This is a genomic window from Sphingomonas sp. 3P27F8 (genome assembly GCF_005502745.1).
Lineage (GTDB): Bacteria > Pseudomonadota > Alphaproteobacteria > Sphingomonadales > Sphingomonadaceae > Sphingomonas.
In genome coordinates this window covers 1-57,671 of record NZ_SCNL01000002.1, presented here as the reverse complement: position 1 = coordinate 57,671, position 57,671 = coordinate 1, and the positions used below count along the sequence as shown (strand labels likewise).

The window sequence follows — 57,671 nt, the reverse complement described above, 5'->3', positions numbered from 1 at the left end:
GTATGCGAGATGCCGAAGCCGGCATGGAAACCGAGGCTGACGAAATTGGCGGAAAAACGCGCTTCGGGCGCGGCGACGCGAAAATCCGCGACCAGCGCAAGGCCGAGCCCGGCGCCGACCGCTGCACCCTGGATCGCGGCCACGATCGGCTTGCGCGTGGTGAACAATCGTACCGCATTGCGATAAAGGATCGGGGTTTCCGCCTCTCCGCTTTCGGTGACCAGCGGCTTGTCGCCCGAGAGGTCAGCGCCGCCGCAGAACACGCGCCCGGCCGTCTTCAACACGATCACGCGGCACTGATCGTTGCGATCGAGCTCCTCGAACGTGTCAGCGAGTGCGCCGATCAACGCGGCATTGACGTGATTATGCGGCTCACGATCGATAGTCACGACGGCGACATGGCCGGTCAGCGAAATCTCGATATGCTCTTTCACGGTGATCCTTCCGCCTTGCCGAGGAGCGGCTTCATCGCCGCCATTCGGGGCGATTGGCAAGCCCTTTGCCAACCCCGGTTCGACGAGCCGCATGAAACCGTTTGGGAAATCGCGCGTTTCCCCTGTCCGGGGAGAAGTTCAGACTCTATCGTGCGCCCGGAAGCAAAAGGGGATCGTGCGTGGGGTTTGCGGTTGTTCGTCTGAGTTGTGTGACGACCGCATTGCTGGTTGCTACCTCGCCCCCGGCCAACGCTCAGGCGCAGTCTGCCAATCCTGCTGCGGGCAAGTCGCAAGACGATAAGCCAATCGTGCCTGATGCGGAGTTTGACAAGGCTCTGCCGCCGCTGTCGGCTGACATGAACGCGCCGCTCGAGCCGATGCCGGTGGCGGAACAGCCGGCATCCGCATCCGCGCCCATCGCCCCATCGGGCACTTTGCCCCCGCCCGCATCCGAAGATCGCCGACTCGAACAGCCGCTGCCGCCTATCGCCAATTTTCAGACCGTGCCGCTGGAATCGGCAGCCGACGTCAAGGAAAAACCGGCACCCGAAATACGCTATCAGCTTGTCGTACGCGGGCTTGATGCGATCGATCTGGACAGCGAGTTCAAGTCCTTTTCTTCGTTGAAGAACGGCGGCGGCAAGGCCGCCAATGCCACGCAGATCTCGGCGCGCGCGCACGAGGACGAGGCATTGGCAGTGCGGCTGATGAAATCGCGCGGATATTATGATGGCGTCGCCCATTCGGTAATCGAGCCGGTGCCGGGGCAGGCGGGCAATGTCAGAGCGATCATCAGCGCCTCGCCCGGCAGGCTTTATCATCTCGGCGCGATCAACGTCGTATCGCCCCCGACCGTGCCGGTCGGGCTGGTGCGCGCGCAATTGCCGCTTAAGACAGGCGATCCGATCGATGCGGCGCGGATCGAGGCGGCGGAGGCGAACGTCAGCCTTGTGCTGCCGCAGCGCGGCTATCCGTTCGCGAAGGTGGGGCAGCGCGATATCCTGCTCGACGATCAGACCCTGATCGGGGACTATACACTTCCAGTGGAAACCGGCGCGCGCAGCAGCTTCGGCAAGTTGCGCACCACCGGCGATCCGGTATTCGGATTAAAGCATCTGAATGTCTTTCCGCGCTTCAAGCAGGGGGATCTGTATGACGCGCGCAAAACGGACGATCTGCGCCAGGCGCTGGCAGCTACCGGCCTGTTCAATTCGATCTCGGTGGAACCAGTCGCGACGGGAGAGCCGGGGCCCGACGGAACTGAACTGGTCGATCTGCTCATCAACCAGAGCCAGGGGAAGACGCGCAGCATCGCCGCCACCGCCGGCTATGGCACGGGCGAGGGGATCAAGCTGGAGGGGACATGGACCAGCCGCAACCTTTTCCCCCCCGAAGGTGCGCTGATCCTTTCCGCGATCGCGGGCACGCAGCAGCAGGGCGCCTCCGCGACCCTGCGCCGCGCCAATGCCGGGCAGCGCGATCGCACGTTCTCGATCATCGCGAGCGGCCTTCGCCAGAATTACGATGCGTTCAATGCGATCACAGGCACGCTCGCGGTGCGCTGGAGCTACGATTCCACGCCGCTGTGGCAGAAGAAGCTGACCTATGCCTACGGCGCGGAACTGACCGGCACGAACGAGAGCGTCTATGACTTCGCGCGCGGCGATCGCGTGCGGCGTACCTACGGCATCGCGGCAGTGCCGCTTCAGGCCATGTGGGATACTTCGGACAACCTTCTCAATCCGACGCGCGGCTATCGCGTGAAGCTGAACCTCAGCCCGGAAACGTCGGTTCAGGGCTCGGTCGATCCTTATGTCCGCATGATGGTCGAGGGAACATTCTATTACCCGGTTCTGGACAGTCTGGTGATCGCGGGGCGGGCACGAGCGGGATCGATCGTAGGGACTTCGCGCGATGAGCTTGCGCCCTCGCGGCGTTATTATGGCGGTGGCGGCGGATCGGTACGTGGCTATGGCTACCAGCGGCTGGGGCCGTTCGATCCGCAGGGCAACCCGGTGGGTGGGCGAAGCATCAACGAATTCTCGCTGGAGGCGCGTTATCGCTTCGGCAATTTCGGGATCGTGCCGTTCATCGATGCCGGCAACGCCTATGAAAGCGTTTTGCCCAAGGCTAGCGACCTGCGCTTTGGTGCTGGCATCGGCGGCCGCTTCTACACCAATTTCGGCCCGATGCGGCTAGACCTCGCTACCCCGCTCAACCCGCGCAAGGGCGATGGCAATATCGCGCTCTATATCTCGATCGGGCAGGCTTTCTGATGGCGGAGGATGGCGTTCCCGCTCACGTCGCTCGACCACTGTGGCAGCGTATCATGAAGTGGCTCGGTATCGCGATCTGCGCACTGGCTCTGTTGCTGCTGGTGATTGTGGCGGGGATCAACACCGATCCGGGCCGCCGCCTCGTCGCCGATCAGCTCGGCGCCTATAAGACCGCCACAGGCCTCAATATCCGCGTCGGAAGGATCGATGGCTCACTTTACGGGCGAATGACGCTTTCCGATGTGCAGGTCAGCGATCCGAAGGGCGTTTTCCTGACCTCGCCGCGTATCGACGTCGACTGGCGACCGTTCGCGTTCATCGGGAATCATGTCGATGTGCGCAGCCTGGAAAGCGCGCTCGTCACCCTGAGGCGCAATCCGGCGTTCACGCCGCAGCCCAGCGACCCCAACGCGCCGTTCCTGCCGGATCTCGATATCGATATCGGCCGCTTGCGGGTCGATCGGTTCGTGATGGAGCCGCCCGTCGCGGGAGCGCGGCATATCGGGAGGATCATCGGTGCGGCGCACATCGCCGACCGGCGCGCGAAGCTCGATGTGGATGCGGTGGCATTGCGCGGGCCGGGGATCGGCGGCGGGGATACGCTGCGTCTGCGGCTTGATGCGGTGCCGGATGAGGACAAGCTCGATCTGAATGCGCGGCTGTTTGCGCCGGCGGGTGGCGTGGTCTCCTCACTCGCGGGGACGAAAACGCCGCTGATCGCGACCATCGGCGGCAAGGGCAGCTGGAAGGCGTGGTCGGGAAAGATGCTGGCGTCGCTCGGCGGCGGACAGTTGGCCGATCTGGGCATTACCGCTCACACCGGGCATATCGAGGTACGCGGCTATACGAAGCCCGGGCTTTACCTCGAGGGGCCGGTTGAACGGCTCACCGCCCCGCGGCTGGATGTCGCCATCGATACGACTCTCGCGCAGCGCAGGGCCGATACGCGGATCAAGCTGAAGTCCGACGCTCTGGTGGTGGATGCGGGCGGTATCGTCGATCTCGCCAACAGCCGGTTCGGCAATTTCGCCGTCGATGCCCAGTTGCTCACCCCCGGCGCGATCGCACCGAATGTGCGCGGCCGTGACGTGTTGGCGCGGCTGGTGCTCAATGGCCCGTTCGCGATGCCCGTGGTCGATTACAAGATCCGCGCGAGCGCGCTGGGCTTCGCCGACACCATTGTCGAAAATCTTTACGCCGAGGGCCAGGCGCGGGTGGATGCGCATCGCATCCTCGTGCCGGTGCATGCGCGCGCGCGCCGGATTGGCGGGCTCAACGCGGCGGTAGGCGGCCTTACCAATAACGTCCGGATCGATGGCGACGTGGCAATCACGATGCCGTCAGTGCTGTCAGACAATCTGCGCATCCGCTCCGACAATATCGACGCCACAGCAATCATTGCCGCCAACATCAAGACGGGGCGTTACACCGGCGCGCTCAAAGGGCGTATCAACAACTACCGCATCGAGAGCATCGGCATCGTCAACCTCACGACGGATGCAAGGCTGGTGCCGGCCGCGCGCGGCGGCTTCGGCATAAGCGGCAGGATCGTCGCGCAGACGCGCCAGATATTCAATTCCGGTGCGCGCACCTTCCTGGGCGGCAATGCGGTGATGCGTGCCGATGTCGGCTATGCGCCGGAAGGTCTGGTTACTTTCACCAACCTGCGGCTCAACGCTCCGCAATTCCGGGTGACGCACGGGGAAGGGCGATATGAGCTGAACAATGGCCGACTGGCGGTTTCGGCGGCTGCCTATTCTACGCAATATGGGCCGTTGTTCGCGCGGGTGAGTGGGAGCGCCACCGATCCAATAGTGTTGCTGCGCGCACCCCGGCCCGGCGTGGGCGTGGGGCTCGTCGATCTCAATGCGCGGATTGTAGGCCGGAACGGCGCCTATGCCGTGACGGCGCAGGGCGGAACGACTTATGGACCGTTCAACGCCGACGTCCTTGTCCATTCTGGCAAGCAACTGGCGATCGATATCCGCAAGGTGATCTTTGCCGGCGTCACCGTCGCCGGCCGCGTCGTGCAGACTGCGGCGGGGCCGTTCGCGGGGCAGCTTCAGTTCGCCGGCTCCGGCCTTTCCGGCAACGCGCGTCTTGGCGCTGAGGGGCAATACCAGCGCGCCGACGTCAACGCGCGTGCCGATAACGCCAAGATACCGGGGGCGGTGGATTTCACGATCGGCCGCGCCCTGGTTACGGCAAGCATCGTGCTGCGCGAAAAGCCGCAGGTGATTGCCGACGTGCAAGTCGCCGACATGCGCTATGGCCCAACCGTGATCGACACGGCGCGCGCAAAGGTGAACTACGCCAATGGCAGGGGCACCGCGCAGGCCGTGCTGGCCGGTTCGAACAGCGTTCCCTTCCGCTTGGCGGCCAACGCCAGGCTTGCGCCAGATGATTACCTCGTGGCGCTGACCGGGCAGGCAAACGGAGTGGGTTTCAAAACCGGCAGCCCGGCGCACATCATCGCAACGCATGGCACCTACACGCTCCAGCCGACTCTGCTCATATTCGACAAGGGCAGGGCGCGGATTGCTGGCAGTTATGGGCCAAAGCTGGTGGCGCAAGCGCGCCTCGAAAGTCTCGACCTGTCGATCCTCAACGCCTTCGTCCCCGACATCGGGCTGGGCGGGCAGGCGACGGGGAGCCTCGATTTTACGCAGGCCAGCGCGAGTGCGTTCCCGCAAGCCGACGCGCGGATGACGATCACCGGGTTCACTCGCTCCAGCCTGGCGTCTGTATCCACCCCGGTGGATGTAGAGTTTGCCGGGCGGCTCGTCAGCGATGGCGGCGAAGCGCGTGCGATCGTTAAACGCGGAGCGACCACTGTTGGCCGGATGGCTGCCACGCTGCGGCCGTTGCCTTCCGGAGACGGATCATGGATGACGCGGCTGCTCCAGGCCCCGCTTGGTGGCGGCATTCGCTACAATGGGCCGGCCGCGGTGTTGTTCAGCTTTGCAGGGCTGGCCAATCAACAGCTCTCCGGCCCGATCGCTGTCGCCGCCGATTTCGGTGGCCGGGTTACGGCGCCGCAACTTAACGGCATCGCGCGCGCGGACAACCTTACCTACGACAACGAAACCTACGGAACGCGGCTGTCGCAGATGCAGCTTCGCGCGCGTTTCACAGCCGACCGGCTGGAGATAGACTCGCTGCAGGCGCGTGCCGGAGACGGCACGGTGCAGGCGAAGGGCTTCGTTAGCCTGGCCGCCGAGCAAGGCTATCCAATGAATTTGACAGCGACGCTCAACAATGCGCGGCTCGCCAAATCCGATAGCCTGGGGGCGACCGCCAGCGGCACGCTGAATATATCGAACGGCGCCGGTGGCGGCCTCATCAAAGCCGATCTTACCATCCCCAATGCGCGCTATGAGATCATCCGCCAGGGCGCGGCGGAAGTGCCGGAGCTTAGCGGCGTACGCTGGAAGCGGGACATTCGCGTTGCGCGGGCGACCGACCGGCCGGCTGCCCCCTCCGTCGGCCTGTTCAAGCTAGATATGCGTATCCGGGCCGCCAACCAGTTGTTCGTTTCCGGCATGGGGCTGGAGAGCGAATGGCAGATGGATATGCGGGTGAGCGGCACATCGACCGCGCCGATCATTACCGGCGGGCTGGATCTCGTTCGCGGCACCTATTCGTTCGCAGGGACGCGCTTCGACGTGACGCGCGGTCGTATCCGCTTCCAAGGCGGTGCGTTGACAGACCCGGATATCGATATTCAGGCGAACACCACCAAAGACAGCACGACGTTTAATATCAACATCGCGGGCACCGGGCAGAAGCCGCAGATCACGTTTACCTCAACACCATCGCTGCCACAGGATGAGGTGCTGAGCCGATTACTGTTCGGCACCAACCCGGAGAACCTTTCCGCGACAGAGGCGATACAATTGGCGGCTGCGCTCAATTCATTGCGCGGATCGGGCGGCGGGCTTAATCCGCTTGGTAAGCTTCGCTCCGCGACCGGATTCGATCGCCTGCGCGTGCTGGGTGCCGATCAGGCGACCGGACGCGGCACGGCGCTTGCTGCGGGCAAATACATCACGCGTAACATTTATATCGAGATCGTCACCGATGCGCGCGGCTTCACCGCGACGCAGCTTACCGTCGCGCTCACCAAATCGCTGAGCGTCCTGACGCAGGCGGGTTCGTTCGGCGGCTCAAATGCGACCGTGCGTTACTCGCGGGATTACTGACACTGCTGTAAACATATCTTCCCCGCGAGCCGAAAATCGAATATCGGGTATCGTGAGAGAGGATAGTGCATGACCGAGCATGTCGATGTAATCGTTGTTGGTGCCGGCCTGTCCGGGATCGGCGCCGGTTATCATCTTCAGACGCGCAGTCCGAAGAGCAGTTACCTGATCCTTGAGGGGAGGGAGGCGATCGGCGGAACCTGGGATCTGTTCCGCTATCCCGGAATCCGTTCGGATTCTGATATGCACACGCTTGGCTACAACTTCCGGCCATGGACCCAGGCGAAGGCAATCGCGGACGGCCCTTCGATACGTGAGTATATTGCCGATACGGCACGGACCTACGGCATCGATCGGCATATCCGGTTCGGTCATCGCGTCATCAGCGCGGCGTGGTCCACGCCGGAGGCCTGCTGGACGGTGCAGTGCGAAACGGGGGCGGGCGAAGCGCGTCGGTTTACCTGCAACTTCCTGTATATGTGCTCGGGCTATTACAATTACGCCACCGGACACGCGCCCGATTTCCCGGGTTCCGATGATTTCCGCGGCCGGATCGTCCATCCGCAATTCTGGCCGGAAGACCTGGATTATGCGGGAAAGAAGGTCGTGGTGATCGGCAGCGGGGCGACCGCCGTCACCCTCGTGCCTGAAATGGCGCGAACCGCATCGCATGTCACCATGCTCCAGCGCTCGCCTACCTACGTCGTTTCACGTCCGGCGGAGGATCGTTTCGCGAACTTCCTGCGGCGCAAGCTGCCGGAAAAAGCCGCCTATGGTATCACGCGCTGGAAAAATGTGCTGTTGCAGATGTTCTTCTTCCGCATGACGCGCAAGCGCCCGGAAAAGGCGAAGGAGCGGCTGATCGCGATGGTGCGGGAGCAGCTCGGCCCTGACTATGACATCGCGACCCACTTCACGCCGCGCTATAATCCGTGGGACCAGCGGCTCTGCCTGGTTCCCGACGCGGATCTGTTCGATGCAATCAAGGCGGGCAGTGCCTCGGTCGAAACCGGAACGATAGATACCTTCACCGACGGTGGCATCCGCCTCAACAATGGCAAGACGATCGACGCCGACGTAATTGTCAGCGCGACGGGCTTGCAGATGCAATTACTGAGCGGGGTACCTTTCACCGTCGACGGAAAGCTTGTCGAGTTGTCCCGGACACTTAACTACAAAGGCATGATGTATTCCGATGTTCCGAACCTCGCTTCTTGTTTCGGCTATACCAACGCGTCCTGGACGCTGAAGGCGGACCTGACGTCGATGTACGTCTGTCGCTTGCTGGAGGCGATGCGCAGGCGAGGAATGCGGCAATGCACGCCGCGGATCGGGGCCGAAGTGATCGAGGAGGAGCCGTTCCTGAGCTTCACGTCCGGTTACGTGGAGCGCGCGTTGGAAAGCCTTCCAAAGCAAGGAAAGCGGAAACCCTGGAAATTGCACCAGAATTACGCGCTTGACGTCATGGCGCTACGGTTCGGTTCGTTGGATGACAGCATGGAGTTTTCCAATCCGGAGCATGTCCGCGCAAAGGTAGCCGCCTGACGAGCGGCTTTTGCGAGAAAAAATCGCGATCGGTAAATCCGCTGCGTCCCGAAACAGTGGGCGGCACACGCAACTCGGCATCGGGGGGGTAGCCCTCCCGTGGCAAGTTCGACTGGTCGAATGAAGAACGGCTCAGTCCGCGGCAGACCGCCCACCTTTCAAGCGCGTGGAAATCAGGCGCTGTAGGTCGATAAAGGCCGTAATCAAAAACGCCTTAACGCGTCGCAGACAACCATATCGAGGCGAAAACTACCGATCAGATCGCCTGGACAGGAGGTCGGTTTCGCAGATTTTCCGGCCCGAAATTCCGATAATCTGCGGAAAAACCAGCATATTATCAGAATGTTCGAGCCGGAATTACTGTTACCAGGGACGGATGTCCGTACCGTAGATAAGCGCAAGAATAAGAGCGAGCATGGCTTTCTCCCTTTATGGGCAACCCCAATGGGTTGCGAGTCACGCTTAACGAAATATCAACCAATCCGCAATGGGCTAAGCTCAGGCGCTCTGGGAGGTTCGTTGATTAATTATATCTTCAGCCATTCCGCATACCGCTGTTGATGATGGTACAGCACCGCTCAGAAATGCTTCCCCAGACGGCTCCGTCGACCGATGCCGAACCGGCGCCAGCCGTTCGGTCGTCGGCGAACGCGTGGCGGTTGGTTGTGCTCGCCGAAGTTGCCAATTTTGCATCGTTGCGCCGTTTGCTTGGCGCCGAACGCGCGGCGGCGCTGGTCGAGGTGACGGCGAAGCGGCTTGCGGCGGTCGTGTCGGATGGGACGGTGCGCGCAGTTGGGCGCGACCTGATTGAGATCGAGGCTGTCGCGGCGTCATGGGCAGAATATGAAGCGCTTCTCCCGCGGCTTCGGGCCGCCAGCGCGACTGGGATCGAAATGGGCGACCGGCGTTGTACGGTTACCCTGCGACTCGGCGGCGCCGCCATCAGGGAGGATGAACACGATTCCGTCACGCTGATCGAGCGCGCGGAAGCCGCTCTCGCGAACGCGCGCGGCAACGGTATTGATGGCAGCGTTCCAGAGCGGGGTGCGGTCGCCAGTGAACTCGCGACAGAATTGGAGCTGGCCATCGAGCGTGGCGAGCTGCTCATGCTCTATCAACCGAAATTCCATGTTCGGCGACAGAAAGTCACTTGTGCCGAGGCGCTAATTCGCTGGCGCCACCCGGAGCGCGGACTGATACCGCCGATCGAGTTCATTCCGGTTGCGGAAGAAGCGCATCTTATCGACAGACTGACGCTGTGGACGATCCGGCAGGTGATCGAAGACCAGCGGAAAATGCGCTCGCTCGGGCATGATCAGCGCCTTTTCGTCAATATTTCCGGGCAGTTGCTGGCCGATGCCGTTTTCGTCCGCGAGGCTTGCGCCCTTGTCGCCTCAAGCGGCGCGACATTGGGCTTTGAAGTTACCGAAACTTCAGTGATCCGGGATCCCGTCAGCGCGATCGCGAATCTGCAGGTGTTCGCAGATATCGGCATCACCATAGCAATCGACGATTACGGAGCGGGCCTGTCCAGTCTTGCTTATCTGAAGCAGCTTCCGGCCGTCGAACTGAAAATAGACAAGCTGTTCGTAACGCAATTGACCAGTTCGAACCGTGACCCGCTGATCGTGCGATCGACAATAGATCTCGCGCATGCCCTGGAGATGGAGGTGGTCGCGGAAGGCGTCGAGAGTCACGCCGCGCTGGCGCTGCTGACGGTGATGGGCTGCGATATGGTGCAGGGTTTTCTAATCAGCCGTCCGGTGTCCATCGACGCTCTGGTTGCCTTTCTCGATGACGAATCCTGGCATCAGGGTGGCCAGGAAAATCGCGGACCGTTCAATCGCCTGGCACCGACGTGGAAACGCGGCTGAAACGCCGGTTGCGCGCACTCCGTCTCATCCCGGCGTGCGGCATATTGCTGAGCACGCCGGTTGTAGCGGCGGGTCAGAGCGCTCAATTCGACACGATGATCGCGAGCGTGAAGGCGGCGATGATGGCGGATCCCGGTGAGGCGATCCGTCGCGGCAACAACGTGTTGCGCTTCGCGCAGGAGAAGCGCTCGGCAAACATGATCGCTACCGCGCAGTGGCTGCTCGGCGAGGCCTATCTTCGTATGAACGAGCCGCAAAAGGCTCTCACAATATTAAACGGTGCGCGGCGGACGCTGGCGGGCAGCGACAAAAACACCCATCTTCAGGCAGACATACTCCTGTCGCTAGGCGGCGCCAGGACCGCCACGGGAGAGGTGGCTGCGGCGTTAAGCAATTTGCACAGCGCCTATGTGATTTTTCATTCGCTAAGCGATGAAAGAAGCGAGGCTAAGGCGCTTATTTCTATCGCTCTTCTATATTATGGCGGCAACGATAATATTACCGCGCTACGCTATTTCGATCAAGCCAAAGACATCTATTCCAAGGATCCTAATTTCGCTCTCTCGATATATAACGGGAAAGGGAATGCCCTAAAAGAAATGGGGAGCTTTGCTGCGGCAGAGCAGCAATATGATCGGGCGCTCCAGCTCGCGCGCGGCATGTCGAGCGATCTCCTCGTGGCACAAGTGCTTAGCAATATCGCGCGCGTTCGGCTCAAGCAGAATGATTTGCCTCATGCCGATCGCGCCATTTCGGAAGGCCGGGCTCTCACCCGTCGCGACGGTGCGGCGCCATATCGTCCGCTGTTTCAGGTTCTTGCGGCCCAGTCGGCCTATCTTCATCATAGGCTGGATGACGCGCGAACCTTGATCGACGCCCGTTTCGACAATGTCGATCTGACAGCAACCGAGCTCAGCGATCGCGATGGCCACGACATCGCGTACCGGATTTACACTGCTCTTGGTGACGATCGCCTTGCGCTGGCGCACCTCGAGGCGTTGAAGCGGCTTGACGATCGAGCGACCGAACTGGCGCGCTCGAATAGCGCGGCATTGGCGGGCGCGCGGTTCGATTTCGCGAACCAGGAACTGCGGATCGCCACACTAAAGGCCAGCGACTTACAGAAAACGGTAGCGTTCGAGCGTGACAAGGCGCGCACGCAACGCTTTGTGTTTATCGGTGCGGGGTTGGTCACGGCGCTCGTAATTGCATTGTTGGCCTTCGGTGTCCTTACGCTCCGCCGCAGCCGTAACAGGCTGTCAGCCAGCAATACAGCGCTCGGCAAGGCGTTGGCCGCGAAGACGGAGTTCCTCGCTACCACAAGCCACGAAATCCGCACGCCGCTGAACGGCATTCTGGGCATGACGCAGGTCATGCTTGCCGACCAGCGGCTCGATACCGAGACGCGCGGGCGCCTTTCGGTGGTGCATGGCGCGGGCGTCAACATGCGCGCGCTGGTCGATGACATTCTTGACGTTGCCAAAATGGAAACGGGCAAGATGACTATAGAGGAAGCCGCTTTTGATCTGCGCCAGGTGGTTCGTGATGCCACCGGAATGTGGGCCGAGCAGGCGCGCGCCAAGAAGCTTTCGTTCGACGCCACGCTGGAAGACGGACCGGAATGGATCATCGGCGACAGCGCGAGGCTGAGGCAGATCGTTTTTAACCTGCTGTCGAACGCCGTAAAATTCACTCATACCGGCAGCATCGGCGTGACCACGGAAGTCGCGGGCGATCGTTGGCGGCTTTCCGTGGCAGATACCGGCATCGGTATTGCCCCGGCCAAGCATGAAGCCATCTTCGAGGCATTCCGCCAGGCTGATACGGGAACGACGCGACAATATGGCGGCACCGGTCTTGGGCTGGCGATCTGTCGCAACCTTGCGCGCGCGATGGGTGGAGACGTGTCGGTCCAAAGCGACCTGGATCAGGGCGCGACCTTCACCATCGATCTGCCGCTTCGGCGGGCGGAGGCGCCGGTCGCGTCGCATGAAGCCAAAGCCGATGGAATTCTGGTGGTAGATCGAAGCCCGATCACCCGCGCGATGTTCAAAACCCTGTTCGGGCCGCGTGCGGGTTCGGTTACATTTGCCGGATCGGTGGACGAAGCTGTCGGACTGATTGCTGATGGCGGCCCACGCACGATATTGATCGACGATGCGACGCTACGGCTCGCTGCCGACCCTTATTCCGCGCTCAAGATGATACGAGCGGCCGCGGCGGACGCCAGACTTGCGATCCTCGGTCCCGCCGCACTGGCCGGAGAAAGCGAAATGCTGGAACAGGCGGGGGTCGATCGCGTTATCCTGAAGCCGATTGCGAAAGATGCTTTGTTAACCGAACTATTCGACGAACCGAGCGCGCGCTCGCTTGTGTCGGCAGCGGCATAGCGCGATAAAGGTACGGAGATGAAACGACCGTCGCGCGATCTAGGCTCACGGCCATGAACGTATTGTTTATCGAAGACGACCGGATGAACCGGCGCGTGGTGAACGATATGCTTGAAGTGGCTGGCGCGTCGATGACCGGCGCCGAGAGCGCCGAAGAGGGGCTCGCGATCCTCGATCGAACCGATTTCGATATATTGCTGGTGGATCTGAGGATGCCGGGGATGGATGGCATCTCCGCAATCCGCGCAATCCGCGCGCGCACCGATGCCAAGGCGGGTGTGCCGGTGATCGTGGTTACTGCCGATACCGCGCCCGATCTGCGTGAACGCTGTCTCGCCGCAGGAGCGGATGACGTGATCTTCAAGCCGGTCGCAATGGATATTCTGTTCGAGGCGATGGGCCGCGTGCTCGCGGCAGGCGATGACGGGATGATCGCATAGCCTTTATCAGCGACGCGCCCGCCCGATCGTTTCGCAGCCTTTATTCCGGTGAGGAATTTTGCGTTATCCGATCGCCGCGCTTATTCTTGGCGGCGTCTCTTGCGAGAGAAACCGTCCGATGAAATTTGCAGCGCCTGTCACCTTGTCTCTACTGCTCACCGCCTGTTCCGGCGGCGCGGATCGCTCGGCGGCAACCGAGGCGACCAACCTGCAAGTTGTTTACAACGGTCCCGATATCGCCGCCGCCGTCGCGAAGCTGCCGGACGGTCAATTGCGCGGCGTGCTGTTCCGCGCGGTGCGCGACGCCGGGTTGCCGTGCCAGGATGTGACTCAAATCCAGCGCTTTCCTGACGAGCGCGGTGTCAAAAACTGGCGCGTTGAATGTGACGGCCGCAGCCAGCAGCTTGTCGAAATCAGGAAGGATGGCAATGCCAACGTGCTGTCCAGGCCGCAACGCTGACGCGCGCCTTGTCAGCATGATGCATCGCGGATAGATCGCGCCTTCGTCTGATACGCGGACGATCCCGCTGGCGTGCGACCCTGTATTGTTGACTTCTATTCCCGGCACCGCATGACCATGACCTCGACCGATACTCTTGCACCGCTGACCGGCACCGCATCCGCAACCGGCGGCGATGAACTGCGCGCGCTGATGCGGCTCGCCGGGCCATTGGTGGGCGCAAACCTGTTGCAGATGGCCGTCGCTGCCGTTGACGTGATCTTCGTGGCGCGATTGGGGACGGTGGAGCTTGCGGCGGCGACGCTCGGCGTCTTCCTGTTCAACGTGCTGATGTACGGAACGATTGGTCTGACGACCGCAGCGTCGCCCCTGATCGCGGCGGAACTTGGCCGACGCCAGCATGCGGTGCGCGAGGTGCGGCGCACTTTTCGCATGGCGTTGTGGGTCGGCATGGCGAGTGCGGTGGTGGTGGCGATCATCCTTGCGAACGGCGCGGCGCTATTGCGTCTTGCCGATCAGGATCCTGATGTGGCCCGGCGGTCCGGGCATTTCCTTGATATCATGCTGATCGGCATCTTCCCCGGCATCGCTTCGGCGGTGATGCGTGGCACCGCCGCAGCGCTCGGGCGGCCCGGCTGGGCGTTTGCAGTGACCGGTATGGGGTTGCTGCTCAGCATCGCCGCGAACTGGTGCCTGGTGTTTGGCAACCTCGGGTTTCCGCGTCTTGGGCTTGAGGGCTCGGCGCTTGCAAGCGTCATCAGCCTGACGGCGATGGCGATCGCCTATTGGCTAATCCTTCATTTCGATCGCCGTCTGCGCCGCTATCGACTGTTCGGACGCTGGTGGCGGACCGAGTGGTCGCGCTTCCGGGAGATCGTGAAGCTGGGCGCCCCCATCTCGCTCACGTGGATGGCGGAGGGCGCGCTGTTCGGTGGTGCGTCCTTGTTGATGGGCGTGCTTGGCGTGAGGGAAGTGGCGGCTCATGCCGTCGCCCTCAACATCGCCTCTATCACGTTTCAGGTGCCGCTTGGCGTGGCGCAGGCAGCGACCATTCGTGTCGGCATGGCCTATGGCGCACGTGATCCGGCGTGGATTGCGCGGGCGGGGAGGGTGGCGCTTGCCGTCGGCATCGCGTCGATGGTGGTGAGCGCGATCGCAATGTGGGCCGTGCCGCGTCTGCTCGTAAGCGGCTATCTCGACATCAATGACCCGGCGAACGCGATCGTGGTGCGGCTGGCGATCAGTTATCTGGCGGTGGCGGCGGTATTCCAGATAGTCGACGGGGCGCAGGTGGTGGCGGCAGCGATATTGCGCGGCCTGCAGGACACGCGCGTGCCGATGCTCGTGGCCTTGTTCGGATACTGGATCGTCGGCTTCGGTACTGCGATCGCGCTGGGGTTCCGAACGCCACTTGCCGGTGTCGGCATATGGATGGGGCTTGCTGCCGGATTGCTCGTCGTATCGATCCTGCTCCTGTGGCGCTGGAACGCACGCGAGCGGATCGGCCTGACCGGCTCCTGACGCGCGACCAAAAAATTCGGCCCCTCGCCATTGACGGTGCGCGGCGTCCCCCACATATGCCGGCTGCTGGCACTCGCATTCGCTGAGTGCCAAGAAATTGTCACATTGCCTTTAGAGAGGGTATAGCAATGAACTTTCGTCCGTTGCACGACCGTGTTCTCGTTCGCCGCGTTGAAGCGGAAGAGAAGACGGCCGGCGGGATCATCATTCCCGACACCGCCAAGGAAAAGCCGCAGGAAGGCGAAGTGGTCGCCGCCGGTGCGGGCGCCAAGGGCGAGGACGGCAAGGTTACGCCGCTCGACGTGAAGGCCGGCGATCGCATCCTGTTCGGAAAGTGGTCCGGCACCGAAGTCAAGGTGAACGGCGAAGACCTGCTCATCATGAAGGAAAGCGATATCCTCGGCATCGTCGAGGCCTGAGCTTTTCGGCCGTAATTTTCTCAACAATCGTCATTTGAAAGGGTAGCCACCATGGCAGCCAAGGACGTAAAATTCAGCCGCGACGCGCGTGAGCGCATCCTGCGCGGCGTGGACATTCTCGCCGATGCGGTGAAGGTCACGCTCGGGCCGAAGGGCCGCAACGTCGTGATCGACAAGTCGTTCGGCGCACCGCGCATCACCAAGGACGGCGTTTCCGTCGCCAAGGAAATCGAGCTTAAGGACAAGTTCGAGAATATGGGCGCGCAGATGGTCCGCGAGGTCGCCTCGAAGACCAACGACGTCGCCGGCGATGGCACCACCACCGCCACCGTACTGGCCCAGGCGATCGTTCGCGAGGGCATGAAGTCGGTCGCGGCCGGCATGAACCCGATGGACCTGAAGCGCGGCGTGGATCTCGCCGTCGGCAAGGTAGTCGAGGATATCAAGGCGCGCTCCAAGGCCGTTTCGGGCTCGAACGAGATCGCGCAGGTCGGCATCATCTCGGCTAACGGCGACAAGGAAGTGGGCCAGAAGATCGCCGAGGCGATGGAGAAGGTCGGCAAGGAAGGCGTCATCACGGTCGAAGAGGCCAAGGGTCTCGAATTCGAGCTGGACGTCGTCGAAGGTATGCAGTTCGACCGCGGCTATCTCTCGCCGTATTTCATCACGAATCCGGAAAAGATGTCGGTCGAACTCGCCGATCCTTACATCCTGATCCACGAGAAGAAGCTGTCGAACCTGCAGTCGATGCTTCCGGTGCTCGAGGCGGTCGTGCAGACGGGTCGCCCGCTGCTCATCATCGCCGAGGACATCGAGGGTGAGGCGCTCGCCACGCTGGTGGTCAACAAGCTGCGTGGCGGCCTGAAGGTGGCCGCCGTCAAGGCACCGGGCTTCGGCGATCGTCGCAAGGCGATGCTCGAGGATATCGCGATCCTCACCAAGGGCGAGGTCATCAGCGAGGATCTGGGCATCAAGCTCGAGACCGTCACGCTGGGCATGCTCGGCACCGCCAAGCGCGTGACGATCGACAAGGACAACACCACCATCGTCGATGGCGCCGGTGAAGAGTCCGCGATCAAGGGCCGCGTTGAGGCGATCCGCCAGCAGATCGACGTCACCACCAGCGACTATGATCGCGAGAAGCTCCAGGAGCGTCTGGCGAAGCTCGCTGGCGGCGTCGCCGTCATCAAGGTCGGCGGTGCGACCGAGGTTGAGGTCAAGGAGCGGAAGGATCGTGTCGACGACGCGCTTCACGCGACCCGCGCGGCGGTTGAAGAGGGCATCGTCCCGGGCGGCGGCACTGCGCTGCTGTACGCGACGAAGGCGCTCGACGGCCTGAAGGGCGAGAACGACGACCAGACCCGCGGCATCGATATCGTCCGCAAGTCGCTGACGTCGCTGGTTCGCCAGATCGCGGCCAACGCCGGCCAGGACGGCGCAGTCGTCTCGGGCAAGCTGCTCGATCAGTCGGACACGTCGTTCGGTTTCAACGCTGCAACCGACACCTATGAGAACCTGGTGCAGGCCGGCGTGATCGACCCGACCAAGGTGGTGCGTACCGCGCTGCAGAATGCGGCATCGGTTGCGGGCCTCCTCATCACCACCGAGGCGGCTGTTTCCGAATTGCCGGAAGACAAGCCCGCGATGCCGGCAATGCCGGGCGGCGGCATGGGCGGCATGGACTTCTGATTTTCAGCCGGGGCAGTGAATGCTGCCCCGGACGGAAAATCGGAACGGGCGGGCCGGGCGGCATAGCCGACCCGGTCTGGCCTGAGGCTGGCGGCCCTGCCGTCTCCAGTTCCGCATCAGGATTGGGCCGGGAGCTTGGCGTTCCCGGCCTTTTCTTTATCCGGCCACCCTCCTATCTGCCGCCGTCATGGCTGCCCCAATTCTCGCATACGAAGACCTTGGCCTTGTTCAGGGCGCCGGCTGGCTGTTTCGCCACCTCGATCTCTATATCCAGCCTCGCGACCGCCTTGCGCTGATCGGTCGCAATGGCGCGGGCAAGACCACGTTGCTGAAGCTGATCGCGGGGCGCATCGACGCGGATGAGGGCCGTCGCACGATTGTGCCCGGCACAAAGGCGATCTTGCTGGAACAGGAGCCTGATCTCACCGGCTTTGCGACGCTGGCGGATTATGTGCTGTCCGCCCCCGACGCCCCCGAGCATTACGAAGCGGAGGCGATCGCGGACCAGCTTGGCATCGACCTTACCCGTCAGTGCGGCACCGCCAGCGGCGGTGAGCGTCGTCGTGCCGCGATCGTCCGCGCGCTCGCACAGTCACCGGACGTGCTGCTGCTCGACGAGCCGACCAATCACCTCGATATCGCGGCGATCGAGTGGCTGGAGGATTGGCTCCAGCGTTTCAACGGCGCGTTCGTCGTCATCAGCCATGATCGCACGTTCCTGACGCGCCTGACGAAGCAGACGTTGTGGCTTGATCGCGGTACGCTGCGCCGCGCCGAAATTGGCTTCGGCGGGTTCGAGGCGTGGACCGATCAGGTCGCGGCGGAGGAGCAGCGCGCCGCCGAAAAGCTCGATGCCAAGCTGAAACTGGAGGAACACTGGCTCCAGCGCGGCGTCACCGGGCGCCGCCGCCGCAATCAGGGCCGCCTCACCAAGCTTAAGGATATGCGCGCCGAGCGTGCCGCTATGATGGGGACGCAGGGCACCGCAGCGCTCGCCATGGCCAATGATGACGCGCGATCGAAGGTGGTGATCGACGCGAAGCAGGTTTCCAAATCGTTCGGTGACCGCGCGATTATCCGAGACTTGACCTTCCGCGTCACGCGCGGCGACCGGATTGGCCTCGTCGGCCGCAACGGCGCGGGAAAATCTACCCTCCTCAAACTGCTTACCGGCGAGTTGGAGCCGGACAGCGGCAGCGTGAAGCTGGCCAAGACGCTGCAGGCGATCATCATCGATCAGCAGCGCAGCATGATGGCGCCGGAAAAGCGGGTGCGCGACGTGCTGGCAGACGGGGGGGACTGGATCGAGGTGCTGGGCGTGAAAAAGCACGTCCACGGCTACCTCAAGGAGTTCCTGTTCGATCCCTCGATCGCGGACGCTCGTATCGCGTCGCTCTCGGGCGGCGAGCGGTCGCGCGTCTTGCTGGCGCGGGAATTCGCACGGCCGTCAAACCTGCTGGTGCTCGACGAGCCCACCAACGATCTGGATCTCGAAACGCTCGATCTGCTTCAGGAAGTGATCGCGGACTATGATGGCACGGTGCTGATCGTCAGCCACGATCGCGACTTCCTGGATCGTACCGTGACCGTAACGCTTGGACTGGATGGCAGCGGCGCGGTGGATATCGTCGCCGGCGGATACGAGGATTGGGAGCGCCAGCGCAAACGTCGGCCAGAGACGAAAAAGCCTGCGCCCAAGGCCGATGTTGCGCCGCCACCGCCACGGCCGACGCGCGCCAAGCTCAGCTATAAGGATCAGCGCGATTTCGATCAGTTGCCCGCGCGGATCGATGCGCTCGATGCGCAGATCGCGCGCGACGAGGCCGCTATGGCGGACCCGGGGCTATATGCGCGCGATCCGGGCGGCTTCGATCGGCTGACCCGCGCGATCGCGGTCGCCCGCGAGGAAAAGGAAGCCGCCGAACTGCGCTGGCTCGAGCTGGCCGAACAGGTCGAAGCGCTGGGCTAGATCGCTTTACCGGCGCGACCCGCCAGATCAGTGACATATTGCCACGCCACCCGGCCAGACCGACTGCCACGCCGGGTGGCCCATTGTATCGCGTCGCTCGCGTCGAACGGAAGCCCGTAGCTTTCGGCGTAGCCGCGCACGATCGCCAGATAATGATCCTGATCCACGACGTGAAAGCCGATGCTCAGCCCGAAGCGATCCGCCAGCGCGAGATGGTCATCGACCGAATCGCGCGGATTGATCGCATTCTCCTGCTCGCGGATGTCGCGCGGCACGAGATGCCGGCGGTTCGAGGTGACGACCAGTCGCGCATTGGCTGGTCGCTCCTCCGCGCCACCCTGTAACAGCGAGCGCAGCGCGCGCGCATCGGCCGCGGCCTCGATTCCGAGATCGTCGAGGAACAGTACGAACGCGCGCGGCACATCCGCGATCGCGGCGAACAGCTCCGGCAAGGTCTCGAGGCGATCGGCCGCAACCTCCACCAGCGCGATTGCGCCGCCCTCGGCCTGAATCGCGGCCACGCTGGATTTGACCAACGCCGACTTGCCGGTGCCGCGCGCGCCCCACATCAGCACGTCCTGCGCGGCATGGCCCGCTGCAAGCCGCGCGAGATTGTCGTGCAGCATCTTCTTCTGCGCATCCACGCCCTGCAACAGTTCGATCGCGAGCGGCGCGAAGGTGCGGGTCGCGGTCAGCGTCCTTTCCCGCCAGACATAGGCAGGATGCGCGAGCGGGTCGGCCGACGTGGGCGGGGGCGGAGCCAGCCGCTCCAGCGCGGCGGCGATGCGGGCGAGCGTGTCTTCCATGACGAGCGGCTAGCGCAGCCGGACGTGCGGCGCAAAGGGTCAGTGCACTGACTGCACCGTTGCAAGATGGCCCTGTATATCGGCGCGTGCAGGCGCGAGCGTCACGGCCTTTCGCAACAGGATACGCGCTGTGGTCACATCGCCGTCCGCATAGGCCGCCCAGCCATAGGCGTCGACCGTCGTCGGGTTGGTCGGCGCGCGTTCATAGGCGCGGCGCCCGTAGCGCCGCGCGATCGCGCCATCGCCCGCGCCGGCATGGGCGTAGGCGAGTTGCGACAGAAGCAGCGTATCGCGCGGGCCTACCGTGCGGGCGAGCGTTTCGAGCGTGGCGATCGCCTCGTTCCATTGGCCCGCGCCAAGCTGGAGGTTTGCGAGGATGCGGCGCGCGGCGATGTCTTCGGGATTCTGGGCGCGATACAGCGCGACAGCGCGTGCGCCCTGCAGGGCGTTGCCGGATTGGGCCGCCGCCTCGGTCAGCCGCAGAAATCCGGGCTGGTCGAAGCGCAGGTCCGCCGCGCGCGCATAGGCCGCCAATGCCGGTGCATGACGACCGGCAATCGCCAGCGTGTCGCCAAGCAGCAACTGAGCGGCCGGCGCGCCTGGCGAGGCAGTTGCCAGCGCTTGCGCGCGGGAAAGGGCGCCGGTCCGGTCGCCTCCCTCAAGCATGGCTCGAACGAGCGGAACGATCGCGGTCGGATCACCCGGTGCGTCGGCAGCCTGGCCAGCGAGTACCTCGACGCTCGCGTCGCTGGCGAAAGGGGCGGGGGTGCCGAGGCTGGGGGTGGCGGCGCGATCCAGGAACCGGGCCGCCCAGTCGCGCTCGCCGCTCGCCTCGAACGCGCGGCCGACAAGCGCGAGCGTGTAGCTGTCCGCATCCTCGCGCAGCGCGGCGGGGCGAAGCACATCCAGCGCTCCGGGCAGGTCGCCCGACCGGATCAGCGCCGCGCCGAGCAGCCGTCGCGCGGCAAGGTTCATCGGCTGCCTTCCGATCAGCTCTCGCCATCGCGCGACGGCCTGTTCATAGTCGCCCGAGGCGTAAGCGATCGCGCCGCTCAGCAGCACCACGCCCGGCACGCCGTCGATCGCACCTTCCGTTTTTGCCAGCAACGCGCGCGCAAGCGCGATCCGACCCGCGCGCGCCGCCAATGCCGCCTGAAGATACAGCGCCTGTGGGCTTCCCGGCCGGGCGATCAGCGCACGGCGGGTGATGGCAAGCGTCTCGCGGTAACGGCCCAATTCACCCAGCGTCGCCGCATATTCGATCAGCGCCGGATGGTAATAAGCGTCACGCGCGAGCGCCGCCTCGAACCACGGCAGTGCAGCATTCAGGCCGTAACGGCTGCGCACGATCTCGCCGCGCAGGGTAAGCGCGATCGGGTCGGTCCGGGAAATTGAAAGCGCGCGTTGCGCGGCGATATCCGCATTTCCGATATCGCCGGCGTCCAGCCGGATACGTGCCAGCGTGATCCAGGCCGACGCATCATCGGGATGGGCGGCGAGCAACGCGGTAAGCGCGGCGGTCGCGCCGGTCACATCGCCGCTGGCGGCCAGCGCGCGGGCATGGATGCGGATCACGGCAGGACCGGCATCCTCGCCCGCGGTGGCGCGCAACGCGCGGTCTGTATCGCCCTGCCGCAGCCACGCCTCGGCGAGGAGCGGCCGGATGATTTCCTTCGCAACTCCAGCACGGTACGCACGGTTGAGCGCGCCCTCCGCCCGATCCGCGTCGCCTAGCGAGAGGTTTGCCCGGGCAAGCAGCATGAGCGCGTCCGGTCGTCGCGGCGAAACAGCAACGATCGCCTCCGCATGATGGCGCGCCGCGCTGTAATTGCCTGCCGCGAACGCGGCTCTGGCCGCCTTCGTTTCGGCGACCGGATCCGGCGCTGCGGCGTGCCGCGCGATCGCGATGATGCTGAGGACGATGACGACGCTGCCGGTGCAGATCGCCGCCAGCCGGATCCACAGTGCCCGCCGCCGTGCTCGCGGCGTCCGCCGTCGGCGTCGGCGCAACAACGGATAGGTCGCCGGCCCCTCAATCATGCAGATCGTAGCTCTTGAGCAGATCGTAAAGCGTCGGGCGGCTGATGCCGAGCAGGCGCGCGGTGCCCGAGATGTTGCCATCAGCGCGCGCCAGCGCACGACGGATCGCCATCCGGTCGGCTGTTTCGCGCGCGCTGCGCAGATTGATCGGGGCGTCATCCGGCCCGGCGAGATCGAGGTCGGCTGCGGTGACGAGCTTGCCATCGGCCATGATGACGGCGCGCTTCACGCGATTTTCCAGCTCGCGGACGTTGCCCGGCCAGCCCCAGCCGTCGATCGCGCCGCGCGCATCCGGGGCCAGCCCCGTCACTGCGGGGTTCATCGTCTTGGCATATTTGGTGACATAATGGCGAGCGAGCAGCGCGGCATCTCCAGGCCGTTCCGCCAAAGAGGGGATGCGGATCACGATTTCCGCCAACCGGTAATACAGGTCGTCCCGGAAGCTGGCGTCAGCCACCATCGCGTCGATGTCGCGATGGGTCGCGCAGACGATCCGCGTGTCGACCGCGATCGGGCGGCGGCCGCCGATCCGCTCGATCGTCCGCTCCTGAAGAAAGCGCAGCAGCTTCACCTGAAGCGGCAGCGGCACATCCCCGATTTCGTCGAGGAACAGCGTGCCGCCGTGCGCCTGCTCGATCTTGCCCTCGGTCGTCTTGACCGCGCCGGTGAACGCGCCTTTCTCGTGCCCGAACAGTTCGCTTTCGAGCAACGTTTCGGGGATCGCGGCGCAGTTGATCGCGACGAAGGCGCCTCCGCGACGCGGTGATGCGTCATGCAGCCCGCGGGCCAGCAACTCCTTCCCGGTGCCGCTTGCGCCAAGTAGCATCACCGAAACGTCGGCAGGGGCGACGCGCTCGATCGTGCGGATCACCTTGAGCATCTCTGGCGCGGCTGTGATCAGGCCGGCCATCGTCGCCCCGCGCGCGCTGGCCGCCAGCTGCCGGTTCTCGGCTTCCAGATCGTGAACGTGGAAAGCACGCGCGACGATCAGGCCCAATGTGTCGATGTCGATCGGCTTCTGGTAGAAATCCCACGCGCCATCGCCGATCGCGCGCAACGCGCTATCGCGCGCGCCGTGCCCGGAGGCGACGATCACCTTCGTGTCCGGTTTCAGCGCAAGTATGTCCGCCAGCGTTGCAAACCCCTCGCTCGTGCCGTCGGGATCGGGCGGCAGGCCCAGATCGAGCGTCACGACCGCCGGTTCGTGCAGGCGCAGCGCGTCGATCGCCTCGGCGCGATCGGTCGCAACGACTATCTCATATCCGTCATAGGCCCAGCGCAATTGTCGCTGGAGACCGATATCGTCCTCTATAATCAACAGTTTCGGACGATCGCTCATGCGGCCTGCTCCAATTCTCCCACCGCGCGCAACGTGACGCGGAAGCATGTGCCTTCACCGGGGCGGCTCTCCACCGAAACATTGCCGCCCATCGCCTCCGCAAGTTGCCGCGCTTCAAACGCGCCCAGCCCGAAGCCGCCTTCCTTGCTCGACACGAACGGCTTGAACAGGCGATCGCGAATGAACGCCGGCGACATGCCGCAGCCCCGATCGATCACCTCCACACTGACCCCGCTACCATCCGTGGCGGCCAGAATGTTGAGCGCCACCGGCGTGGTCGCGGCGCTCGCCTCGATCGCATTCTGGACGAGGTGACCCAGCAACGTTTCCAGCCCGGCCGGATCGGCGATCGCCGTCGCGCTGGCCAAGCCCGTCACCGCGATCGGGTGCTGGGCTCGGCGGGCGGCGGCGATCCGTTCCGCAAGTGCGCGAAGCGCGACCGGTCGCAGCGCTTCGCCGCGTCCGCCGTGATGTTGCGAAAGGCGGGCGAGCAACGTGTTCATCCGCTGTGACGAGTCGCGCAGCGTTTCCACCATGTCGGCGCGGAACGCGGGATTGTCCGCGTGGCGCTCCGCGTTGCGCGCCAGCAGCGTCAACTGGCTGACGAGATTTTTCAGATCGTGCATGATGAAGGCGAAGCGGCGATTGAATTCGTCGAAGCGCTGGGCGTCGGCCAAAGCGTCGTGCGCGCGATCCTCGGCGAGATAGCTCGCGACCTGTCGTCCGGCTACGCCGAGCAGATCGAAATCCTCCCAGTCCAGCGCGCGATCGAGCGGGGGACGCGCGAGCACCAGCGCGCCGGTCAAATGCTCGAAGTGAAGCAGCGGCACGATCGCCCATGCCTCAGGCCGCTCGATCAGCCACGTGGGGGTCGCCGCGCGGTCGCCTGCGATCGCGGTGTCACCGCGCACCGCGTCGAGCTCGATGATACGGCGTGTCTTGGCCAGATAGGCGTGCAGCGCCGCGTTGCTGTCGGTCGGATCATTGTCTTCGGCGGGCCAGTTCCAGTCTGCGCCGCGTTCAAGCGCCCCGTCACGAGCGACCAGCAGCAGTCCGCCCGGCGAATCGGTGACATCGGCCACCGCCTTCACGACGCGCACCGCCAGCGGCGCGGCGCTCTCGCCGGGAGTGCCAAGTGTATCGTTGAAGCGCAGCCACTCCGCGCGATAGTCGTAGCGATGCGAGAAGAGGTGCTTGGCGACCAGCACCTTGGCGGTCGCCCTTAACCAGGGCGTCGAAACGATCGTGAGCACGGCGGCCGCGGTGCCGAAGACGAAAACCGTCTGCACCATCCGCGCGCGGTCTCCACCCAATTCGGCGAGCAGGCCTGCGGTCAGCCCGGTGATTGCCAGATACGCGCCGAGCAGCAGCGCCGAGAGGGTCGCGAAAGCAAGTCTGCGGGAAACCTGCAGCGTCCATTCGCCGTCCCGATGGATCGCCATCCCGAAGAGCGGCGCAATCCCGACCAGACCAACCCCGCGAATCGCGCCGAGATCCCGCGCCCAGCCGGGATTCGTCATGCTGGTGATGTGGGTCAGCAGGTCGAGCGAGAACATGATCGCAAGCGCGAGTGCGACGATGCGCACGCCGCCCCGCGTGGCCGCGGCCTGGATGCGATAGACCAGCAGCAGCGTCGCCAGCGTGCCCAGCATGCGCATCGCCAGGCGGGTAGGGGCGATCACCGCTGCCGCCTGTGACAGTTCGCTCGCGGCCTCCGCCACCCCAAGCCCGGTCGCGAGCACCGTCAGCAGGGCGCATGCGACGTACAGGACAGCGCGCCAGCGTTGATTATCAGCCACGGTATGCCGCCGCGCGAGGATATACATGAAGGCGAGCCACGTCAGATTTCGCGCGCCATCCGCGATCCGCGTAGCCACGTCGCCAGATCCGATACCAGCCACCGAAAGCGCCCACAGCGCCGTTGCGCCCAGCGCCAGCACGAATGTCGCGCGCGGCAACGTGGCGCTGCCACGCCTGATTTGTGTCAGCGCGAGCGCGCCAAACAGCAGTGCCGCCAGCGCATGTGTCCAAAGCGTTACCGAAGGCGGCATGTCAGCGCGCGCCAGCGGGCCAGAGCACCACCCGCAATGTCTGCAGCAGGATCAACAGATCGAGGAAGGGCGAATAGTTCTTCGCGTAATAGAGGTCATATTCCAGCTTCTGGCGCGCATCGTCGACGGAGGCGCCATAAGGGTAGTTGATCTGTGCCCAGCCGGTGATCCCGGGTTTCACCATGTGGCGTTCGGCGTAATACGGCAGCTCGATTTCCAGATCGGCGACGAATTGGGGGCGTTCCGGGCGCGGGCCGACGAAACTCATCTCGCCTTTCAGCACGCTCCAGCATTGCGGCAATTCGTCGATCCGCACCTTGCGGATGATGCGACCGACGCGGGTGACGCGCGGATCGTGTTCCGCGGCCCATATCGCGGTGCCGGCGATTTCGGCGTCCTGCCGCATCGAGCGCAGCTTGGGGATGTAGAAGGGCTCGTTGTACAGCCCCACGCGTTGCTGGCGGTAGAAAGCCGGGCCCTTGCTCTCCAGCTTGATCGCCACCGCCGTGACGAGGATCAGCGGCAGCGCGAGCACGAGCAGGAGCAGGCTTGCAATGATATCGAATGCGCGCTTGAAGATTGTGGTCAGTATCAGGCCCGAGGAAAAGCCGTCGGAAAAGATCAGGGCGGACGGGTTCACGGTCTGCAGGTCGATCCGTCCGGTCTCGCGCTCGATGAACGCGGAGAAATCGTTGACCTGCACGCCGGTCGTCTTGATACGCAGCAGATCCTTGAGCGGCAGCGAATTTCGACGCTCCTCGATCGCGAGCACCACCTCGGCCGCCTTCAGCTTCACCACGTGATCGGCGAGGTTGTGGATCGCGGCGCGCGGGATCGCCTGCGGCACCAGCGTCTCCGGCTCTCCCATCGCGACATAGCCGACGATGACGAATGTCGATCCTGCCATTCTCTCAAGCCGCTCGAGGCGCGCCGCGCGCCCGCCCGATCCAAGCACGACGATACGGCGCTTGAACCGCTCGCTGCCCAGCGCCCCGCCGAACAACAGTCGCACGAGAACCAGACCAGGGGTCGCGAAGAGCATCGCGTAAAAAAGATTCGAGCGCCACAGGCTGACGGACGGCAGGGTGAAGAACAGGACCGACAGGAACAGGACGCCAAGCGACACCGCGACCATCAGCCGCATAGCCGCCTGCCGAATCGAAACAAGAACGTCGGATTGATAGGCGCCGACCGCCACCATCGCGATCATCAACGGCCCGGCAAAGCTTATCAACTGCGGCAGGCGGGGCCAGACCGGGCCGGTGTCGATGCCGATCTGCCACGCCCGCAGTTTCCAGCCGGATTCCGCGGCGGCCAGCAGCAGCAGAATGTCGAGCACCCCAAGCAGCAGCACCGCGTTCGGCACGTAATGCTTGAAAACCCTTATCATTCCGTCGCCATCCGATCGCGCGCGTGTAAGCTTCTCCGACACCTGATCGCAGGAAATGGCAAAGAAAGGCTGAAGGCAGCGAATAATCGCGGCGACGGATCGAACCATTGCCGTGCGCATTTGTCCTTGCGATGAAGAACCACAGACTTTGGAGTGCTGCATGACCCTTGCCTCGCCGATCGTTCCCGTCATCCTGTCCGGTGGATCGGGGACCCGGCTGTGGCCGATGTCGCGACCCGAAATGCCAAAGCAGATGCTCGCGCTGACCGCGGAGGAGACGATGCTTCAGCTCACCGTGTCGCGGATTCGGGCCGAGCGGTTCGCTGCGCCGGTCGTGGTGGCGAGCGCTGCCCATGCGGATCTGGTGGAAGCGCAGCTTGATGCCATGGGGCTGCCCGCCCAGGCGCTGATCCTGGAGCCCGCGGGACGCAATACCGCCCCCGCGATCGCGCTGGCGGCGCTGGCGGTGGAGGACAGGACGGCGCCGTTGCTCGTCATGCCGTCCGATCATGTCATCGCCGATGTGGCGGCATTCCACGAAGCGATCGCGCGCGCGATGCCGTTGGTGGATGAGGGGTGGCTGATAACGTTCGGCATCACGCCGGACGGGCCGGAAACCGGTTACGGCTATATCCAGGAGGGCGAGGCGATCGTGCCGGGTGTCCACCGGGTCGATCGCTTCGTTGAAAAGCCGCCGCTGGAAGCTGCGCAGAAGATGATCGCGAGCGGCGACCACGTATGGAACGGCGGCATCTTCCTGTTTCGCGCCGATGCCTATCTCGATGCGCTGGGCAATTTCGAGCCCGCGATGGTGGAAGCGACCACGCGCGCCATGGGCCTGGCGACGCGAGATGGCACGCGGATAACCCCGGACGCGGCGGCGTTTGCCAGCGCTCGCAGCCAATCGATCGATTATGCGGTGATGGAGCGTGCCGAGCGCGTTGCGGTGGTGCCCGTCGCGATGGGGTGGAGCGACGTGGGAAGCTGGGATGCGCTTCACGCGATCAGCGACCGGGATGGTGAGGGCAATGTCCTTAATGGCGAAGTGATCGCGCTCGATACGACGAACTGCCTGGTGCGCAGTGATCGCGCACGCGTCGCGATGGTCGGCGTGAGCGATCTCATCGTCGTGGCGAGCGGGGATGACATCCTCATTCTGCCGCGTGGCCGCGGGCAGGACGTCAAGCGGTTGCTGGAGGCGATGAAAGAGTGATCGCGTCGGGCCGGGCGGCCGCTGGTCATGTTCACGGGCTGTTCAATCCTTGCCGGCTATCCCGCTTGCCGAGATGAGGATCGGGACAGGTTCCATATTGCTGCTGCTCGTCGCCGGACCCGCGCTCGCGGGGCAGCCGGATCAGGGGCGCGAGGCGAGCGCGGCCTGGCAGGCGACGCGGCAGGGCAGGATTCTGCCGCTCAAGGAGATCGAGCGTCGCATCGTGCCGACGATGAAGGGGGCGCAATATATCGGCTTCGATCTCGAACTGCCGAGCGGCGTTTACACGCTGAAATTCCTGCGCGACGGCACCGTGATCTGGATCGATGTCGATGGCCGGACCGGGCAGGTGATCGGGCGTACCGGCCGCTGATTCAGCAAAGCGACAGGTGAATTCCCTCACGGCCGGTTCGGTGTTAACGCCATAGGCGTAACCCAGGGAGACAATATGCGCGTCCTGATCGTCGAAGACGAGCCGAACCTCGGCCAGCAACTCAAGAATACGCTGGAAGGCGCCGGCTATGCGATCGACCTCGCCACCGACGGGGAGGAGGGGCACTTCCTTGGCTCGACCGAAAATTATGACGCGATCGTTCTCGATCTCGGCCTGCCCGAGATCGACGGGCTGACCGTGCTCGATCGATGGCGCAAGGAGGGCAAGACGATGCCCGTGCTCGTGCTCACCGCGCGGGATAGCTGGTCGGACAAGGTCGCCGGGCTTGATGCGGGCGCCGATGATTATGTGGCCAAACCGTTCCAGACCGAGGAATTGATCGCGCGGCTCCGCGCGCTGATCCGCCGCGCCTCGGGCAATGCGTCGTCCGAGCTCACCGCCGGCGACGTCCGCCTCGACACCCGCTCCGGGAAGGTCACCCGCGCCGGCGAGCCGGTCAAGCTGACGGCGCAGGAATACAAGCTGTTGAGCTACCTGCTGCATCACAAGGGCAAGGTTGTCAGCCGCACCGAGCTGATCGAGCATATTTACGATCAGGATTTCGATCGCGATTCGAATACGATCGAGGTGTTCGTCACCCGCATCCGCAAGAAGCTCGGCCAAGATGTCATCACCACGATCCGTGGGCTGGGTTATAGTCTGGAAGAACCGGCGGCCTGACCGGCGCCGGCCGATGACCGGTCAGATGCCGGATTCCCTACGCCCGATTCGCAGTTCAGGATCGCTGACCCGGCGAATGATCCTGATCGCGGCGGCGTGGATATTGCTGCTGCTCGCCGGTGGCGGCTTTGCGCTCGATCGCGTGCTGGTGAACGCTGTCACGCGCAATTTCGACGATCAGCTCGAATATGTGCTGCAATCCTTGCTCGTTTCGGCCGAAATCGGGCCGGACGGCGAGGTGATGTTCAATCGCGAGCCGGCGGACCAGCGGTTTCTGGAGCCATATTCCGGCCTCTACTGGCAGGTTTCGGCGCGCGGGCGGGAGCCGTTTCCGTCGCGATCGCTGTGGGATCGTCAGCTTAGATATGGCGCGGATCACAACGATCGCAGCGTGCACACCTACGACAGTGCCCAGTTTCGCGATGAGAAGCTGCGCGTCGTCGAACGCGATGTCACGCTGCCGCGCTCGCCGGTACGCTGGCGCTTTCAGGTGGCGCAGAGTCGCGCGGGGCTGGACGCGCAGATCGATGTTCTGCGCCGCACGCTCGTGCGCAGCTTCCTGCTGCTCGGGCTGGGGCTGATCGTGCTGGCGGCGATACAGACCTTCTACGGGCTCCTTCCGTTGCGCAAATTGCGGCTGGAGATCGCGCGGATGCGCGGCGGCCGGATCAATCGCATTTCCGGCAAGCTGCCCGTGGAGATTGCGCCGCTGGTGCATGAACTCAACGCGCTCGTCGCGCATAACGAGGTGCAGGCGGAGGAGGCGCGGCGCCATGCCGGCAATCTTGCCCATGCGCTGAAAACGCCGCTCACCGTCATCATGAACGCGGCCACCGCCGATGCGGATGACCTTGCCGAAACCGTCGTGCGCGAGGCGCGGACGATGCGGCGCCAGGTCGACCATCATCTCGCGCGCGCGCGCGCTGTCGGCCGTCGCGGCTCGGCGCATAGTCGGGCGCAAGTCTGGCCGTCGATCGAATCCGTCGAGCGCGCGGTGCAGCGCCTTTATCCCCACGTCCGCATCGACATGGATGGCGACAAGACGCTCATTGCGCATATCGAGCGGCAGGATCTCGACGAAATCACGGGCAATCTGGTGGAGAATGCCGCAAAATACGGTGGCGGCAGCGTGTTCGTGACCGTCTCCGCGCAATCCGGGTTCGTCGAGATGATGGTCGAAGACGACGGTGCGGGCATTCCCGAGGAGGAGCGTATCCGCACCTTCGATCGCGGCGTGCGGCTGGACACGGGCAAGCCCGGCACCGGGCTGGGCCTCGCGATCGTCCGCGATGTCGTCGAGATATATGAAGGCACCGTCACGCTTGAAGAGAGCGAGGATCTCGGTGGTCTGCTCGTCCGTGTGCGCTTGCCGATGGCGCAGGGCGCGGGATAGCTATTAAGCTTTATGCCCGGCCGTTAAGTATTCGGTAGCCATCATCGGTTACCGATAAGCTTATGGGACGCGAGAGACTATCGGCCGCATTGAGCGCCGCCGTTCTATACTTCGTTCTGGCCAGCGGCACCGTTTGGCTATCCAGCGATCTTCACGAAGTTCCACCGATCTGGCCGGCCAACGCGGTCCTGCTCGCGATGCTGCTTCAGCCGAAACGCGTCGCGTGGAGCGACATGCTGCTCATTTCGGTTGTCGGCAATTTTCTGGCGAACCTTGTCGTGAGCGGCGCGCATGTCGTCCCGATCATCTGGGGCCTGATCGACGCGACCGAGGTAATGATCGCTGCCTATGCATTACGCCGGGCGATCGGGGCGGACGAGGTGCTGGGCGCTCCCGAGAACGTCGGTCGCTTTCTCCTCTGGGCCGGAATCATCGCGCCGATCGTCGGCGGGCTTGGCGGCGCGACGGTCACCTGGCTTTGGTACGATCGGGAATTCGTCTCGGCGTTTCGGCTGTCGTTCTTCAGCGATGCGCTGGGCATGCTCGTTTTCACGCCCTTCTTCACCTCGCTGTTGGGGGGCGAATATTGGCGCGCGCTTCGCAATCGCTCGAAGCGCGAATATTTCGAATGCATCGCGATCGTGCTGCTCGTGTCGGCAACGGCGGTGCTGGTGTTCATCGTCGCGCGCCGGCCGATAGCCTTCATCCTGTTCGCGCCGCTGATGCTCGCCGCCTTCCGGCTCGGGCGGCTCGGCACGCAGTTTGCCCTGCTGATCGTCGCGGTTGCCGGTTCGATCGGGGTTTATCGTCCGCAGACCACCTTCGCGATCTACGGCGAGCAGCCCGAATTGCGGCTGCATCTCGTGCAATTCTTCCTGGCCATGGTTCTGCTGACCTGCCTGCCGGTGGCGGCGAGCCTTTCGGCGCGAGCGCGCCTGTTGCGCCAATTGGCGGACAGCGAACGCAGGCTGCGCGCTCGCGAGGCCGATCTGATCCGGCTCGCCGGAACCGATCCGCTTACCGGCCTGATGCATCGCGGAGCGCTGAACGAGCGCATCGAGGCGGTGCATTACGAGGAGCGGATCGCCGTCGCCGTGCTGGATCTCGATCGCTTCAAGGATATCAACGACCGCTTCGGGCACGATGTGGGCGATCGCGCCCTGGTTCACTTTGCGCGCGTTATCGCGAACGGCGTTCGGCAGGGGGATGTCGTGGCGCGCATCGGTGGCGACGAGTTCATGATCTTCTTCCCCGCAACCGATCAGGGCATAGCTGCGTCGGTATGTGATCGGCTTGCGATGGTCCTGCGCGATCAGCCGTTGCCGATCGACAACGATGCATCGCTATTTCTCGCGATGAGCTGCGGCGTTGCCGAACGGCGCGATGATGAGACGGTGGAGGCGCTTATCAAACGGGCGGATCAGGCGCTCTATGCGGCGAAGGAAGCGGGCCGCTCGCGCGTGTTGCGCGCCGCCTGAACGCGGGTGCCGTCAGGCCGGCTCCAGCGCCTGCATCGCCTCCGCCGCGATCGCCAGCGAACGTTTGCGCGCATCGTGGTCGTAGATCATGCTGGTGAGCATCACCTCATTCACATCGGTGCGCCTGACGAATGCGTCTATCCCGCGCGCGACTTCATCGCGTGTGCCGATCGCGGTGCATTGCAGCACATGATCGAGAATCGCGGCATGTTGCGGCGGCAGGCTGCTGCGGTATCCGGCGACAGGCGGGGGCAATTGGCGCGGGTTGCCAGTGCGCAGCGCTACGAACGCCTGTTGCTGCGAACTGGCGAGAAATTCCGCTTCCTCATGGGTATCCGCGGCGAAAACGTTGAATCCTGCCATCGCATGCGGCTTGGCCAGCTGAGCGGAAGGCCTGAACTGGCTGCGATAGGCATCCAGCGCCTGATCGAGCGCATCCGGCGCGAAATGCGAGGCAAAGGCATAGGGCAAGCCGAGGATCGCGGCCAGCTGCGCGCCGAACAGGCTTGAGCCGAGAATCCACAGCTCCGGTTTAGCGCCCGCGCCGGGCGTCGCCGAGATGCCGGTGCGTCCGTCGTCGGCAAGATAGCTCTGCAATTCGACGACATCATTCGGGAAGGCGTTCGGATCGGTATCCAGCGTCCGCCGCAGCGCGCGCGCGACACGCTGGTCAGATCCCGGCGCCCGGCCGAGGCCCAGATCGATGCGGCCGGGAAACAGCGCGTCCAGCGTCCCGAATTGCTCCGCGATCTGCAGCGGCGCGTGATTGGGCAGCATGATGCCGCCTGCGCCGACGCGTATCGTCGATGTCGCCTGCGCGACATGCGCGATCACCACGGCGGTGGCGGCGGAGGCGATGCCGGCCATCCCGTGATGCTCGGCCACCCAGTAACGGTTGTAGCCATGGCGCTCGGCGTGGCGCGCGAGATCGGCGGCATTGGCAAGCGACTGGGCGACAGTGCCGCCCTGTACCACGGGAACGAGATCGAGCAGGGAATATCCAGTCATGCTGTCAGATGTGGCGTGATGGGTTGCGATCCGCAACCTCCCATGATGATCGCGCGCGGCGTTGTCCTTGCGATCTTACCGGCCTAAGGCCGCCGCGATGCCGCCCACGCTTGCTTCGATCCGAAACTGGATCTTCGATCTGGACAACACGCTCTATCCTGCGAGCGCCGATCTGTTCGCGCTGATCGACGTGAAGATGGCGGCCTATGTGTCCGATCTTCTCGGCGTCGATCTCCCCGAAGCGCGACGGATTCAGAAGGCTTATTTTCTCGGGCACGGCACCACGCTCGCTGGCCTGATGGCGGAGCATGAGATCGATCCTCACCATTATCTCGATTTCGTCCACGATATCGAGATGGACGTGCTGGAGAAGAATCTGCCGCTGGCGGCCGCGATCGCCAAGCTGCCGGGCCGCAAGATCGTGTTCACCAACGGCGACGGCCCCTATGCGCGGCGCGTCCTCGACCGGCTCGGGCTGGGCGCCTCCTTCGAGGCGGTGCACGATATCCACGCGATGGACCTGATGCCCAAGCCGGCGCCATCGGCCTATGCCGGGCTGTGCGCGGCGTTCGGGATAGACCCGCGCGAGTCGCTGTTCGTCGATGACATGGCGCGCAATCTGGCGCCGGCGAAGGCCATCGGCATGACGACCGTGTGGGTGGACAACGGCTCCGAGCAGGCGGCGGACAGCGACCGCAGCTTCATCGATCACGTCACCCACGATCTCACCCATTGGTTGCACGATATATTGGAGCGGGCATGAGCATTACCGAGCTTGAACAGACGATCGACGCCGCATGGGAAAATCGCGCGGAGATCGGCCTGGCCACCGTCGGCGAGGTGCGGGCAGCGGTCGATCGCGCGCTGGTGCTGCTTGATTCCGGTGCGGCGCGCGTCGCCGAGCCGGACGGCGAGGGAGGCTGGCGCGTCAACCAGTGGCTGAAGAAGGCGGTGCTGCTGTCGTTCCGGCTCAACGACAATGCGCTGATCGACAACGGGCCCGGGGCCGGCCACTGGTTTGACAAGGTGCCGTCGAAATTCTCCGGCTGGAGCGAAAGCGAGTTCCGCGAGGCCGGCTTCCGCGCCGTGCCCGGCAGCATCGTCCGGCGCGGCGCGTTCGTCGCCAGGGGCGCGATCCTGATGCCCAGCTTCGTCAACATCGGCGCGCATGTGGGCGAGGGGACGATGATCGATGCCTGGGCGACGGTCGGCAGCTGTGCGCAGATTGGCAGCAACGTCCATCTCTCCGGCGGCGCGGGCATCGGTGGTGTGCTCGAACCGCTGCAGGCGGACCCGGTCATCATCGGCGATGGCGCCTTCATCGGCGCGCGCGCCGAGGTGGCGGAAGGCGTGCGCGTGGGCGAGGGCGCGGTGCTCTCGATGGGCGTCTATCTCGGCGCCTCGACCAAGATCATCGATCGTGCCACCGGTGAGGTCTTCCGCGGGCACGTGCCGCCCTATTCGGTCGTGGTGCCAGGTTCGACCGGCGGCAACCTAGGCCTCTATTGTGCGGTTATCGTCAAGCGGGTCGATGCGCAGACGCGGTCCAAGACGAGCATCAACGAGCTTCTGCGCGATTGAAGAGCGGGGCGGGTGGTTGCGCGGATCGGCGCGCCGCCCCATTATAATCCCCGGAAAAGAATGGAGTAAGCACCGTGTACCACCGGATGAACAACGCCGACCGCTTCGTCTCATCCGCTTGCACGGTGCTTCATGACTTCGTTTCTGACGCTCGATTCAATTGCCGCCGCCACCCCTGATCGCCACCGGCTTTTCGACAATCTGACGCTTTCCCTCGGCGCCGAGCGCGTCGGGCTGGTAGGTCGCAACGGCGCGGGCAAGTCGACGTTGCTTGCGATCATCGCCGGCGCGACCGACCCCGCGGCCGGCACGATCGTGCGCGCGGGCACGATCGGCACGCTCGCGCAGGCATGTTCACCCGACGAAACCGTTGCAGATGCGCTGGGCGTCGCCGCGCCGCTTGCGCTGCTGGCGCGCGTACTGGCCGGTGAGGGGAGGGCGGACGATTTCGCGGCCGCCGACTGGGAACTTCACGCGCGTGTCGCGCAAGCCACTGCTGCGGTCGGGCTGCCGGATATCGCGCTCGATCGCCCGGTTGCGTCTCTGAGCGGCGGTGAGCGCGCCTGCGTCGGGATCGCGCGACTCAGGATTGCGGCCCCCGACGTTCTGCTGCTCGACGAGCCGACCAATAATATGGATATGGCGGGCCGCGCCGCGGTGAACGATCTTGTCACCGGCTGGCGCGGCGGGATGATCGTGGCGAGCCATGATCGCGCGCTGCTGGAAAAGATGGATCGCATCGTCGAGCTTACGCCGATCGGCATCCGCATCGTCGGCGGTGGCTGGAGCGAGTTCGCGGCCGCGCGCGATGCCGACCGCCAGCGCGCGGCGAGCGAGCTCGAACGTGGCGAGGCGCGGCTGCGTGCGGCCCGGCGCGAGGCGCAAGCGCGGCATGAGGCGCAGGAACGGCGCGACAAGGCCGGGCGCGCCTTCGCCGCGCGAAAATCGGAACCACGGATCCTGCTGGGCGCGATGGAGCGGCGGGCGGAAAACAGTGCCGCGCGCGGTCGGCGCATTGGCGAACGGCTGGTATCGGATGCGGGTGCCCGGGCGGATGAGGCACGAGCGCAGGTTGAGGTGTTGACGCCGCTGACGATTGCGCTCCCGCCCACCGGCCTGGCTGCCAACGCCGCGGTGCTCTCGATCGAGCGGGCGAGCGTGGCTTTTGGCGGCCGTGTCTTCGGCCCGTGGTCCCTGTCGATGCGGGGGCCGGAACGCGTTGCGATCATGGGGGCGAACGGCGCTGGCAAGACGACATTTCTGAAGCTTGCGAGCGGGGCGATCGCGCCTGATGGCGGCATTGTACGGTGCACCGAGCGCGCGGTGATGCTCGATCAGCACGTGAGGTTGCTCGGCGACGGGGATACCGTCCTGGGCAATCTCCAGCGGCTCAATCCGGCGCTCGAAGAACGAGAGGCGCGGGCGGTGTGCGCGCGCTTCGCTTTTCGCAATCGCGGCGCGCTCAAGCCTGCGGGGGCGCTATCGGGGGGAGAGCGGCTGCGTGCGGGGTTGGCCTGCGCATTGGCGGGTGAGCGGCCGCCCTGGCTCCTGTTGCTCGACGAGCCGACCAATCATCTCGATCTGGATTCGATCGAGGTTCTTGAGCGTGCGCTGCTCGATTTCGACGGCGCGCTGCTGGTCGTCAGCCACGATCGGGCGTTTCTCGAGGCGATCGGGATCGAGCGCCGGATCTGGATCGACCAAACATCATCTCGACATTGATCCACGCGCCTCCTATCGGCGCGGGAAAGTCTCAAGGGGAATTCGATGCCCAAAGCCAGTCAGGTTCTCGATCGCGTTCTCGTGCTCGAAATGGTGCGTGTTACAGAAGCCGCCGCGATCGGCGCGTCCACGCTCGTTGGGCGCGGTGACGAGAAGGCGGCCGACGCCGCCGCCGTGGAGGCGATGCGGGAAGCGCTCAACAGCCTCGACATGGACGGCACCGTCGTGATCGGCGAAGGTGAGCGGGACGAGGCGCCGATGCTGTTCATCGGCGAAAAGGTGGGCAGCGGCACCGGGCCGAAGATCGATATCGCGCTCGATCCGCTCGAAGGCACCACGATCTGCGCCAAATCCGGGCCGAACAGCCTGGCGGTTCTGGCGATCGCGGAAGCCGGCGGCCTTCTCAACGCGCCGGATGTCTATATGGACAAGCTGGCTGTCGGACCGGGCTTCCCGGAGAATATCCTCGATCTCGACAAGTCGCCGACCGAAAACATCAAGGCGATCGCCGCCGCCAAGGGCGTGGAGCCGAACGAGATCATGGCCTGCGTGCTCGATCGCCCGCGTCACGAAAAGCTGATAGCGGAGCTGCGCGCGATCGGCTGCGGGATCGTGCTGATCGGCGACGGCGACGTGGCCGGTGTGATCGCCACCACCAATCCCGATACCACCATCGACGTCTACATGGGGTCTGGCGGCGCGCCGGAGGGCGTGCTGGCCTGTGCCGCGCTGCGCTGTGTCGGCGGGCAGTTCAAGGGGCGGCTGCTGTTCCGCAACGAGGATGAGCGCGCGCGCGCCCGCAAATGGGGCATCACCGATCTCGATCGCCAATATGATCTGAAGGATCTTGCCAAGGGCGATTGCATCTTCGCGGCGACCGGCGTGACCGATGGTTCGCTGCTGGAGGGCGTCAAGCGTCGTGGTGACAAGATGACGACCGAGAGCGTCGTGATGCGCGCCTCGTCCGGCACGGTGCGCTGGGTGAAGGGTGAGCATCGCATCGAGCGGTGACGTGATTGCAGCGCTGCTGCTCGTCGCGATGCTCGCGATGAGCTGGTATCTGCGGCGTCGTCTGAGGCTGGATTTCGGGCATGGGCGGTCAGGCGCCTATCTCGCCGTAACCGTCCGCCAGATTGCGGGTTTTGCATTGCCAGCGCTCCTTGCGCTGGCGCTCGCGGGCGAATGGCGCGCTTTGTGGGTGCTGCCGGCTTCCTTTCAGCGGCTTGCCAGGGAGGTCGGGGTCGCGGGCTGGATCGTTGCGAGCGATGGTTGGATGCTGCTGGTCGGCGCTGCGGGCGGCAGCACGATCGGCGGCGCGATCGCCTTCATTCGGTGGCGGCGGAAGGGGCTGCGCGGGCCGATGTTCGGCGAACTCGGCTGGCTTCTGCCGCGCGACCGTGCCGATCTTGGCTGGGGCGTGGTTCTGTCGATCGTGGCCGGGGTGGCGGAGGAGCTGTATTTTCGCCTGACGCTGCCATTGCTGGTCGCGCTCGCAAGCGGAAGCGCGCTTGCCGGGTTCGTCGTTTCCTCGCTGATGTTCGCCGCCGCGCATCGTTATCAGGGGATCGCGGGAGTGGTCGCGACCGGGTTGACCGGTCTCGTCTTCGTCGCGTTCTACTTCGCAAGCGGGGCATTGTGGCTCGCGATCGCCGCACATATCATCGTCGATCTAAACAGCCTGGTCATCCGCCCCGCGGTTACGGGTGCATGGCGGCCGCGGCGGATATGATCGATCGACCGAAAGACAGGTCAGTCGCGCATCACGGCGCGCGCGCTGCCTCAGGCCCGCAGCCGCTCGTGGTGGCGGATCACCTCGTCGATGATGAAGCGCAGGAACTTCTCGCTGAATTCCGGGTCCAGCTCGGCATCCTCGGCGAGCTGGCGCAGCCGCGTGATCTGCGCCTCCTCACGGCCGGGATCGGCGGGGGGCATGCCCGAGGTCGCCTTGTGCCGGCCGACCGCCTGCGTGATCTTGAACCGCTCGGCAAGCAGGCAGACGAGCGCGGCATCGATATTGTCGATGCTCTTGCGATAACCCTTAAGCACGTCGTCCGGCATCTCGCCCCCCGAATCCGTCAGTCCCGCGCCTTTTGCGTGGGGAGCGGCGCGCGCGCAAGGCTCGGCCCGCAATAGCGCTTATTGCGTTTTCTTGGCCGTGGCCTAGAGCCTGCCAGCAGATGAGCGCCACCATTCACCGTCTGGCCGATCGGGCCCCCTCTCTCGAACCGATGATCGCGCTGGTCGCCGGTGACATGAACATGGTCAATGCGGCGATCCTCGATCGCATGCAGTCCCAGATCCCGCTGATCCCGGAGCTTGCCGGGCATCTGATCGCGGGCGGCGGCAAGCGGATGCGCCCCATGCTGACGCTCGCGAGCGCGCGGCTGCTGGGTTACATGGGCGCGCGGCATCATCGGCTGGCGGCGGCGGTGGAGTTCATCCACACGGCGACGCTGCTGCATGACGACGTGGTGGACGGCTCGGACCTGCGACGCGGCAAGCGCACGGCGAACCTGATCTGGGGTAATCCCGCGAGCGTGCTGGTGGGGGATTTTTTGTTCAGCCGTAGCTTCGAGCTGATGGTGGAGGACGGCAGCCTGAAGGTGCTGAAGATCCTGTCTAATGCCAGCGCCGTGATCGCGGAGGGCGAGGTTAATCAGCTCACCGCCGCGCGTCGGATCGATCTGGGCGAGGATCGCTATCTCGATATCATCAACGCGAAGACTGCTGCGCTGTTCGCGGCCGCCTGCCGTATTGCCGCTGTGGTGGCCGAGCGGCCCGAGAGCGAGGAAGCGGCGCTCGATGCCTATGGCCGCAATCTCGGCATCGCCTTCCAGCTTGTCGACGACGCGATCGATTATGTTTCCGATGCCGGCACGATGGGCAAGGACGCGGGCGACGATTTCCGCGAGGGCAAGATGACGCTTCCCGTGATCCTCGCTTATGCGCGCGGATCGGATGTGGACCGCCGGTTCTGGAAAGACGCGGTGGAGGGGCGGCGCGACAGCGATGCGGATTTCGCCCAGGCGGTCGAACTGGTGCGCGCCACCCGTGCGGTGGACGATACGCTGGCGCGCGCCCGCCACTATGGCCAGCGCGCGATCGATGCGCTCGGCCCGTTCGCCGCGGGCGAGGCGAAGGATGCGATGGTCGAGGCGGTGAAGTTCGCCGTGGCGCGAGCTTACTGATACGAACGGCTCGCACCGGCCTGTCTTCGATCGATCGTGAAGCCTTAACGCCCTTCCGCTAGATCACTGCGCGATGCTGCGCGTATTGACCCTTTCCTCGCTGTTCCCCGATGCGACGCGGCCGAATTTCGGCGTCTTCGTCGAGCGGCAGACATTGGGGCTCGCGGCGCATCCCTCGGTCGCGCTGACGATCGTCGCGCCGGTCGGGATTCCGCCGTGGCCGCTTTCTCGGCATCCGCGGTATCGCGCATTGGCGGCGTTGCCCGCGCGCGAGATGTGGAAAGGCGTTGAGCTGTTGAGGCCGCGCTTCATCGTCTTGCCGGGGACTGGCGGCCGGTTTCATGCGCCCGCGATGCTCCGCGCCGTGCGGCGCGCGATTGGCGGGCGCGCGTTCGATGTGATCGATGCCTCATTCTTCTTCCCGGACGGGCCGGCGGCGGTCGCACTGGGGCGGGAGCTCGGCATTCCGGTGTCGATCAAGGCGCGGGGGGCGGATATTCATCATTGGGGCCATGCCCGCGCCACCGCGCGACAGGTGGTGAGCGCAGGGCTGGCGGCGGACGGGCTGCTCGCCGTGTCACGGGCGATGGCTGCGGACATGGCGGCGATCGGCATTCCGGCGGAGAAAGTGCGGGTTCACCATACCGGCGTCGATCTGGCGCGGTTCGCGCCGGGCGACCGCGCGGCGGCGAAGGCGCGGCTGGGGGTGGCCGGGCCGCTTGTCGTGTCGGTCGGCGCATTGATACCGCGCAAGGGGCACGATGTGGTGATCGATGCGATTTCGCGGCTCGACGGGGTGACGCTGCTTGTCGCCGGCGCGGGGGAGGCTCACGGCGCGCTGGCGGCGCGGATCGAGCGGTCAGGTCTGGCGAACCGGGTCCGCCTGCTTGGCTCGGTGCCTCATGAGGAGCTTCCCGGCCTGATCGCGGCGGCGGACGTCATGGCGCTGGCGTCATCGTCGGAGGGGCTGGCGAACGCATGGGTCGAGGCGCTGGCGTGCGGAACTCCGATCGTCATCCCGCCCGCGGGTGGGGCGCATGAGGTGGTGACCGTTCCCGCCGCAGGGCGCGTGGTCGCGCGCGACGCGGATTCCTTCGCCGCCGCGATCGCCACGCTGCTCGCCGATCCGCCGTCATCGGAGGCGGTGCGCGCTCAGGCGCTCCCGTTCACATGGGAGGCGAATACCGCGGCGCTGCATGCGCACCTCGCGGGCCTGGTGGCGGCGCGTCAGGCGAGCGGATAGAGCGCGGCGGCGATCTGTCGCCCTTCACCGCGCAGCACGCCCCACGCACGCGCGGCGGCGCGGCTGTCCATCGCCTCGACGCCGATACCGCGATCTTCCAGCGAAGCAACCAGTGCGGATGGCGGTCGCGAAAGATCCCCGCCGGTGCCGATGAGGACGAATTCCGGGTTGCCCGCGAGCAATGGCGCCAGATGATCCGGCGACAGCTCGGCCAGCGGGGGCGGGCGCCATGCGGCGACCGCATCCACCGTCATCAGCAATGCGGCGAACGTGCCGTCATCGGTGCGGAAGCCCGCCGGGCCGATGCCCTTGACGATCGGCCCGGCAGGGTCGCGGGTACGTTCCAGTTCCACGTCAGCCTTCGCGCGGCCCCACGCGCTCCGCCCGCTCGACATCGCCGCGCGCCCCGGTCGGCTCGGCGCGCAGGCCGAGCGTGATGAGCAGCGAGGAGGAAACGTAGATCGACGAATAGGTGCCGACCACGATGCCCAGGATCATCGCCGCCGTGAAGCCGCGCAGCACATGGCCGCCGAGGAACAGCAACGCGAGCAGTGCGAGCAGGATCGTCACGGAGGTCATCACGGTACGCGGCAGCGTTTCGTTGACCGACAGGTTGATGATCTCGCGCATGTCCATCTTGCGATAGCGGCGCATGTTCTCGCGGATGCGGTCGTCGATGACGATCTTGTCGTTGATCGAATAGCCGATGATCGTCAGCACGGCGGCGACGATATTCAGATCGAATTCGAACTGCGTCAGCGCGAAGAAGCCCAGCGTCATCAACAGATCGTGCACGATCGCCACGATGGTCGAGACGCCGAACTGCCATTCGAAGCGAACGATCGCGAACAGGCCGATGCCCAGCACCGCCAGCACCACCGCCAGCACGCCGTTACGGATCAACTCGCCGGATACCTTGCCGGACACGGTGGAATAGCGGCTGAACGTCGCGCCCGGGAAGTTCTGGCCGAGCGCGACTTCCACCTTTTTGACGACGGCGTTGGTCGCGCCTTCGTCCGCGCCCTGCTGCACCGGCAGGCGGACGGTGATCGTCTTGGGGTCGCCGAACTGCTGGAGCGATGCATCGCCCACGCCGAGGGAATCGACCACCTTGCGGACGTGATCGAGATCGGGCGCGCTCGCGAACTTCTCCTCGATCATCAGGCCGCCCTCGAAATCGACGCCGAAGTTCAGCCCGCGTGCGAAGGTGAGGCCCACCGCAAGCAGGCTGAGCACCAGCGTTAGGGCGAACGCCCATTTGCGCAGGCGGACGAAGTCGATGTTCGTATCGTCGGGGACGAGCTTCAAAAGTTTCATGGTTCTCGCTCGCCTCAGATGTTGATCGTCTTGGGCTTGGCGCGGCGCAACCATTGCGCGACCAGCATCCGCGTGAAGGTGACGGCGGTGAACACCGAGGTGACGATGCCGATCAGCAATACCACCGCGAAGCCCTTTACCGGCCCCGAACCCAGCACGAACATGATGACGCCGGAGATGGCGTGCGTCATGTTCGCCTCGAAGATCGTGCGGCTCGCCTCCTTATAGCCCAGTTCCACCGCCTGTACGATCGATCGCCCGCGATGCCGCTCTTCGCGGATGCGCTCGTTGATGAGCACGTTGGCGTCCACCGCGGTGCCGATCGTCAGCACGAATCCGGCGATGCCCGGCAGGGTGAGCGTGCCGCCGATCAGTGCCAGGACGCCCACGATGACGAAGACGTTGATGACCACCGCGAGGTTCGCATAGAGGCCGAAGCGGCCGTAGGTGATGAACATGAACGCGACGACCAGCGCGACCGCGACGGCGGACGCAAGGATGCCGGCGCGGATCGAATCGGCGCCCAGATCGGGGCCGACGGTCGATTCCTCCACCACCTTCAGCGCGACGGGCAGTTTGCCCGAGCGCAGCGCGATGGCGAGCTGGTTGGCGCTTTCCACCGTGAAGCTGCCGGAGATCGATGCCCGGCCGCCCATGATCGGCTCGTTGATGTTCGGCGCGGAAATCACGCTGTTGTCGAGGATGATCGCGAACGGCTTGTTGACATTCTCCTGCGTCACCTTGGCGAAGCGACGCCCGCCCTGGCTGTCGAACGTGATCGCCACCTGTGGCTCGTTCGTCTGCGGCGAGAATTCCTGCCGCGCGTCGGTGAGCATGTCGCCGGTGATGATCACGGAGCGCTTCACGGCGATGAACGGCACGCCGCTGGGGTTGTTCGGATAGGGCAGGATCTGGCTGCCGATCGGCGCCTGCTTGTTGCGGAGCTGATCCGGGGTGGCGGTCGGGTCGACCAGCTTGAACTCAAGCTTGGCGGTCTTGCCGAGCAGATCCTTGAGCGCCTGCGGATTCTGGAGCCCCGGCACCTGAACGACGATGCGGCTGGAGCCCTGCCGGATGATCGTCGGCTCGCGCGTGCCGAGTTCGTCGATCCGCCGCCGAACCACCTCGGTAGCATCGCCCATCGCGCGATCGACGGCCTGAGCGAGGCCGGCGGCCGTCGGCGTGAGAACGAAGCGGCTCGTGTCGATTACGGCGATGTCCCATTCACGCTGGCCGGTCATCCCCGCGCCGCCGCCCGTGATCGACAGCAGGCGCTCGCGCGCCGCATCGACCTGCGTCGGATCACGCAGCAGGAAGGTCAGCTTGCCGTCGCGCGTCGAGATCTCGCCGATCTCGATCCGCGGGTTCTGGCGACGCATCTCCGTCTGCACCTGTTCGCGCATCTGCTCCAGCCGGCTCGACTGGAGGTCGCTCACATCCGCTTCGAGCAGCAGATAGCTGCCGCCGGCCAGATCGAGACCGAGGTTGATGCGCGGATGCGGAAAACGGCCCCATTGATCGGTGACGCGCTGCGGCAGCAGGCTTGGGATGGCGAGCGCCACCAGCACCGCGAGCAGCGCCCAGATCGAAAAGACCTTCCAGCGCGGGAAGTCCAGCATCTCAGTCGTTCGCCGGCTTGCCGCCGAGCGGCGTCACTTCGGCGAGCGTCGCCTTGACCACGCGAACGCGCGTGCTCGGCGCGATCTCCACCTCGACCACGGTTTCCTCGACCTTCGTCACCTTGCCGAGCAGGCCGCCGGCGGTGACGACCGAATCACCCTTCTTCACCGCGGAAACCGCGCTCTGCAGCGTCTTCATCCGCCGTTGTTGCGGGCGGATCATCAGGAAATAAAAGACGATGAAGACCAGGAACAGCGGCGCGAGACCAAGAAAGCCGGCGATCCCGCTCTGCTGCGCGGCGCCCCCGGCAACCTGGGCGTAAGCTGGAGAAATGAGCATTTTACCCGTTCATGATTATACGGCGGGCGAAAGGCCCGCGCGGAAGCCCCGGGCGCTATCATCGTAACGATATCGGTGCAACATGAGGCGGCGTGAAAGCAACGAGTCCGCAGGAGAGAGCGATGACGATATTGGTGATGGGGACTATCAAGCTGGCCGCCGGGGAAGGCGCCAAGGCGGCCGGGCTGCTGGCCGATCATGCCAGGAAGGTGCTGACGGAGGAGGGGTGCGACGAGTATAGTTTCGCGTTCGACGCCGCTGACCCGGATCTGATCCGCGTCGCTGAGCGCTGGGCCAGTGTCGAAGCGCTGGCGGCGCACGGAGCGGCGGATCACCAGAAGGCGTTCGGCCGGGCGCTGCGCGATCATTCGCCCCAGGCGATGGCCGTCGATGCGTGGGACGGGGCGCACTGGCGCAAACTGGTCTGAACCCGGCTTGCGTTGTCCGCGGGGGGCGCGTAGAGGCCGCCCTCCGGTCGGGGCGTAGCGCAGCCTGGTAGCGCATCACACTGGGGGTGTGGGGGTCGCAGGTTCGAATCCTGTCGCCCCGACCAATTTTACCGCAAACCAGCCGTCCCTTGGCGGCGACTTGCGGTTCATCCATTGGAAGATCGCGGAATTCCGGGGCTTCAATCCCGTTTGCCGATCGCCGCCGCCAATGAGGCGGTGGCGCTTCCTCGCCGCGCGGGTGTCGGCTGATCCGGGGATGGCGCCCAGCCGGTCAGATAGATGATCGCGAACCGCTCGGTGGTTCGCCCGTCGGCTTCCGCGCGCTGCGCGAATGCGGCGGCGGCGCGCGCCAGCACGTCCCTGCGCATCGCGCGGCGCCCGGCCAGGATGTTGCTGGCGCCCATGCCGCGCAGATCGTCGAGCAGGCGCCCGAAACTGGCATAGCGGACATCGAGCGTCTCGATATCGGCGACCGGCAACGCAAATCCCGCGCGCATCAGCAGATCGCCCGCGGCACGCACGTCGATTTGCGGGTGGAGGCGCGGCGCGGGGTTCTCCCCCTCCGCCTGGCGCAGCGCTGCACGCAATGTGGCGAGCGAGCCCGCACCGGTGAATGCGGCGAGGAACAGCCCGTCCGGCCTAAGCGCGCGCCGCACCAGCGCGAGCGCGCCGGGCAGATCGTTCACCGTGTCGAGCGAGCCCGCCGATACGACCAGGTCGAACGACGCGTCGCGGAACGGCAGCCGGTCCTCATCGGCCTGCACGCCGCCGGTGGCGGCGGCGAAACGCCGCCCCGGATCGAGCCGCGCGATCCGGGCACCCGGCAGGGCAAAGCTCCCGTCGAACGCGCCGAGATCCAAAACCTCGCGAAACTCGCGCTTCACGCTCGCCAGGCGATCGAGGAGGCCGTCGATCATCGCGTTGCGGAGGAAATCGTGATCGGCATAAGCGCCCGCGATCCGGTCGCGACGCAGTCGGCGGGCGGCACGGTCGAAAATTTCAGGCGGATGCATGGGATCGGTCCTGTGAACGTGCATGCCGGGGGGCGCGGCGATCGCGGCTTGTGCCCCCGGCCGATCGGCGGGACAAGGGGGATCCGGGGGGAGCCAGTATGCGTGAGGCGATGCGCCAGTTGCTGAAGGTTGCGCTGCCGCCTCGCTGCCCCGGGTGCGGGACGGTGACGGTGGCGGATCATCATTTCTGCGCGCCTTGCTGGGGGAGCCTGCGGTTCGTCGGTCCTCCGTGGTGCGCGGGGTGCAATGTGCCGTTCGATTATGCGCGCGGCGAGGAGGCGCGCTGCGCGGCATGTATTGTCGATGCGCCGCGCCATCGCGGGGTGCGCGCCGCCGTCGCTTATGGCGATGTCGCACGAACGCTGGCGCTGAAGCTCAAATACGCCGGCCGCACGGCCTATGCCGATACGGCGGCGCGGCAGATGATCCGGTTGATGCCGGCCGATGCCGATCTGCTGTTGCCGGTGCCGCTGCACCGATGGCGGCTGTGGCGACGTGGCTACAACCAGGCCGGGCTGCTCGCCGCCGCGCTTTCGCGCATGAGCACCGTGCCGGCGGACCACCGGATCCTTGAACGGTTCAGGGCTACACCGATGCTCCGCGGGCTGAGTGCGCGCGAGCGGCGGGCGGCTCTGCGGGGAGTATTTCGCGTGGCGCCGCGCGGGGCCGATCGCATGCGTGGCCGCAATGTGGTGCTCGTTGACGATGTGCATACCAGCGGCGCCACCGCAAATGCCGCGACCCAGGCGTTGCTGGCGGCGGGCGCCGCTTCGGTCACGATATTATGCTGGGCGCGGGTGCTCGATGAGGGCGACGCGGATTGACAAGCGGGCCATCGCCCCACACTTCCTACGGCATGGCAAAAGTTGAAATCTACACCAAAGCCTTCTGCCCCTATTGCGCGCGTGCGATGCGCCTGCTGGCGGAAAAGGGCGTCGAGCCGATCGAATATGATCTCACGATGGGCGGCCCGAAGCGGGCCGAGATGCTGGAGCGCGCCGGCGGCCGCACCAGCGTGCCGCAGGTGTTCATCGATGGTCGTCACATCGGCGGCTCCGATGATCTTGCCGCGCTCGATTCCGAGGGAAAGCTGGATGCGCTGCTTGGATCATGAAGGTAGCGCTCGCCCAGCTTAATACCGGGATCGATCCGTCGCGCAACGCGGCCGCGCTGGTGGAGGCGGTCCGGGCTGCCGGGCAGGGCGGGGCGGCGATGTTGTTCACGCCGGAAATGTCCGGGCTGCTCGATCGTGACCGGGAGCGTGCGGCAGCATCGATCGCGGCCGAGGAGGAGGACGCCGTCCTTGCTGCCGTTCGCGCGGCGGCGAGGGAGGCTGGAATCTGGGTCCAGCTGGGTTCGCTGGCGTTGCGCCGGCCGGACGGCCTGCTCGCCAATCGCAGCTTCGTGATCGATGCGGCCGGGAACGTGCGCGCGCGGTATGACAAGCTGCACCTGTTCGATGTCGATCTGCCGACTGGCGAGCGCTGGCGCGAGTCGGCCAGCTATACCGCCGGCGCCTCTGCGGTTGCTGTCGAAACGCCGATCGGACGCCTTGGTCTCAGCATCTGTTACGATCTGCGTTTCGCGGGGCTTTATGCCGCGCTCAGTGATGCGGGGGCGACCGTGCTGAGCATCCCGGCGGCCTTTACACGACCGACGGGCGCGGCGCACTGGCACGTGCTGATGCGCGCGCGTGCGATCGAGTCCGCCGCGTTTGTGATCGCGGCCGCGCAGACTGGCGAGCACGAGGATGGCCGCGAAACCTATGGGCACTCGCTGGTCGTCGATCCCTGGGGCGAGGTGCTGCTCGACATGGGGGAGGCGCCCGGCATCGGATTTATCGCGCTCGATCCGGCCGCGCTCGACGCCGTGCGCGCACGTATTCCGGTGTTGAAGCACCGTCGCGGGATTCCGCCGGTAGAGGTTTCGCGGTGATCGTATTCGATCTGCGGTGCCCGGATGACCACGTTTTCGAGACATGGTTCGCTTCTTCGGAGGCGTTCGAAGGGCAGCGTGCCGGCGGGCTGATCGCCTGCCCGTTGTGCGGCTCGACCGATATCACCAAGGCTGTGATGGCGCCGCGCGTCGCGCCAAAGGGAGAGCGCGCTGCCGCGGCTGCCGCGCCCGACCAGATGAAGCGCGCGCTTGAAGCGCTCGCGGCGGCGCAGGCGCGGGCGCTGGAGGGATCGCAGTGGGTCGGCAGCCGGTTCGCCGAGGAAGCCCGGTCGATGCATCTTGGCGAGCGCGAGCATGGCTCGATCCACGGACAGGCGACCCCCGCCGAGGCGAAGGCGCTGATCGACGAAGGGGTGCCGGTCGCGCCATTGCCACTGCCGGTTCGGCCGCCCGAATCTCTCAACTGACATGTCTATTTCGCGGCGCTGGAGAAGAACGCGCCGGCCCGTGCAATGGTACGGCCGCTGCGCGAGCAACTCGATTGACCGCTCCCGGTCCAGCCTCTAGGGCGATCGTGGCCGGTCCCCGTAGCTCAGCAGGATAGAGCAACGGTTTCCTAAACCGCAGGTCGGAGGTTCGAATCCTCTCGGGGACGCCAGATCTTGCGCCGCCGTTTACGGCTTCGCCCGAACTATCGCGATTGGAAAGTGCCGCGCCAACTGGCAGCGGTAAGCGATAAAGCGGCGCCGATCTTGCGCGACCGGCGCCGAAGCAGGCTTCAGGCCTTCACGTGCTGCGAGATATATTTGTTCATCTCGAACATCGTCACCTTGTCCCTGCCGAAAACCTTCTTGAGCTTTTCATCGGCAAGAATTTCGCGCTTGTTCTCGGGATTTTGCAGCTTGTGCGACTTTATGTAATCCCACACCTTGCTGATCACCTGGCTGCGCGGCAGCTTGTCGTTGCCGACGATCGCGCCCAGCTCCGGGGAGGGCTGGACGGGCGCGTGGATGCCGCCGCTCTTGGTAGTCGTAGCCATTGTATTCCTTCCTGTTGCGCCGGTTGACCGGCCTCTATCGGAATCACGCCTTCGTGAGCGCGCCACGCTTGTGCGCCTCCTTTTCGTCAATGTCACGCCTTAGCATGGCGATAGCGCCCGGTTTCGTCGCAGGGGCGAGCCTGGATGTCCGGCTGATTTGGGAAGGCCCCGGTTCCCCGAAGGAAACCGGGGCCACCCAGCATCAGAACTTGAACCCGGCAGCTACGCCATAGCGGCGGGGTTCGAGCGTGAAGATATTGGTGAACAGGCCGGATGACTGATCGGTCAGATACTCACCCGTGATGGCGTTGTTGTTGAAGATGTTCTGGATGAAGCCGCGCACGAACCAGCGGTTATCCGGGCCATTGAGCTGAATCTGCGCGTTGGCGACCTCATAGCCGGGGATGCGATTGACACGGCCGTTGAAGATATTGCCGTAGCTCTCGCCAGTGTAGGTGAGATCGGCGCGTGGCACGATGCTCATCCCATTGTCGAAGTTGAAGGTCTTTTCGATTCCGGCGGAAAATTTCACCACTGGCGCCTGCGGCAGTTCATTCCCCTTGATGCTTTGTGCAACGCCGTCCCCAAGCACCTCCACGCCATAAGCGGCACGCAAGGGCGCGAAAGCGGCGCCGGCGAGCGCGGAACAGACGCTGAATGCGCCGGTTGACTTGATCCCGCCGTCGGCAGGAAACGCTGTCGGCCCCTGCAGGGATGGGCTGATCAGGCCGTTGGCCACGGTAACGAAAGTATTAGTGGCAGTAGCGTTGCCTGCCACGGTCGGGATCACGGCGCAGTTGGATGCGTTGGTGATATCCTTGATGATTACGGCATCCGAACGTCCGCCGCCCGGGTCGCGCTGGTTTATATACAGCTTGGTGCTCGTCACCTTGGTGTGGAGGTAGCTCGCGCCCATGTTGATCGACCAGTCGGGCGCCGGACGGAAGAATGCTTCCGCTTCCACGCCATAGATATCAGCATCGATGTTGTCGTTAACCGAAGTACGCGCAACAATTCGGCTCAGCTGCAAACCCTTGTACTTATAATAGAAGCCAGTGAGGTTTAACGTGAAGCGACCGCCATCGAACGTATTCTTCGATCCGATTTCGAACGCGTCCACCTGCTCCGGCGCGAATGTCGACGAAACGACCAGATTTGGCACCTGAACCGGAGGATTGAATCCGCCCGACTTGTACCCGCGCGAATAGGAGGCGTAGAGCATATGATCTTTGCTGAATTTGTAATCGAGAACGGCTCGACCAGTTACGCGATCGAAGCCGGCGTTTTGAATATTGATGGGGGTGACACCCAACGGTGAATCGAAAGCGCTGCCGGTCTGGCTGTACGGAACCAGGAAGCTCGCCAGCGTCGATCGGGAAGCGACCGACTTCTTGTCGTTGTTATAGCGTACCCCTACGGTCAGCTTTAGCTTGTCGCTGAAATCATAGTATGTCTCGCCGAAAATGCCGTACGATTTCAGACCAAAGGAAATCGTGTTGTTATAAAAATACGGTGTTCCGAGATATGAAGGCGGAATAGGGGATGTCGGGGTAGATTTTCCAAGAGAAGAAAAGCTGCCAAGCAACCCTGAAATATAATCCAGCCCGAAGCCATTCACATAATAGTCACCGTTGCGGACCGTGGCATTCACGTAAATGCCGCCGAGCAGAAAATTGAACTTGCCGTCGAAGTTCGAAGAGATGATGCCTTCCACCGACCAGTCGTGCGTTTTCTGGTCGGACCTGTCGAACGCCAGCGGCACGTTGCTGCAATTCGCCTGTCCGCCGAAAACGCCCAGACCGTTCTCTACCGGCTGTGACGTGCACAGGGCTCCGGTTGGGCCGTTCGGGATCAGGGCATTTGCGAGCGGTGTCAGATAGGCGCCGACCGCGGGACCATAGGCGCCGGCGGCGGCAGCGGCGAGATTGTTCAGCGCTGGCTGGATCAGCGAGCGATTTTGCACGCCGAGGTTATAGTCCTGCGAGGAATCAACCATGGTTTCGTGATAGAAACCCGTCAATTGCGCCTTGATCGAGCCAAAGTTGTGCTCGATCCGCGCCTGCAGTTGCAACTCGTCGGTAACGTACGTCGGCGAATAAGCCGTATAGACCTGCCGTGGGTCGGTGAGGATCGGATTGCCCGTATAGCTGTCCGGGCCGTACACCGAGCCGAGCGCGAAGTTCTGCGGCGCAGGGATGCCGTTCACGCCCAGCAACTGCGAGCTGCCCAGCACGCCCGCCAAGGTGGCGTTGCTGTTGACCCGGCCCGAATCGAGCCGGTTGTTCAGACAGCCGAGGACGCCGGTCGGATCGGTCTGGCAGAGCTGCTTCTGGATGCGGAGCCGGTTGTCCTTCTCCTTGAAATAGCTGCCGACGAGATCGACCGTGGTGTCGATTGTCGGCTCCCACCGGATCGAGCCGCGGACGGACCACATATCGCGGCCGTCGAGCTTCTGCCCGTTATACACGTTGGTCGTATAACCATCGCGATTCAGATAGAAGCCGGCGAGGCGCACGGCGAGCGTGTCGGTGAGCGGCACGTTCACCATCGCTTTCACGCGCACCGAATTGTAATTGCCATATTCGGCCTCGCCGGAGGCTGCGAACTTGTCCGTGCGGGGTTTGGCCGTGATGAAATTTAACACGCCCGACGTGGCGTTACGGCCGAAGAGCGTGCCCTGCGGCCCGCGCAGCACTTCGACGCGCTCGAGATCGAAATATTCGGTTTCGAAGATGCGGGTGGCGAGCAGCGGGGTGCCGTTCAGATGGATCGCGGTCGCCGCGTCGCACGAGATGCCGACGCAAAGGTCGCCGATGCCGCGGATCGTGAAGCTCGATCCGGTGAAATTGCCCTTCGAGAAGGTGATGTTCGGCAAGGTCAGCTGGAGGTCGGAGGCGTTATCGATCTGCTGCTTTTCCAGCGATTCCGCCGTAAAGGCGGAAACGGCGATCGGCACGGCCTGCAGGGTTTGCGACTGGCGCTGCGCGGTAACGACGATATCCTGCGGCATCGTGCCGGTTGACGATCCCTGCTGCGCCCATGCGGGGCTGGCAACAGCGATCGTCAAAGCCGATGCGGCCAACAAAGTGGATTTGTTCATCTGCATCCCCCTCCTAAGGTCCGCGCCGTTCTGTTGCCGGTTTCGCGGGTTTGATGGTGCGGTATGGAGATTAGCGTTCGGGAATTTGCGAAGTCAAACCAAATCATATCCACGGTTGCACGGAGGGGTATCGGCTGTGTCCGAAAGGAAACAGTTGCATTGAGGGACTTAATGTCGTGGAGCGTTGGGAGAGGGTTTTCGCAAATGCGGTATGATCGATCAGGGAGAATTATGTGACCGAGCAAAATCCCGGCGAGCGCCGGGCGCCGGATGGCAAGGTGGAAGTGCCCGGCGACGTAGCGGAAGCCGTGCGAACGCTCATCCGCTGGGCTGGCGATGATCCCACGCGCGAAGGTCTGCTCGATACGCCGCAACGCGTCGCGCGTGCCTGGCGCGAATATTGCGCGGGTTACGGCGATGACCCTGCGAAGCATCTGTCGCGCGTGTTCGAGGAGGTCGGGGGATATGATGAGATCGTGCTGCTGAAGGATATTCCCTTCCAGTCGCATTGCGAGCACCATATGGCGCCGATCATCGGGAAGGCGCATATCGCCTATCTGCCCCGCAATCACGTGGTCGGCATTTCAAAGCTGGCGCGCGTTCTGCACGCCTTTGCCCGCCGTCTCCAGGTGCAGGAACGGCTGACTGCGGAAGTGGCGGATTGCATCTGGACCGGCCTGAAGCCGCAGGGGGTCGCCGTGGTGATCGAGGCCAGCCACGCCTGCATGACGGCGCGCGGGGTGCGCACGCCCGGCGTGGCGATGGTCACGAGCCGGATGATGGGCGTGTTCCGCGATGACGAGCGCAGCCGCAAGGAGGTGCTCGCGCTGATGGGCCAGAAGGGGTGACGCGCCGCCGCAACGTGCTGGTGACCGGCGGCGCAAAGCGGCTCGGCGCCGCGATCGCCCGCGCGATCGCCGCGGCGGGGCATCGGCCGGTGATCCATTATGGGACATCGCGTGCGGAGGCGGAGGCGCTGGCGCGCGCGACGGGCGGCGTGACGGTCGCCGGCGATCTGGCCGATTCGCGCGAGCTTCCGGCCATGTTCGCGCGCGCGGCGGCGGCGGCGGAAGGTATCGTCGACGGGCTCGTCAACAGCGCCTCGCTGTTCGAGTTCGATCGGCCGGAACGGATCGATGCCGCGCTCGCGTCGCGGCTGTACGCCGTCAACAGCCTCGCGCCGGCGATTCTCGCCCAGGCGCTGGCGAAGCAACCGGGGCTGGAGGACGGCGCGATCGTCAATCTGCTCGATCAGAAGCTCGCCAATCCGAACCCGGATTTCTTCTCCTACACGCTTTCCAAGCACGCCCTCGCCGGCGCGACGGAGATGATGGCGCTGGCGCTCGCGCCGCGTGTGCGCGTCAACGCGGTTTCACCCGGGCTGACGCTGCCCAGTGGCGATCAGACCGCCGGGGAATTCGATCGCGTTGCGCGCGCGAACCTGCTGGAGCGGCCGGTGGGGGCCGATCAGATCGCGCAGGCGGTCGTCTATCTGCTCGACGCGCGCAGCGTGACCGGCCAGAATTTATTCGTCGATTGCGGTCAGCGCTTCCTGAAACGTGATCGCGATGTGATGTTCGAAGGGCGTGATGGCTGAATATACGACGATTCTGGAGGGGCTCGAGGTTCGGATGCTGCTTGGCATCCATCCGCACGAGCAGGCGCCGCAACGTGTCCGTCTCACGGTGGAGATGACGGTCGACTATCCGTCCCCGCCGCGTTGCGATGCGATCAGCGAGGTGCTCGATTACGATTTCGTGCGCGAACGTATCCGCGCGCTGAGCGAAGCGCGCGGTTTCGCCCTGCAGGAAACGCTGTTGGATACGATCGCGGCGCTGTGCTTCGAGGATCCGCGCGTCCGGCGGGTGCGGGTGCGCTCCGTTAAGCCGGATATTTATCCCGATGCGGCGGTCGGCTGCGAGATCGTCCGCACGCGCTGAGCGGCGCGTAATTGCCAACCGGCCGGTGCGCGCCTACATGGCGCGAAAATCCAGCAGCCAAGATCTGATCGACGGAGCCACCGAACCGCCATGGCCGTGCAATATACCTATGTCATGAAAGGTCTGACCAAGACCTTCCCCGGCGCCAACAAGCCGGTGCTCAACAACATCCATCTCCAGTTCCTGCCGAGCGCGAAGATCGCGATCATCGGCCCGAACGGCTCCGGCAAATCCACCCTGATGAAGATCATGGGCGGCATCGACACCGAATTCCAGGGCGAGGCCTGGGCGGCGGAGGGCGTTCGCGTCGGCTATCTCCCGCAGGAGCCGACGCTCGATCCCACCAAGACGGTGATCGAGAACGTCCGCCTCGGCGCCGGCCCGGTCGTCGGCATGATCGAGCGATTCAACGCGATTTCCGCGGAAATGGGCGATCCGAAGGACGATACCGATTTCGACGCGCTGATGGAGGAAATGGGCGATCTTCAGGCGAAGATCGATGCGGCGGACGGCTGGAGCCTCGACAGCCAGCTCGAACAGGCGATGGAGGCGCTGCGCTGCCCGCCGTCCGACGCGCCCGTCACCAATCTTTCGGGGGGTGAGCGTCGTCGTGTGGCTTTGTGCCGGCTGCTGCTCGAAAAGCCGGATATCCTGCTGCTCGACGAGCCGACCAACCATCTCGACGCCGAAAGCGTCGGCTGGCTGGAGAATTTCCTCGCGGAATATACCGGCAACGTCATCCTCGTCACGCACGATCGCTACTTCCTCGACAACGTCGTCAACTGGGTGCTCGAGCTGGATCGCGGGCGTTATTACACCTACGAATCGAACTATTCCGGCTATCTGGAAAAGAAGGCCAAGCGGCTCGAGCAGGAAGAGCGCGACGAGGCGGGCAAGCAGAAGGCGATCGCCGACGAGCTGGCCTGGATGCGGCAAACCCCCAAGGCGCGTCAAACCAAGTCGAAGGCGCGTATCCGTGCGTTCGACGAGCTCATGGCCGCGCAGGAGAACCGCGCCGTCGGCAAGGCGCAGATCCTTATCCAGATCCCCGAACGGCTCGGCGGCAAGGTGATCGAGGCGAAGGGGCTGACCAAGGCCTATGGCGACAAATTGCTGTTTGAGAACCTCGATTTCACGCTGCCGCCCGGTGGCATCGTCGGGGTGATCGGGCCGAACGGCGCGGGCAAATCGACCCTGTTCAAGCTTATCACCGGCCAGGAACAGCCCGATGGCGGAACGATCGAGGTCGGCTCGACCGTGAAGCTCGGCTATGTCGATCAGAGCCGCGACGATCTCGATCCCAACAAGAACGTGTGGGAGGAGATTTCGGACGGCGTCGACATCTTCCGTTTCGGCAAGCAGGAACTGGGCACCCGCGCCTATGTCGGCGCGTTCAACTTTCGCGGGCCGGATCAGCAGAAGAAGGTCGGCCAGCTCTCCGGCGGCGAGCGCAACCGCGTCCACATGGCGAAGATGCTGAAGGAGGGCGGCAACGTCCTCCTGCTCGACGAGCCGACCAACGATCTCGACGTGGAAACGCTGCGCGCGCTGGAAGAGGCGCTGGAAAGCTTCGCGGGCTGCGCCGTGGTCATCAGCCACGATCGCTTCTTCCTCGATCGCCTCTGCACCCATATCCTCGCATTCGAGGGCGACAGCCATGTCGAATGGTTCGAGGGGAATTTCGAAAGCTATGAGGAAGACAAGCGCCGCCGCATGGGCGATGCCGCCGATCGCCCGACGCGGCTGGCGTACAAGAAGCTGACGCGGTGATGATGCGTACGGGCGCGGACGAAGCTGCCGCGCCCAAATACAGCCATGTCGAGCGGGAGCGGCGTTTTCTTGTTGAGCGGGCGTTGCTGCCCGCGCTGCCGCCCGCGCATGTGCTGATCGAGGATCGCTACATCACCGCCACGCGCGTGCGCCTGCGCCGCATGACCGACAGCGCGTCCGGCGAGATCGCGTACAAGCTCGCGAAAAAATACGAGGCGGATGATCCGCTCGCCCGCGCGATGGTCAACGCCTATCTCACCGCTGCCGAATATGAGGTCTTCGCCGCCTTGCCGGCGGCGCTGATCGTCAAGCGGCGACACGCGCTGCCGATGGGCGGCGCCGAATTCGCCGTGGACGTGTTCTCGCAGCGGCTTGAGGGGCTCGTGCTCGCCGAGATCGAGGCCGGCGACGCGGATGCGCTGGCCGCGATCCCGATCCCGCCCTGGGCAGCGCGCGAGGTGAACCATGATGCGCGCTATCAGGGCGGCGCGCTGGCGGCGCTGGATCGTGCGGCGGCGGCGCTGCTGATCGCGGCACGATAACGTCCGCCGCGCCGCACGGCGGAGGCTGACGCGGCTTATCTGCGCTCGGTCGCGCTCTGGTTGCGCACCGCCAGGAACTCGCTGCCCGCGCTCCAGCGCGGCCACACGCCGGCCTTCGACAATTGCCTGCCCATCGCGAAGAACAGGTCGACGTCCTGCGCCGCGCCCGTGAAGTTCCAGTCGGACGACCAGGCGTCGCAGGTCTTGTGATAGCAGGCCATATAGCCGTCCAGCCACTTCTGCCCCGCCTCGCGGCCGCCTGCCTTCAGGTCCGGCGCGCCGCCCAATGCCATCAGCAGCAGCGATGGCACGCCGCGCCGCACGACCGAGAAATGGTCCGCGCGGTAGAACAGCCCGCGCTCGCTCGCCGATTCGGGCGTGATGACGCGCCCCTGCGCCTTCGCGGCGTCGCCAAGCAGCGTATCGAGTGAGGAATTGCCCGCACCGACCAGCACCACATCCTTCGCCGGGCCGCCGGTCTGGAGGATGTCGAGCGTCAGGTTCGCGGCGGTCCTGGCCAGCGGATACAGCGGGTGCGCGGCATAATATTCGGAGCCGAGCAGCCCGCGCTCCTCGCCTGTCCACAAGGCGAAGACGAGGGTGCGGTCGGGCCTGGGGGCGGCCTTGAACTGGCGTGCCAGCTCCAGCACGCCGGCGGTGCCGAGCGCATCGTCGTTCGCGCCGGGGCGCAGCGTCTTGCCGCTCGCGTCCGGCGGACCCTCGCCATAGGCGTCCCAATGCGCGCCGAACATCACCGTCTCGTCCGCCCGCTTCGCGCCGGGGATCCGCGCGATCACGTTCGCGCTCTCGATGCGCTCCGCCTTCACCGGCAGATCGGCGGAGAAGCGCGGCTTCAGCTCGATCGGGCGGAACGCCGCCGAGCGCGCCGCGACGCGCAACCGGGCAAGATCGAGCCCGGCGGAGGCGAACAGCCTGTCCGCCGCCTCGTGCGAGAGCCAGCCCTGAAGCGGCACCCGCGCATCGTCCGCCGCACGCACGATATCGTAATTCTCGCCGTTCGAGGCATTGGCGGTGGACCAGGGATAGCCCGCCGCATCGGTATCGTGGACAATCAGCGCGGCCGCCGCGCCGCGCCGCGCGGCCTCCTCGTATTTGTAGGTCCAGCGGCCGTAATAGGTCATGCGGTTGCCGCCGAACCGGCCCACGGCATCCTCGCCCGGCTGCGCCACGAAATCGGGATCGTTGACAAGGAAGACGACAACCTTCCCGCGCACGTCCACGCCCTTGAAATCGTCCCATTTCGCTTCGGGTGCGGAAACGCCGTAGCCCACGAACACGATCGGCGCGTCCTTGATCGCGATATGCGCATCCCCGCGCACCGTCGTCATCGACACGTCGGTGCCCTGTACCAGCGGCACGCCGCCGGCGCTGATCGTGCCCGCGCCGATCCGGGTGTGGATGAGCGGCACGCGCTGCACCCAGCTTCCGTCCGCCGCGCCCGGCTCCAGCCCGAGCTTTCTGAACGCACCCGACAGCCATTCGATCGTCGTTTTCTCGCCCGCGGTGCCTGGCGAGCGGCCCCCGAATTCGGGCGAGGCGAGGGTGCGAACCGTATCCGACAGGCGCTGCGGATCGGTCTGCGCGGCGGCGGGGGTGGCGAGCGCGGCGACGAGCGCGACGAGGGGAGGGAGGCGCATGAGAACTCCTAGCGAACGCGGCGCACGAAGACGCGGCCGTCGTCGCGACGCTCGGCTGCGAAATTGGGGACAGACTGGATCAGGTCCGACAGCCGCTTGAAACCGTAATTGCGCACGTCGAAGCTGGAGCGGTTTGCGGTGAGCTGCCCCATCTCCGACAGGCTGACGAAGCCGCGCTCGTCCCGCTTCACATTGTCATAGGC

General features: G+C 64.8%; 50 protein-coding genes and 2 tRNA genes (1 of these 52 running past the window's edge). 35 read left to right on the top strand and 17 right to left on the bottom strand.

Going from position 1 to position 57,671, the window contains the following annotated elements; all coding sequences use genetic code 11:
- A protein-coding gene (locus FFS35_RS02865) for an enoyl-CoA hydratase-related protein (protein ID WP_249341420.1) crosses the window boundary here: on the bottom strand, positions 1-434 show its 5' portion. It extends 340 nt beyond the left edge of the window; the window shows 434 of its 774 coding nt (coding positions 1-434); it begins with the start codon at positions 432-434; its stop codon lies beyond the left edge, outside the window.
- A gap of 179 nt (positions 435-613) precedes the next feature.
- Between FFS35_RS02865 and FFS35_RS02860 the strand changes: the two genes are divergently transcribed.
- The 11 genes from FFS35_RS02860 (at position 614) to FFS35_RS02810 (ending at position 19,219) form a co-directional block, all read left to right on the top strand.
- Positions 614-2,710, top strand: a complete 2,097-nt coding sequence (locus FFS35_RS02860; RefSeq protein WP_249341419.1) for a BamA/TamA family outer membrane protein — start codon at positions 614-616, stop codon at positions 2,708-2,710.
- Positions 2,711-2,763: 53 nt separating this feature from the next.
- Entirely contained in the window at positions 2,764-6,912 is a 4,149-nt protein-coding gene (locus FFS35_RS02855) for a translocation/assembly module TamB domain-containing protein (RefSeq protein ID WP_249341418.1), read from the top strand.
- Between the two features lie 69 nt (positions 6,913-6,981).
- A complete protein-coding gene (locus FFS35_RS02850) occupies positions 6,982-8,457 on the top strand; it encodes an NAD(P)/FAD-dependent oxidoreductase (RefSeq protein ID WP_137785623.1) in 1,476 nt (491 codons plus the stop codon).
- 740 nt (positions 8,458-9,197) lie between these two features.
- Positions 9,198-10,331 carry an EAL domain-containing protein gene (locus tag FFS35_RS02845; RefSeq protein WP_249341417.1) on the top strand — a complete coding sequence of 378 codons (1,134 nt, stop codon included), beginning with the start codon at positions 9,198-9,200 and terminating at the stop codon, positions 10,329-10,331.
- Positions 10,316-12,721: an ATP-binding protein gene (locus FFS35_RS02840; RefSeq protein WP_249341416.1), complete on the top strand. Its 2,406-nt coding sequence runs from the start codon at positions 10,316-10,318 to the stop codon at positions 12,719-12,721. Before FFS35_RS02845 ends, FFS35_RS02840 begins: the two co-directional genes overlap by 16 nt.
- 53 nt (positions 12,722-12,774) lie before the next feature.
- Positions 12,775-13,161 (top strand): response regulator, encoded by a 387-nt coding sequence (locus FFS35_RS02835; RefSeq protein ID WP_137785621.1) that lies wholly within the window; start codon positions 12,775-12,777, stop codon positions 13,159-13,161.
- A gap of 58 nt (positions 13,162-13,219) precedes the next feature.
- Complete coding sequence (locus FFS35_RS02830; RefSeq protein WP_137785620.1) at positions 13,220-13,621, top strand: hypothetical protein; 402 nt, start codon at positions 13,220-13,222, stop codon at positions 13,619-13,621.
- A 111-nt stretch (positions 13,622-13,732) separates the two neighbouring features.
- Positions 13,733-15,142 carry an MATE family efflux transporter gene (locus FFS35_RS02825; protein WP_349290316.1) on the top strand — a complete coding sequence of 470 codons (1,410 nt, stop codon included), beginning with the start codon at positions 13,733-13,735 and terminating at the stop codon, positions 15,140-15,142.
- A 128-nt stretch (positions 15,143-15,270) separates the two neighbouring features.
- Positions 15,271-15,561 (top strand): co-chaperone GroES, encoded by a 291-nt coding sequence (groES, locus tag FFS35_RS02820; protein WP_137785619.1) that lies wholly within the window; start codon positions 15,271-15,273, stop codon positions 15,559-15,561.
- Positions 15,562-15,612: 51 nt separating this feature from the next.
- A complete protein-coding gene (groL, locus tag FFS35_RS02815; RefSeq protein ID WP_137785618.1) occupies positions 15,613-17,250 on the top strand; it encodes a chaperonin GroEL in 1,638 nt (545 codons plus the stop codon).
- Positions 17,251-17,437: 187 nt separating this feature from the next.
- The gene (locus FFS35_RS02810) at positions 17,438-19,219 is read left to right on the top strand and encodes an ATP-binding cassette domain-containing protein (RefSeq protein WP_137785617.1); all 1,782 of its coding nucleotides are present in this window, start codon (positions 17,438-17,440) and stop codon (positions 19,217-19,219) included.
- Here FFS35_RS02810 and FFS35_RS02805 read toward each other — a convergent pair.
- Genes FFS35_RS02805 through FFS35_RS02785 form a run of 5 tightly spaced genes read right to left on the bottom strand, consistent with a single transcriptional unit; the run spans position 19,216 to position 26,845 of the window.
- On the bottom strand, positions 19,216-20,025 hold the full coding sequence (locus FFS35_RS02805; RefSeq protein WP_137785616.1) for an ATP-binding protein: 810 nt from the start codon (positions 20,023-20,025) through the stop codon (positions 19,216-19,218). The genes FFS35_RS02810 and FFS35_RS02805 overlap by 4 nt on opposite strands.
- 39 nt (positions 20,026-20,064) lie before the next feature.
- Entirely contained in the window at positions 20,065-22,065 is a 2,001-nt protein-coding gene (locus FFS35_RS02800; protein ID WP_137785615.1) for a tetratricopeptide repeat protein, read from the bottom strand.
- A complete protein-coding gene (gene prsR, locus FFS35_RS02795) occupies positions 22,058-23,404 on the bottom strand; it encodes a PEP-CTERM-box response regulator transcription factor (protein WP_137785614.1) in 1,347 nt (448 codons plus the stop codon). The genes FFS35_RS02800 and prsR overlap by 8 nt, the downstream gene beginning before the upstream one ends.
- Complete coding sequence (gene prsK / locus FFS35_RS02790; protein WP_137785613.1) at positions 23,401-25,455, bottom strand: XrtA/PEP-CTERM system histidine kinase PrsK; 2,055 nt, start codon at positions 25,453-25,455, stop codon at positions 23,401-23,403. The genes prsR and prsK overlap by 4 nt, the downstream gene beginning before the upstream one ends.
- A gap of 1 nt (position 25,456) precedes the next feature.
- The gene (locus tag FFS35_RS02785) at positions 25,457-26,845 is read right to left on the bottom strand and encodes a TIGR03013 family XrtA/PEP-CTERM system glycosyltransferase (RefSeq protein WP_137785612.1); all 1,389 of its coding nucleotides are present in this window, start codon (positions 26,843-26,845) and stop codon (positions 25,457-25,459) included.
- Positions 26,846-27,005: 160 nt separating this feature from the next.
- Between FFS35_RS02785 and FFS35_RS02780 the strand changes: the two genes are divergently transcribed.
- The 5 genes from FFS35_RS02780 to FFS35_RS02760 all read left to right on the top strand — a co-directional run bounded on the left by FFS35_RS02780 (position 27,006) and on the right by FFS35_RS02760 (position 32,043).
- Positions 27,006-28,058 carry a mannose-1-phosphate guanylyltransferase/mannose-6-phosphate isomerase gene (locus tag FFS35_RS02780; RefSeq protein WP_137785611.1) on the top strand — a complete coding sequence of 351 codons (1,053 nt, stop codon included), beginning with the start codon at positions 27,006-27,008 and terminating at the stop codon, positions 28,056-28,058.
- Positions 28,059-28,131: 73 nt separating this feature from the next.
- On the top strand, positions 28,132-28,431 hold the full coding sequence (locus FFS35_RS02775) for a hypothetical protein (RefSeq protein WP_137785610.1): 300 nt from the start codon (positions 28,132-28,134) through the stop codon (positions 28,429-28,431).
- Positions 28,432-28,506: 75 nt separating this feature from the next.
- The gene (locus FFS35_RS02770; RefSeq protein WP_137785609.1) at positions 28,507-29,172 is read left to right on the top strand and encodes a response regulator transcription factor; all 666 of its coding nucleotides are present in this window, start codon (positions 28,507-28,509) and stop codon (positions 29,170-29,172) included.
- Positions 29,173-29,185: 13 nt separating this feature from the next.
- Positions 29,186-30,565: an ATP-binding protein gene (locus FFS35_RS02765; protein ID WP_137785608.1), complete on the top strand. Its 1,380-nt coding sequence runs from the start codon at positions 29,186-29,188 to the stop codon at positions 30,563-30,565.
- Positions 30,566-30,654: 89 nt separating this feature from the next.
- Positions 30,655-32,043, top strand: a complete 1,389-nt coding sequence (locus tag FFS35_RS02760) for a sensor domain-containing diguanylate cyclase (protein WP_171007483.1) — start codon at positions 30,655-30,657, stop codon at positions 32,041-32,043.
- A gap of 12 nt (positions 32,044-32,055) precedes the next feature.
- On the opposite strand, the gene FFS35_RS02755 is transcribed toward FFS35_RS02760, so the two are convergent.
- Positions 32,056-33,051, bottom strand: coding sequence for an LLM class flavin-dependent oxidoreductase (locus tag FFS35_RS02755; protein ID WP_137785606.1), 996 nt, complete (start codon positions 33,049-33,051; stop codon positions 32,056-32,058).
- 97 nt (positions 33,052-33,148) lie between these two features.
- On the opposite strand from FFS35_RS02755, the gene FFS35_RS02750 reads away from it, so the two are divergent.
- The 5 genes from FFS35_RS02750 (at position 33,149) to FFS35_RS02730 (ending at position 38,083) form a co-directional block, all read left to right on the top strand.
- Positions 33,149-33,814, top strand: a complete 666-nt coding sequence (locus FFS35_RS02750; protein WP_137785605.1) for a pyrimidine 5'-nucleotidase — start codon at positions 33,149-33,151, stop codon at positions 33,812-33,814.
- Entirely contained in the window at positions 33,811-34,632 is an 822-nt protein-coding gene (gene dapD / locus FFS35_RS02745; protein ID WP_137785604.1) for a 2,3,4,5-tetrahydropyridine-2,6-dicarboxylate N-succinyltransferase, read from the top strand. Before FFS35_RS02750 ends, dapD begins: the two co-directional genes overlap by 4 nt.
- 132 nt (positions 34,633-34,764) lie before the next feature.
- Positions 34,765-36,354 (top strand): ABC-F family ATP-binding cassette domain-containing protein, encoded by a 1,590-nt coding sequence (locus FFS35_RS02740; RefSeq protein WP_137785603.1) that lies wholly within the window; start codon positions 34,765-34,767, stop codon positions 36,352-36,354.
- A gap of 45 nt (positions 36,355-36,399) precedes the next feature.
- Positions 36,400-37,365, top strand: coding sequence for a class II fructose-bisphosphatase (glpX, locus tag FFS35_RS02735; RefSeq protein ID WP_137785602.1), 966 nt, complete (start codon positions 36,400-36,402; stop codon positions 37,363-37,365).
- The gene (locus FFS35_RS02730) at positions 37,343-38,083 is read left to right on the top strand and encodes a CPBP family intramembrane glutamic endopeptidase (protein ID WP_137785601.1); all 741 of its coding nucleotides are present in this window, start codon (positions 37,343-37,345) and stop codon (positions 38,081-38,083) included. Before glpX ends, FFS35_RS02730 begins: the two co-directional genes overlap by 23 nt.
- Positions 38,084-38,133: 50 nt before the next feature.
- Here FFS35_RS02730 and FFS35_RS02725 read toward each other — a convergent pair whose 3' ends face one another.
- Positions 38,134-38,412, bottom strand: a complete 279-nt coding sequence (locus tag FFS35_RS02725; RefSeq protein WP_137785600.1) for a chorismate mutase — start codon at positions 38,410-38,412, stop codon at positions 38,134-38,136.
- A gap of 119 nt (positions 38,413-38,531) precedes the next feature.
- Between FFS35_RS02725 and FFS35_RS02720 the strand changes: the two genes are divergently transcribed.
- A complete protein-coding gene (locus FFS35_RS02720) occupies positions 38,532-39,542 on the top strand; it encodes a polyprenyl synthetase family protein (protein WP_137785599.1) in 1,011 nt (336 codons plus the stop codon).
- A gap of 73 nt (positions 39,543-39,615) precedes the next feature.
- Positions 39,616-40,785, top strand: coding sequence for a glycosyltransferase (locus FFS35_RS02715; RefSeq protein WP_137785598.1), 1,170 nt, complete (start codon positions 39,616-39,618; stop codon positions 40,783-40,785).
- On the opposite strand, the gene FFS35_RS02710 is transcribed toward FFS35_RS02715, so the two are convergent.
- The 4 genes from FFS35_RS02710 to yajC are packed head-to-tail and all read right to left on the bottom strand — an operon-like array spanning position 40,770 to position 44,061.
- Positions 40,770-41,138 (bottom strand): Mth938-like domain-containing protein, encoded by a 369-nt coding sequence (locus FFS35_RS02710; RefSeq protein ID WP_249341415.1) that lies wholly within the window; start codon positions 41,136-41,138, stop codon positions 40,770-40,772. The genes FFS35_RS02715 and FFS35_RS02710 overlap by 16 nt on opposite strands.
- A gap of 1 nt (position 41,139) precedes the next feature.
- Positions 41,140-42,102, bottom strand: coding sequence for a protein translocase subunit SecF (gene secF, locus FFS35_RS02705; protein ID WP_137785596.1), 963 nt, complete (start codon positions 42,100-42,102; stop codon positions 41,140-41,142).
- Positions 42,103-42,116: 14 nt separating this feature from the next.
- Positions 42,117-43,721 carry a protein translocase subunit SecD gene (secD, locus tag FFS35_RS02700; RefSeq protein ID WP_137785595.1) on the bottom strand — a complete coding sequence of 535 codons (1,605 nt, stop codon included), beginning with the start codon at positions 43,719-43,721 and terminating at the stop codon, positions 42,117-42,119.
- Between the two features lies 1 nt (position 43,722).
- On the bottom strand, positions 43,723-44,061 hold the full coding sequence (gene yajC / locus FFS35_RS02695) for a preprotein translocase subunit YajC (RefSeq protein WP_137785594.1): 339 nt from the start codon (positions 44,059-44,061) through the stop codon (positions 43,723-43,725).
- Positions 44,062-44,183: 122 nt separating this feature from the next.
- Between yajC and FFS35_RS02690 the strand changes: the two genes are divergently transcribed.
- Both FFS35_RS02690 and FFS35_RS02685 read left to right on the top strand, forming a co-directional pair.
- Positions 44,184-44,489 carry an antibiotic biosynthesis monooxygenase gene (locus FFS35_RS02690; protein WP_137785593.1) on the top strand — a complete coding sequence of 102 codons (306 nt, stop codon included), beginning with the start codon at positions 44,184-44,186 and terminating at the stop codon, positions 44,487-44,489.
- Positions 44,490-44,537: 48 nt separating this feature from the next.
- Positions 44,538-44,614: transfer RNA gene (locus FFS35_RS02685), tRNA-Pro, on the top strand.
- 75 nt (positions 44,615-44,689) lie between these two features.
- On the opposite strand, the gene FFS35_RS02680 is transcribed toward FFS35_RS02685, so the two are convergent.
- On the bottom strand, positions 44,690-45,523 hold the full coding sequence (locus FFS35_RS02680; RefSeq protein WP_137785592.1) for a methyltransferase domain-containing protein: 834 nt from the start codon (positions 45,521-45,523) through the stop codon (positions 44,690-44,692).
- A 98-nt stretch (positions 45,524-45,621) separates the two neighbouring features.
- Here FFS35_RS02680 and FFS35_RS02675 point away from each other — a divergent pair, with 98 nt between their 5' ends.
- The 5 genes from FFS35_RS02675 to FFS35_RS02655 all read left to right on the top strand — a co-directional run bounded on the left by FFS35_RS02675 (position 45,622) and on the right by FFS35_RS02655 (position 48,077).
- The gene (locus tag FFS35_RS02675) at positions 45,622-46,347 is read left to right on the top strand and encodes a ComF family protein (protein WP_137785591.1); all 726 of its coding nucleotides are present in this window, start codon (positions 45,622-45,624) and stop codon (positions 46,345-46,347) included.
- 32 nt (positions 46,348-46,379) lie between these two features.
- Complete coding sequence (grxC, locus tag FFS35_RS02670; protein WP_137785590.1) at positions 46,380-46,637, top strand: glutaredoxin 3; 258 nt, start codon at positions 46,380-46,382, stop codon at positions 46,635-46,637.
- Positions 46,634-47,458 carry a carbon-nitrogen hydrolase family protein gene (locus tag FFS35_RS02665; protein WP_137785589.1) on the top strand — a complete coding sequence of 275 codons (825 nt, stop codon included), beginning with the start codon at positions 46,634-46,636 and terminating at the stop codon, positions 47,456-47,458. The genes grxC and FFS35_RS02665 overlap by 4 nt, the downstream gene beginning before the upstream one ends.
- Complete coding sequence (locus FFS35_RS02660; protein WP_137785588.1) at positions 47,455-47,886, top strand: DUF1178 family protein; 432 nt, start codon at positions 47,455-47,457, stop codon at positions 47,884-47,886. Before FFS35_RS02665 ends, FFS35_RS02660 begins: the two co-directional genes overlap by 4 nt.
- 114 nt (positions 47,887-48,000) lie before the next feature.
- A tRNA-Arg gene (locus FFS35_RS02655) sits at positions 48,001-48,077 on the top strand.
- A gap of 120 nt (positions 48,078-48,197) precedes the next feature.
- Here FFS35_RS02655 and FFS35_RS02650 read toward each other — a convergent pair.
- Both FFS35_RS02650 and FFS35_RS02645 read right to left on the bottom strand, forming a co-directional pair.
- Positions 48,198-48,458 (bottom strand): SWIB/MDM2 domain-containing protein, encoded by a 261-nt coding sequence (locus tag FFS35_RS02650; protein WP_137785587.1) that lies wholly within the window; start codon positions 48,456-48,458, stop codon positions 48,198-48,200.
- A 202-nt stretch (positions 48,459-48,660) separates the two neighbouring features.
- Positions 48,661-51,558 (bottom strand): TonB-dependent receptor, encoded by a 2,898-nt coding sequence (locus FFS35_RS02645; RefSeq protein WP_137785586.1) that lies wholly within the window; start codon positions 51,556-51,558, stop codon positions 48,661-48,663.
- Positions 51,559-51,791: 233 nt separating this feature from the next.
- Between FFS35_RS02645 and folE the strand changes: the two genes are divergently transcribed.
- From folE to FFS35_RS02620, 5 genes are all read left to right on the top strand, one after another.
- The gene (folE, locus tag FFS35_RS02640; protein WP_137785585.1) at positions 51,792-52,406 is read left to right on the top strand and encodes a GTP cyclohydrolase I FolE; all 615 of its coding nucleotides are present in this window, start codon (positions 51,792-51,794) and stop codon (positions 52,404-52,406) included.
- A complete protein-coding gene (locus FFS35_RS02635; RefSeq protein ID WP_137785584.1) occupies positions 52,403-53,155 on the top strand; it encodes an SDR family oxidoreductase in 753 nt (250 codons plus the stop codon). Before folE ends, FFS35_RS02635 begins: the two co-directional genes overlap by 4 nt.
- Positions 53,148-53,498 (top strand): dihydroneopterin aldolase, encoded by a 351-nt coding sequence (locus FFS35_RS02630; RefSeq protein ID WP_137785583.1) that lies wholly within the window; start codon positions 53,148-53,150, stop codon positions 53,496-53,498. Before FFS35_RS02635 ends, FFS35_RS02630 begins: the two co-directional genes overlap by 8 nt.
- A gap of 90 nt (positions 53,499-53,588) precedes the next feature.
- Positions 53,589-55,268 (top strand): energy-dependent translational throttle protein EttA, encoded by a 1,680-nt coding sequence (ettA, locus tag FFS35_RS02625; protein WP_137785582.1) that lies wholly within the window; start codon positions 53,589-53,591, stop codon positions 55,266-55,268.
- 2 nt (positions 55,269-55,270) lie between these two features.
- Entirely contained in the window at positions 55,271-55,810 is a 540-nt protein-coding gene (locus FFS35_RS02620; protein ID WP_249341414.1) for a hypothetical protein, read from the top strand.
- Positions 55,811-55,845: 35 nt separating this feature from the next.
- On the opposite strand, the gene FFS35_RS02615 is transcribed toward FFS35_RS02620, so the two are convergent.
- Both FFS35_RS02615 and FFS35_RS02610 read right to left on the bottom strand, forming a co-directional pair.
- Positions 55,846-57,468, bottom strand: a complete 1,623-nt coding sequence (locus FFS35_RS02615) for a M20/M25/M40 family metallo-hydrolase (protein ID WP_137785580.1) — start codon at positions 57,466-57,468, stop codon at positions 55,846-55,848.
- Between the two features lie 8 nt (positions 57,469-57,476).
- Positions 57,477-57,671, bottom strand: a 195-nt coding sequence (locus FFS35_RS02610; protein ID WP_212742159.1) for an OST-HTH/LOTUS domain-containing protein, incomplete at its 5' end; no start/stop codon positions are given.

Coding starts and splice junctions, on each gene's coding strand:
- prsK (WP_137785613.1), bottom strand. CDS start 25,455: ATGCCGCCTTCGGTAACGCTTTGGACACATGCGCTGGCGGCACTGCTG.
- FFS35_RS02725 (WP_137785600.1), bottom strand. CDS start 38,412: ATGCCGGACGACGTGCTTAAGGGTTATCGCAAGAGCATCGACAATATC.
- FFS35_RS02765 (WP_137785608.1), top strand. CDS start 29,186: ATGACCGGTCAGATGCCGGATTCCCTACGCCCGATTCGCAGTTCAGGA.
- glpX (WP_137785602.1), top strand. CDS start 36,400: ATGCCCAAAGCCAGTCAGGTTCTCGATCGCGTTCTCGTGCTCGAAATG.
- FFS35_RS02775 (WP_137785610.1), top strand. CDS start 28,132: ATGAGGATCGGGACAGGTTCCATATTGCTGCTGCTCGTCGCCGGACCC.
- prsR (WP_137785614.1), bottom strand. CDS start 23,404: ATGAGCGATCGTCCGAAACTGTTGATTATAGAGGACGATATCGGTCTC.
- ettA (WP_137785582.1), top strand. CDS start 53,589: ATGGCCGTGCAATATACCTATGTCATGAAAGGTCTGACCAAGACCTTC.
- FFS35_RS02630 (WP_137785583.1), top strand. CDS start 53,148: ATGGCTGAATATACGACGATTCTGGAGGGGCTCGAGGTTCGGATGCTG.
- FFS35_RS02650 (WP_137785587.1), bottom strand. CDS start 48,458: ATGGCTACGACTACCAAGAGCGGCGGCATCCACGCGCCCGTCCAGCCC.
- FFS35_RS02615 (WP_137785580.1), bottom strand. CDS start 57,468: ATGCGCCTCCCTCCCCTCGTCGCGCTCGTCGCCGCGCTCGCCACCCCC.
- FFS35_RS02620 (WP_249341414.1), top strand. CDS start 55,271: ATGCGTACGGGCGCGGACGAAGCTGCCGCGCCCAAATACAGCCATGTC.
- FFS35_RS02715 (WP_137785598.1), top strand. CDS start 39,616: ATGCTGCGCGTATTGACCCTTTCCTCGCTGTTCCCCGATGCGACGCGG.
- FFS35_RS02855 (WP_249341418.1), top strand. CDS start 2,764: ATGAAGTGGCTCGGTATCGCGATCTGCGCACTGGCTCTGTTGCTGCTG.
- secF (WP_137785596.1), bottom strand. CDS start 42,102: ATGAAACTTTTGAAGCTCGTCCCCGACGATACGAACATCGACTTCGTC.
- groL (WP_137785618.1), top strand. CDS start 15,613: ATGGCAGCCAAGGACGTAAAATTCAGCCGCGACGCGCGTGAGCGCATC.
- FFS35_RS02665 (WP_137785589.1), top strand. CDS start 46,634: ATGAAGGTAGCGCTCGCCCAGCTTAATACCGGGATCGATCCGTCGCGC.
- secD (WP_137785595.1), bottom strand. CDS start 43,721: ATGCTGGACTTCCCGCGCTGGAAGGTCTTTTCGATCTGGGCGCTGCTC.
- FFS35_RS02810 (WP_137785617.1), top strand. CDS start 17,438: ATGGCTGCCCCAATTCTCGCATACGAAGACCTTGGCCTTGTTCAGGGC.
- dapD (WP_137785604.1), top strand. CDS start 33,811: ATGAGCATTACCGAGCTTGAACAGACGATCGACGCCGCATGGGAAAAT.
- FFS35_RS02805 (WP_137785616.1), bottom strand. CDS start 20,025: ATGGAAGACACGCTCGCCCGCATCGCCGCCGCGCTGGAGCGGCTGGCT.
- yajC (WP_137785594.1), bottom strand. CDS start 44,061: ATGCTCATTTCTCCAGCTTACGCCCAGGTTGCCGGGGGCGCCGCGCAG.
- FFS35_RS02755 (WP_137785606.1), bottom strand. CDS start 33,051: ATGACTGGATATTCCCTGCTCGATCTCGTTCCCGTGGTACAGGGCGGC.
- FFS35_RS02680 (WP_137785592.1), bottom strand. CDS start 45,523: ATGCATCCGCCTGAAATTTTCGACCGTGCCGCCCGCCGACTGCGTCGC.
- FFS35_RS02720 (WP_137785599.1), top strand. CDS start 38,532: ATGAGCGCCACCATTCACCGTCTGGCCGATCGGGCCCCCTCTCTCGAA.
- FFS35_RS02750 (WP_137785605.1), top strand. CDS start 33,149: ATGCCGCCCACGCTTGCTTCGATCCGAAACTGGATCTTCGATCTGGAC.
- FFS35_RS02825 (WP_349290316.1), top strand. CDS start 13,733: ATGACCATGACCTCGACCGATACTCTTGCACCGCTGACCGGCACCGCA.
- FFS35_RS02780 (WP_137785611.1), top strand. CDS start 27,006: ATGACCCTTGCCTCGCCGATCGTTCCCGTCATCCTGTCCGGTGGATCG.
- FFS35_RS02770 (WP_137785609.1), top strand. CDS start 28,507: ATGCGCGTCCTGATCGTCGAAGACGAGCCGAACCTCGGCCAGCAACTC.
- FFS35_RS02690 (WP_137785593.1), top strand. CDS start 44,184: ATGACGATATTGGTGATGGGGACTATCAAGCTGGCCGCCGGGGAAGGC.
- FFS35_RS02645 (WP_137785586.1), bottom strand. CDS start 51,558: ATGAACAAATCCACTTTGTTGGCCGCATCGGCTTTGACGATCGCTGTT.
- FFS35_RS02675 (WP_137785591.1), top strand. CDS start 45,622: ATGCGTGAGGCGATGCGCCAGTTGCTGAAGGTTGCGCTGCCGCCTCGC.
- FFS35_RS02835 (WP_137785621.1), top strand. CDS start 12,775: ATGAACGTATTGTTTATCGAAGACGACCGGATGAACCGGCGCGTGGTG.
- FFS35_RS02740 (WP_137785603.1), top strand. CDS start 34,765: ATGACTTCGTTTCTGACGCTCGATTCAATTGCCGCCGCCACCCCTGAT.
- grxC (WP_137785590.1), top strand. CDS start 46,380: ATGGCAAAAGTTGAAATCTACACCAAAGCCTTCTGCCCCTATTGCGCG.
- FFS35_RS02850 (WP_137785623.1), top strand. CDS start 6,982: ATGACCGAGCATGTCGATGTAATCGTTGTTGGTGCCGGCCTGTCCGGG.
- FFS35_RS02800 (WP_137785615.1), bottom strand. CDS start 22,065: ATGATTGAGGGGCCGGCGACCTATCCGTTGTTGCGCCGACGCCGACGG.
- FFS35_RS02785 (WP_137785612.1), bottom strand. CDS start 26,845: ATGATAAGGGTTTTCAAGCATTACGTGCCGAACGCGGTGCTGCTGCTT.
- groES (WP_137785619.1), top strand. CDS start 15,271: ATGAACTTTCGTCCGTTGCACGACCGTGTTCTCGTTCGCCGCGTTGAA.